Origin of the sequence: Pseudomonas sp. PD9R (assembly GCF_019200975.1) — a bacterium.
Classification (GTDB): Bacteria; Pseudomonadota; Gammaproteobacteria; order Pseudomonadales; family Pseudomonadaceae; genus Aquipseudomonas.
The window spans coordinates 1-56,094 of record NZ_JAHTMR010000025.1 but is presented as its reverse complement, the minus strand read 5'-3'; the positions used below and the strand labels follow the sequence as shown (position 1 = coordinate 56,094).

The following is a 56,094-nucleotide window of genomic DNA, read 5'->3' as shown; positions in this document are numbered from 1 at the left end:
ACAAAGTGGCTTGTTGCAGGTCGAACCCTCACGTCTGGCGGCCACCGAGCGCGGACAGCTGTTTCTCAACGACTTGCTGCAGAATTTTCTGACATAAGGAAATCGAATGGATTTGGTACTCGACCTGCTCGCCACCGTGTCTCGCTGGAGCCGCAGCAATCTCTCGGAAATCGCCCTGGCCCTGGTGGGCTGTCTGCTGGTGCTGTTCGGTGCGGATTTCAAAAGCTGGGTCGAGCAGCGCCTGGGTGCCATCGCCGGTGCATTGCGCGTCCCGCTGATGGCCCTGCTGTGCATGGTCGGCAGCGGCGCTGCGCTGATCTACGCCACACCGTGGATCGTTCGCGGTCTGAGCCAGTTCAACAACTACAGCCTGGCACCGGTGTTGTTGGTGGTGTTGGTGCTCATCGGCGTCGTGGCAGACCGCCGCTAATTTTTTGCTGAATACAAAACAACTGTGGGAGCGAGCCTGCTCGCGATGAGGGCCTGATATTCAACATCTTCGTTGACTGTCAGACCGCTATCGCGAGCAGGCTCGCTCCCACAGTTTTTACAACATTGCGGTTTAGGACTGTTTCTCGAACTTCAAATCCCACACGCCATGCCCAAGCCGTTCGCCACGGCGTTCGAACTTGGTGATCGGGCGTTCGGCCGGGCGTGGCACGCACTTGCCGTCTTCGGCGAGGTTGCGGTAACCCGGCGCGACATTCATCACTTCCAGCATGTACTCGGCGTACGGCTCCCAATCGGTGGCCATGTGCAACACACCGCCGACCTTCAATTTGCTGCGCACCAGTTCAGCGAACGACGCCTGAACGATACGGCGCTTGTGGTGGCGGCTCTTGTGCCAAGGGTCCGGGAAAAACAGCATCAGGCGATCGAGGCTGTTGTCGGCCACGCAGCGGTTGAGCACTTCGATCGCATCGCAATCGTAGACCCGCAGGTTGGTCAGCCCTTGGGTCAGCACGCCATTGAGCAACGCGCCAACACCCGGACGGTGCACTTCAACGCCGATGAAATCCTGCTCCGGCGAAGCCGCCGCCATTTCCAGCAGCGAATGGCCCATGCCGAAACCGATTTCCAGCGAGCGCGGTGCCGAGCGGCCGAACACCTGGTCGAAGTCCACCGGCGCGTCGGCCAGCGGCAGGACGAACAGCGGTGTGCCCTGCTCCAGGCCCTTTTGCTGGCCTTCGGTCATGCGCCCGGCGCGCATCACGAAACTCTTGATGCGTCGGTGTTGGCGCTCGTCGCCTTCTTCCGACTGGATTGGCGTGTCGTTCGATTCAGTCATCAATAGCTCTTACTTGATCAGACCATCCAGCGGCGAAGAGGCGCTGGCATAGAGTTTTTTCGGCATACGGCCAGCGAGATAAGCCAGGCGACCGGCAACGATGGCGTGCTTCATGGCTTCAGCCATCATGATTGGCTGCTGGGCGTGAGCGATGGCCGAGTTCATCAGCACCGCTTCGCAACCCAGTTCCATGGCGATGGTGGCGTCGGAAGCGGTACCGACACCGGCGTCCACCAGCACCGGAATCTTGGCTTCTTCGAGGATGATTTGCAGGTTGTACGGATTGCAGATCCCCAGGCCAGAGCCGATCAGACCGGCCAGCGGCATGACCGCGATGCAGCCGATTTCCGCCAACTGACGGGCGATGATCGGGTCATCACTGGTGTAAACCATCACGTCGAAGCCTTCCTTGACCAGCGTTTCCGCGGCCTTGAGGGTTTCGATCACGTTCGGGAACAAGGTTTTCTGGTCCGCCAACACTTCCAGCTTCACCAGGTTGTGGCCGTCGAGCAGCTCACGGGCCAGGCGACAGGTGCGCACAGCCTCGATCGCGTCGTAGCAACCGGCGGTATTCGGCAGAAAGGTATAGCGATCCGGAGACAGGACTTCGAGCAGGTTCGGTTCGCCCGGAGTCTGGCCGAGGTTGGTGCGACGCACAGCAAAGGTGACGATCTCGGCACCCGATGCCTCGATGGCCAGACGGGTTTCTTCCATGTCACGGTACTTGCCGGTACCTACCAGCAAACGCGACTGGTAAGTACGACCGGCCAGGACGAAGGGCTTGTCGTTACGAACGATGCTCATGGGAAATCCTCTGTAGGGGTGAGGTTCTTGCAGAATTCTGCCGGCCCTTGGGCCAGGCGGCTAGCCGCCGCCGATGGCGTGCACCACTTCGACGTTATCGCCGTCATTCAATGCGGTGTCTGCATGCTGACTGCGCGGGACGATATCCAGATTGAGCTCGACCGCGACCCGGCGTCCGGTCAGTTCCAGACGGGTCAGCAGGGCCGCAACGGTTTCACCGTCAGGCAGTTCAAGGGATTCGCCGTTCAACTGAATGCGCATGCCGGATGCCGCCATCATTTTTAGGGGCTGGCATTCTAGCCCGATCAGTCAGGTCGACCCAAGCCATTCGTCTTGAAATGCGATCCTGTGTAGGAGTTGCCGCAGGCTACGATCTTTTGACGTTGGTTTTAAAGATCAAAAGATCGCAGCCTTCGGCAGCTCCTACATGAGGTCACGTCAGGCGATACGCGGCCAGCCCAAGACAAAACCAGCCGACCAGGAATGCCAACCCGCCGAATGGAGTGATGATGCCAAGCTTGCTGACACCGGTCAGGGTCAGCACGTACAGGCTGCCGGAGAACAGCAGGATGCCGATGGCAAATGATGCACCGGCCCAGGTGATCAAACGGCCGGGAATCTGCGTAGCCAGCAGCGCTACACCCAGCAACGCCAAGGTATGTACCAACTGATAGGTGACGCCGGTATGGAAAATCGCCAGGTACTCGGGTGTCAGACGATTTTTCAGGCCGTGGGCGGCAAACGCCCCGAGACCGACGCCAGTTAAACCGAAAAAAGCGGCCAGCATCAAAAAGCCACGCAGCATGAAGAACTCCAGTCAGACGCGATCAACAGGGTCTGTATAATGGCCCGCTCAACGGGTTCGGCCAAGCCATCTCTATGCTGCGTTTATTTTTCCGTCGTTTCACAAAGGCCGTGCTCTGGTTCATGGGCGGCAGCGTATTGCTGGTGCTGATCTTTCGCGTGGTGCCGCCACCGGGTACTGCGCTGATGGTCGAACGCAAGGTCGAATCCTGGTTCGATGGCGAGCCCATCGACCTGCAGCGCACCTGGAAACCCTGGGACGAAATCTCCGACGACCTGAAGGTTGCGGTGATTGCCGGTGAAGATCAGAAATTTCCTGAGCACTGGGGTTTTGACTTTGGAGCGATTCAGGCTGCACTGGCACACAACGAACTCGGCGGCACCATTCGCGGCGCCAGCACCCTCAGTCAACAAGTGTCGAAAAACCTGTTTTTGTGGTCCGGACGTAGTTGGCTGCGCAAAGGCCTGGAAGCCTGGTTTACCGGCCTGATCGAAGTGTTCTGGCCCAAGCAGCGGATTCTTGAGGTGTACCTCAACAGTGTTGAGTGGGACGACGGCGTATTTGGTGCAGAGGCAGCGGCCAGGCATCACTTTGGCATCGGCGCCAAGTCGCTGTCTCGTCAGCAGGCGAGTCTGCTGGCCGCCGTATTGCCAAACCCTCGAGTGTGGAGCGCCAGCCATCCGACTCCATACGTGTTGCGACGTGCAGGCTGGATTCGGCGGCAGATGAGTCAGCTCGGTGGCGAGAGTTATCTGGTGGGGCTCAACGATTCGCGCCGCGCGCCTTGGGCTCAGTAACCGACACAACTCTGTAGGAGCGAGGCTTGCCCGCGAAGGCGGAGTATCAGTCGACATCATTGTTGAATGACCCACCGCATTCGCGGGCAAGCCTCGCTCCTACAGGAATTGGATTTGAATCAAACAAAAACGCCCCGATCAATGATCGGGGCGTTTTTTATTGCCGGTACGCAGGTTATGCAGCGATCGACAACTTGAGCTTGTTCATCGCGCTCTTCTCAAGCTGACGAATACGCTCGGCCGACACGTTGTACTTCTGCGCCAGGTCGTGCAGCGTGGCTTTTTCTTCTGCCAGCCAGCGCTGGTAGAGGATGTCACGGCTACGGTCGTCCAGCACTTCCAGGGCTTCGTGCAGGTTGTGGTTGGAGTTGTCGCTCCAGTCGGCATCTTCCAGTTGACGGGCCGGATCGTACCGGTGGTCTTCCAGATAGTTGGCCGGCGACTGGAAAGCACTGTCGTCGTCGGCTTCAGCAGCCGGGTCGAAGGCCATGTCATGGCCGGTCAGGCGACTTTCCATCTCGCGCACTTCCCGCGGCTCTACGCCAAGGCTTTCCGCCACACGGTGGACTTCCTCGTTATTCAACCAGGCCAGGCGCTTCTTCTGGCTGCGCAGGTTGAAGAACAGCTTGCGCTGGGCCTTGGTGGTCGCGACTTTCACGATGCGCCAGTTGCGCAGAATGAATTCGTGGATTTCAGCCTTGATCCAGTGCACGGCAAAAGAGACCAGGCGCACGCCCATTTCCGGGTTGAAGCGCTTAACGGCCTTCATCAGACCAACGTTGCCTTCCTGGATCAGGTCAGCCTGAGCCAGACCGTAGCCGGAATAGCTACGGGCGATATGTACGACAAAACGCAGGTGGGCGAGCACCATCTGCCGAGCCGCCTCAAGATCCTGCTCATAATAGAGACTCTCGGCCAGTTCACGCTCCTGCTCCGGCGTCAGCAATGGAATGCTGTTGACGGTGTGCACATAGGCCTCCAGGTTCGCACCCGGGACCAGAGCATATGCAGGTTGCAAAGAATTGGTCATACGAAAAAACCTCCGACTTACATAACTCGTGCAGTTCAGCACTGCGAAAATTGACCGGAAACCGAAAGACAAGTTCCCATAAACGCTGAAAGGTCAATACGAGCAAAATGATACTACTTAGGCGCAAGCTCCCTCAGGTGGCGTGCGACTGCAATCCATGCACCGATATACCCCAACAGCACCGCGCCAAGCAAGAGAGACAGACCGTCGGCAACTGGCACCCCGGCCAGCGCAAAATCACTGCCATACAAACCCGCCAGCCCAACCACCGCGTCGTTCAGCCAATTCAGGCCAAACGCCAATACGCCCCAAGAGAGAATCCCCGCACCGAAGCCATACAGCGCACCCATATATAGAAAGGGCCTGCGCACATAGCTGTCAGTGCCGCCCACGAGTTTAATCACTTCTATCTCTGTGCGGCGGTTTTCAATATGAAGACGAATGGTATTGCCTATCACCAAAAGTAATGCAGAAACCAGAAGCACGGTCAGACCGAAGACAAAACGGTCACCCAGCTTGAGGATGGCTGCCAGACGCTCGACCCAGACTAGATCAAGCTGCGCCTGTTGTACCTTCGGCAACTCGGAAAGTTTTTGTCTTAATGCTTCCAGCGTCGCTTTGTCGACTTCCTTCGGCGTCACCAGAACCACGCCAGGCAGCGGGTTTTCCGGCAGTTCCTTGAGCGCTTCACCCAGGCCGGACTGCTGCTGAAATTCTTCTAGCGCTTGATCACGCCCGACATATTCAGCATCAGCTACACCCGGCATACCTTTGATCTGTTCGCGCAAAGCCTCGCCTTCGGTCGGGCTGGCTTCAAGTTGCAGGTACAGGGAAATCTGCGCCGCTCGCTGCCAGGAGCCGCCCAGACGCTCGACGTTACTTAGCAAAAGTGACAGCCCCATGGGCAAACTCAGGGCTACTGCCATCACCATGCAGGTGAAAAAACTGCCGATAGGCTGCTTGCCCAAGCGGCGCAAGCTGTCCACCAGGCTGGCGCGATGACTTTCGATCCAGGCGCGAAACAGCGTGGCGAAATCCGGACCGTCATCGTCGTCGTGTTTTTTCTTGCTCGGTTGCGGATCGGCGGCCTTCGGGGCCACGCGCTCGGAAACCTTGGGGCTACGTGTTGCGCTCATTCCCCAGCCTCCCCGTCGCCGATCAATCGACCGCGTTGCAGCGTCAGCATGCGGTGGCGCATACGCGCAATCAGCGCCAGGTCGTGACTGGCGATCAGTACGCTGGTACCCAGACGGTTGATGTCTTCAAACACGCCCATGATTTCTGCCGCCAGACGCGGGTCGAGGTTACCGGTCGGTTCGTCCGCCAGCAGCAATGCCGGGCGGTGCACGATGGCACGGGCGATGCCGACGCGCTGTTGCTGACCGGTGGACAGGTCGCCGGGGTACAAATCGGTCTTGTCCGACAGCGCCACACGCTCCAGTGCCGAATCCACGCGCTTGGCGATTTCAGCCTTGGACAGGCCAAGAATCTGCAAGGGCAGCGCGACGTTGTTAAAGACGGTGCGATCGAACAGCAACTGGTGGTTCTGGAACACCACGCCGATCTGGCGGCGCAGGAATGGAATTTGCGCGTTGCTGATGGTGCTCAGGTCTTGACCGGCCAGCAGCAACTTGCCGCTGGTTGGACGCTCCATCGCCAGCAGCAAACGCAACAAGGTGCTTTTACCGGCGCCGGAATGGCCGGTGACAAACAAAAACTCGCCCCGACGGACTCGAAAGCTCAGCTCATGCAAGCCGACGTGACCGTTCGGATAGCGTTTACCGACCTGTTCGAAACGAATCATGAACGCTCCCGCTCGGCAAACAGTGCCTGGACAAAGGGTTCTGCTTCAAAAGTACGCAAATCGTCGATGCCTTCACCCACACCGATGTAGCGGATCGGCAGGCCGAACTGCTTGGCCAGGGCGAAAATCACCCCGCCCTTGGCGGTGCCGTCGAGTTTGGTCAGCGCCAGGCCGGTCAGTTCGACGGTCTGGTTGAATTGCTTGGCCTGGTTGATGGCGTTCTGACCGGTGCCGGCATCGAGCACCAGCAACACTTCGTGCGGTGCGTCGGCGTCGAGCTTGCCGATCACCCGGCGAACTTTTTTCAGTTCTTCCATCAGATTGTCTTTGGTGTGCAGACGCCCGGCGGTGTCAGCGATCAGCACGTCGATTCCACGAGCCTTGGCGGCCTGCACGGCGTCGAAAATCACCGACGCCGAGTCGGCGCCCGTGTGCTGGGCGATCACCGGAATCTTGTTGCGCTCACCCCAAACCTGCAATTGCTCGACAGCAGCGGCGCGGAAGGTATCACCGGCGGCAAGCATGACTTTCTTGCCTTCCAGCTGCAGCTTTTTCGCCAGCTTGCCGATGGTGGTGGTTTTGCCGGCGCCATTGACGCCAACCACCAGAATCACAAATGGCTTGTTCTGCGAGGTTATTTTCAGCGGCTGCTCGACCGGTTTGAGCATCGCCGCCAATTCGCCTTGCAGCGACTTGTAGAGTGCGTCGGAATCGGCGAGCTCTTTGCGTGCGACCTTTTGGGTCAGGCGTTGAATGATCTGTGTCGTGGCTTCGACACCGACGTCGGCCGTCAGCAGGCGGGTTTCGAGGTCATCGAGCAACTCGTCGTCGATGGCCTTCTTGCCCAGAAACAGGCTGGCCATGCCTTCGCCGATACTGGCGCTGGTCTTGGACAGGCCTTGCTTGAGACGGGCGAAGAAACCGGCCTTGGACTCTTCGGTGCGTACGGGCTCAGCCGGGGCTTCGACAGGTGCCTCAACAACCGGAGCGATAACGGGTGCGGGCGCAGGCGTTTCAACAATCGGCGCTACCGGCGCAACGAATGCCGGCACCATGGGCTCAGGCTCAGGCACATCCTCAACGACAGGCACGACAACCGGCTCAACCACGGGCACCTGAACAGGCTCAGGACTCCATGCAGCCGGTGCAGGAATCGGCGGCGTCACGTGCGGCGCCTGCTCATTCTCGACCAGGCCTACCGGCTCTTCTGCCACCGGCAATGTCAGCCAGGGTTCAGCGGCTGGGGTCAGCGGCAGTTCGACCGCGACTTCATCGACAGGCTCGGCCACCGGCTGCAGCACTGGCTCGGCGATCGGCAAGACAACCGGCGCAGGCTCTGCTTCTATTACCGGCTCGGGCGTTGGCTCAGGAAGTGGCTGTGGCTGTTCGACGGCGGGTTCCTGCGGCTTTTTGCGCAGCCATCCGAACAGGCTTTTCTTTTCGCCAGCCGCAGCTGGGGTCTTCTTGTCGTCGTTGGAACCAAACATGGGGGACGGCTATCTCACGGTAGCGACGCGCCAACGGGCGCCCCGGCAAATAAATATTCGATGCAGAACAGACTGCGATTGACCCAGCTTGTTCACGCGCAACATTTTGTCGAGGTACGAACAGCACCTCAAAGGTCGACTAATACGAAGGACTGGAACGGCATCGTCGGCGAAAACACAGAGTTTAGCTGACAAACTCAAAGCTTCTGCCGGTAACCCATACAACCTTCCGGCCGATCAAAGGTCTGATAGGCGTGGCCGCCAGTAAAACGGATCAGTATCCTAGCACCCTCTCGCCCGCTGACGCTAAGAACAAGCGGGCAACCCCAAAGGTTTAAAAACGAATGAATGCTCTAGCCCGCCGCGCTGCCGGCCTGCTGCTCAGCACAGTTTGCCTGCCCCTTTCGGCCCTCGCCGCCGACCCGCAACCCACCCACGAATTCACCCTCGATAACGGTTTGAAGGTTGTCGTGCGCGAAGATCATCGTGCGCCCGTGGTGGTTTCCCAGGTCTGGTACAAGGTTGGCTCCAGCTACGAGACGCCGGGTCAGACCGGGCTATCCCACGCGCTGGAACACATGATGTTCAAAGGCAGCGAGAAAGTCGGCCCCGGCGAAGCGTCGCTGATCCTGCGCGACCTCGGAGCCGAAGAAAACGCCTTCACCAGCGACGACTTCACCGCCTATTACCAGGTGCTGGCCCGTGATCGCCTGGGCGTGGCCTTTGAACTGGAAGCCGACCGCATGGCCAACCTGCGTCTGCCCGCTGACGAGTTCGCCCGGGAAATCGAAGTTATCAAGGAAGAACGTCGCCTGCGCACTGACGACAAGCCGATGTCCAAAGCCTACGAGCGTTTCAAGGCCATGGCTTACCCGGCCAGCGGCTATCACACGCCGACCATTGGCTGGATGGCCGACCTTGATCGGATGAAGGTCGAAGAACTGCGCCACTGGTATCAATCCTGGTACGTGCCGAACAACGCCACGCTGGTGGTGGTCGGTGACGTGACCCCGGACGAAGTCAAAGCCCTGGCCCAGCGCTATTTCGGCCCGATTGCCAAACGCGACGTACCGCCAGCGAAAATTCCGCTGGAACTGGCAGAACCCGGCGAGCGCCAGATCACCCTGCACGTGAAAACCCAGTTGCCTAGCCTGATGCTGGCGTTCAACGTGCCGAGCATCGCCACCGCCGAAGACAAACGTTCGGTGAATGCCTTGCGCCTGATTTCGGCCCTGCTTGACGGCGGCTACAGCGCGCGCATCCCGACGCAACTGGAACGCGGCGAGGAGCTGGTGTCGGGCGGCTCGTCGAGTTACGACGCCTACACTCGCGGCGATAGCCTGTTCACCCTGTCGGCAACGCCCAACAGCCAGAAAGACAAAACCATCGCACAGGCCGAAGCCGGTTTGTGGAAACTGCTCGAACAGCTGAAAACCACCGCACCGTCCACTGAAGAACTGGAACGCGTGCGCGCACAAGTCATTGCCGGCCTGGTTTACGAGCGCGATTCGATCACCAGCCAGGCCACCGCGATTGGCCAACTGGAAACCGTTGGCCTGTCCTGGAAGTTGATGGACACCGAACTCGCTGAACTGGAAAGCGTGACACCGCAAGATATCCAGAACGCCGCCAAGCTGTATTTCACTCGCGAACGTCTCAGCGTCGCCCATGTACTGCCGGAGGAGACGACTCATGAGTGAGCGTAAAAAACCACGCCTGGTCCTGCTGGGCCTGATTGCCGTCGCGCTGATCGGGTCCGCCGCGTTCTATTTCATCCCGATCGATGAATCCCATGCCAGCGAAGCACTGGACAAGGCCAAAGCCAGCCAGAAGCTGCAATCGCTGACCGAGCTCAACGGCAAGGCGCCAAGCCACCGCAAACTTGATGTACAGACCTGGAACACCGCTGAAGGCGCCAAGGTGCTGTTCGTCGAAGCCCGCGAGCTGCCGATGTTCGACATGCGCCTGATCTTTGCCGCCGGCAGCAGTCAGGACGGTGACACACCCGGCCTGGCACTGCTGACCAACGCCATGCTCAATGAAGGTGTGGCGGGCAAAGATGTCAGCGCCATCGCCCAGGGCTTCGAAGGCCTGGGTGCCGATTTCGGTAACGGTGCTTATAAAGACATGGCGGTGGCGTCCCTGCGTAGCCTCAGCGCTGCGGACAAACGCGAACCGGCCTTGAAGTTGTTCGCCGAAGTCGTCGGCAAACCGACCTTTCCCGCCGACTCGTTCGCGCGCATCAAGAACCAGATGCTCGCCGGTTTCGAATACCAGAAACAGAACCCCGGCAAACTGGCCAGCCTGGAACTGATGAACCGCCTGTATGGCGATCACCCGTACGCACACTCCAGCGATGGCACCGCGAACACCGTTCCGGCCATCACTCTGGAGCAGTTGCGTGCGTTCCACGAGAAAGCCTACGCGGCCGGCAACGTGGTGATCGCACTGGTTGGCGACTTGTCCCGCACGGAAGCCGAAGCGATTGCAGCGCAGGTTTCCGCTGCCCTGCCCAAAGGCCCTGCCCTGCCGAAAATCGCGCAACCGGCCGAGCCCAAGGCCAGCACCAGCCATATCGAGTTCCCGTCCAAGCAGACCAACCTGATGATCGCGCAACTGGGCATCGACCGTGATGATCCGGACTACGCGGCACTGTCCATGGGCAACCAGATCCTCGGCGGTGGCGGTTTTGGCACGCGGCTGATGAGCGAAGTTCGCGAGAAGCGTGGTTTGTCCTATGGCGTGTATTCGGGGTTCACCCCGATGCAGGCGCGCGGCCCGTTCATGATCAACCTGCAGACCCGTGCCGAAATGAGCGAAGGCACTCTGAAACTGGTACAGGACGTCCTCGCCGACTACCTTAAAACCGGCCCGACCGAAAAAGAACTCGACGACGCCAAGCGTGAACTGGCCGGTAGCTTCCCGCTGTCCACCGCCAGCAATGCCGATATCGTTGGTCAACTCGGCGCCATCGGTTTCTACGACCTGCCGTTGAGTCATCTGGAAGACTTCATGCAAGCGTCCCAGAACCTGACCGTCGAGCAAGTCAAAGCTGCACTGAATAAACACTTGAGCACGGACAAAATGGTCATCGTCAGCGCTGGCCCGACCGTGCCGCAAAAGCCGTTACCGGCCCCCACTGATAAACCTGCCGAGCAACCGCTCGGGGTTCCGGAGCATTAATGGCTACTCGCCCGAAAAAACCTGTTCACAACGTCCACAACGGCGTGAACCAACTGCGCATCATCGGCGGCGAATGGCGCAGCCGTAAGCTGAGTTTCCCCGACGCACCGGGCCTGCGCCCGACGCCGGACCGCGTGCGTGAAACCCTGTTCAACTGGATCGCACCGTACGTTCCGGGTGCCAAGGTATTCGACCCGTTTGCCGGCAGCGGCGCGCTGTTTCTCGAAGCGTTGTCTCGTGGCGCAGCCATGGGGCAAGCGCTGGATGCCAGCAGCCTGGCAGTGTCCAGTCTCAAGGAGCACTTGGGTACGTTGCGTTGCACCACTGGCCAGGTGCAGACCGCCGATGCCCTGCGCTATCTGGAAACCCAGACTGCAACGGCCTATGACCTGGTGTTCCTCGACCCGCCGTTCAATCAGAACTTGCTGCCCGCCGTTTGCAAACTGCTCGAAGAGCGTCAATGGCTGGCCGAAGATGCGTGGGTGTATACCGAAAGCGAAACCGCACCATCGACCCTTGGATTGCCAGGCAACTGGCGTCTGCACCGGGAGCAAAAATCCGGGCGGGTCTATTATTCGTTGTGGCAACGTATGGCAGAGATCGCCGGTTAATCGACCGGCCTGAACAAGGCGCGCACCCCCGTGAAGGTTCGCGCCACTGCTTCGAGAACAATCGTGTCCCAACCGTCAGAACGCTTCACCCCCGCCTTCGGCCTTAGCAACCCGCACTTGCAGACCTTGTGGGGACCACTGTGGCGCAAAACCACGCACCTCGAACGTGAGCGCGAACGCCTGTGGCTAGAGGATGGCGACTTCCTCGACCTTGACTGGCACGGCCCGCACAGCGCCGACGCGCCGTTGGTGCTGGTGTTGCACGGCCTGACCGGTTCGTCGAATTCACCCTACGTGGCCGGCATTCAAAAAACGCTGGGGGACCGGGGCTGGGCCAGCGTCGCGCTGAATTGGCGCGGTTGTTCCGGCGAACCCAATCTGTTGCCGCGCAGCTACCATTCCGGTGCCAGCGAAGATCTGGCCGAAACCATCAAGCACCTGAAAGCCAAGCGCCCGCTCGCGCCGCTTTATGCCGTGGGCTATTCATTGGGCGGCAATGTGTTGCTCAAGCATCTGGGCGAAACCGGCAGTGCCAGCGGCGTTCTCGGCGCGGTGGCCGTGTCGGTGCCGTTTCGACTGGACCAGTGCGCCGATCGGATCGGCCAGGGTTTTTCCAAGGTCTATCAGGCGCATTTCATGCGTGAAATGCTGGCCTACATCAAAAACAAGCAACGGCAGTTCCAGCACGACGGGCGCGAAGATGGCCTGGCAGCACTGGCGGCCCTCGGCTCGCTGGAGAACATGCGCACATTTTGGGATTTCGATGGCCGGGTGACCGCGCCGTTGAACGGTTTCGCCGATGCCGAGGATTACTATCGCCGCGCCTCAAGTCGCTATTTCCTTGGGGAAATACGCACACCGACTTTGATCATCCAGGCCGCCGACGATCCCTTCGTATTTCCCCACAGCTTGCCGCAGGCTGATGAGCTGTCGACCTGCACGCAATTCGAGTTGCAGGCCAAGGGCGGGCATGTCGGATTCGTCGACGGTTCGTTCCGCCAACCGGGGTACTACCTGGAACGGCGCATTCCTCAGTGGTTGGCCGCTGCGGGTCGCGAGTAAGGTGATGGACAGCGATCAGGGCGAGTCCATCCACTTCTGGCAAACGGCGCCATTGGCTGGGGTCGAACTGTTGTCCGCGCGCTACATCGAACATCGTTTTGCGCCCCACGTGCATGACGGCTATGTGATCGGCATGATCATGGCCGGTGCCCAGCGTTACCGCTATCGCGGCGCCGAACACCTGGCGGGCAGTGGCACGCTGGTGTTGATCAACCCCGACGAACTGCACACCGGCCACAAAGGCACGGAGTACGGGTGGTTGTATCGGGCGTTTTATCCGGACAGCGGGCAGATTGTGTCGCTGCTGGCCGAACTCGAACTGCCGACCCACCACCTGCCGGCGTTCGGTGCCACGCTGTATCGCGATCCGGACTTGGTGAACGGTTTCTGCCAACTGCATCGATTACTGGAAAGCCCGGCGACAGCCCTGCAACAACAAACGGTGTGGCGGGAGCTGATGTTGCTGCTGTTGCAGCGTCACGCAGCAACTGCGCTAGCTGGTAGACCCGGCAAGGAACACCGGGCGGTATCGCTGGCCAAAGAACTGCTGCACGCGCAATTGGCGGCGCCGCCTTCTCTGGAGGAACTGGCGGCGGCAGTGAACCTGTCGCCTTTCCATTTCGCCCGGGTATTCCGCCACGCCACCGGCATGCCTCCGCACACCTGGCTGATGCAGCAGCGCATCGCTCGGGCCCGGGGGTTATTGCAGGGTGGCTGCTTGCCGCTGGAAGTCGCGATGCAGCTGGGATTTTCCGACCAGAGTCATCTGAGTCGACAATTCAAGCAGGTATATGGGGTTGGGCCGGGGGCGTATCGGAGTGCGCGGCTTTAGACGCGAAAAGATCGCAGCCTGCGGCAGCTCCTAAATGGGAATGCATATCCCGTAGGAACTGCCGCAGGCTGCGATCTTTTGATCTTTATTCGCCCTTGGCGACGCCCCGCGCAGGATCGTTGATCCACTCGCTCCACGACCCGGCATACAACGAGCCCAACGGATAACCCGCCAGGCACAACGCAAACAGGTTGTGGCAGGCCGTCACGCCAGAACCGCAATACGCCACCAGATCATTCGGCGAGCGATTGCCCAATTTCGCGGCAAACCGCTGCTTGAGCTGCTCAGGCGACAGAAAACGCCCATCGCTGCCCAGGTTGTCGGTGAATGCCGCGCATTGTGCGCCCGGGATGTGTCCGGCAACCGGATCAATCGGCTCCACCTCACCTTTGAAACGCGGCAAGGCGCGGGCGTCGAGCAAAGTCAACGCGGGCTGGTCGAGACGCTTCTGCAACTGTTCGGCGCTGAGCAACATCGAAGCGTCGGCAGCGCCGGTAAAGTCGCCCGGTGTGCTCGACGGTGCGTCCAGACTCAACGGCAACCCGGCCGCGTGCCAGGCCTTGAGCCCGCCATCGAGGATGAACACGCCGTCACGTTTGCCCAGCCAGGCCAGCAACCACCAGGCTCGCGCTGCAAATGCACCAGGGCCGTCGTCGTACAAAACCACTTCACTGTCGGTGCTGATGCCGAGCGCTTGCAGACGCTGAATCAGATCAGCCGGCTCAGGCAACGGATGCCGCCCGGTCACGCCTTTGATCACTATCCCGCTGAGATCACGCTCAAGATCGACAAAACTCGACCCGGCGATGTGGCCTTCGGAATAGCTGCGCTGACCATAATCCGGGTCTTCGAGGGCAAAACGACAATCCAGAATCACCAACCCCGGCTGATCCTTTTTCAGGTCCAGTGCTTGCGGGCTGATCAATTGCGCAATGGGCATAACAGGCTCCTATGACTAAGACGGTTTCCGATCCTACTGCACTTTTTAACTCACAGCTCTTCCAACGCCTGGGCCAGCGGCACGTAAAACTCTTCGAACAACGCGTTGACCGCATCGCGTGCCTGATCCGTGACGAACCCGGCCTCAAGTACCAGCACCTGATACACCCCGCGCTTGATCGCCTGCTCACTGAGATGGCTGGAGTTTTCCCGCGTGGTGCACAGAAAACGCACCCAAGAGGTCAGGATGATCCAGGCATTGAGCGTCAGGGATTCGATCTGCACCCGATCCATCTTCAGGATGCCGGCGGCGACAAAACCTTCATAGATTGCCGTGCCCTGAATCAGGCAACGCTGGGAAAACCGCCGATAGCGCCCGGCAAGGTCCGGATCGCTGTCGAGCAAGTGCTCAAGGTCGCGATGCAAAAACCGGTAGTTCCACATCGCCGCGAGCAATTCCTTGAGATAGAAGCGCTTGTCTTCCACCGTCGCGGCGCGACCCTGGGGCGGGCGCAGGAAGCTGTCCACCAGGATTTCGTACTCACTGAACAGCACGGCGATGATCGCCTGCTTGTTAGGGAAGTGGTAGTACAGGTTGCCCGGGGAAATTTCCATGTGGGCAGCAATGTGGTTAGTACTGATGCTGCGCTCGCCCTGTTGATTGAACAGCTCCAGGCTGTTCTGCACGATGCGCTCGCTGGTTTTGATCCGAGGGGCCATGGCTTGAGCTTTAATTCAGAGTGCGTTGACGGGCATCTTACGACCTATCCGGACAGGGATAAAACAAAGCTGCACCGGGATGTCATTTGACTTTCTAGAGCATAGACTCTAAAAAGTGCCTCATTACAATAAATCCGGAGCCGACCATGACTGCTGACATTTCCTACATGCAAAACCTGCAGCAGCCTTTGGAAGAACTTCAAAACCTGTTCGACACGCAGCGCGCTGCATACGCCGCCAACCCGATGCCACCTGCGGCCCAGCGCCAGCAATGGCTCAAGGCATTGCGCGATCTGCTGAGCAATGAACGTCAGGCGCTGATCGAAGCCATCAGTCAGGACTTCAGCCACCGAAGCGCCGATGAAACCCTGCTCGCCGAACTGATGCCCAGCCTGCACAGCATCCATTACGCCAGTCGGCACCTCACAGGCTGGATGCGCGCGTCACGGCGCAAGGTCGGCGTCGCTTTCCAGCCAGCTTCGGCCAAAGTGGTTTACCAGCCGTTGGGCGTGGTCGGGGTGATCGTGCCGTGGAACTACCCGTTGTACCTGGCCATCGGGCCTTTGGTCGGCGCGTTGTCGGCGGGTAATCGGGTGATGCTCAAACTCAGTGAGTCGACGCCGGCTACCGGTTTACTGCTCAAGGAACTGTTGTCGCGAGTCTTTCCAGAAGACCTGGTCTGCGTAGTACTGGGTGAGGCCGACATCGGGGTGGCGTTCTCACGCTTGCGTTTCGATCACTTGTTGTTCACCGGTGCCACCAGCATTGGCAAACACGTGATGCGCGCTGCGGCGGAGAACCTGACACCGGTGACCCTGGAGTTGGGCGGCAAGTCCCCGGCCATCGTTTCCAACGATGTGCCCCTCAAGGACGCCGCCGAACGCATTGCCTTCGGCAAAACCCTCAACGCCGGGCAAACCTGCGTGGCCCCGGACTACGTTTTGGTCCCGGAAGACCGCGTCGGCTCTTTCGTCGAGGCCTATCGTCAGGCGGTTCGCGGGTTTTATCCGACCCTGGCTGACAACCCGGACTACACCGCAATCATCAACGACCGACAGCTGGCCCGGCTCAACGGCTACATCAGCGATGCCACCAGCAAAGGCGCGTTACTGATTCCGCTGTTCGAACAGGGTCAGGGACGTCGCATGGGTCAAAGCGTGCTGCTCAACGTCAGCGACGACATGACGGTGATGCAGGATGAAATCTTCGGCCCGTTGCTGCCGATCGTGCCGTACAAGGATCTCGATCAGGCGTTTGCCTACATCAACCAGCGCCCTCGCCCACTGGCGCTGTACTACTTCGGCTACGACAAGCGCGAGCAAAACCGCGTACTTCACGAAACCCATTCCGGCGGCGTGTGCCTGAACGACACCCTGCTGCACGTCGCCCAGGACGACATGCCGTTCGGCGGCATCGGCGCCTCGGGCATGGGCCATTACCACGGCCACGAAGGTTTCCTGACCTTCAGCAAAGCCAAGGGCGTGCTGATCAAACAGCGGTTCAACGCGGCAAAACTGATCTACCCGCCGTACGGCAAATCTATTCAGAAACTGATCCAGAAGCTGTTCATCCGCTAACGATCACCACCGTCGGGTAATAACAATAATGAGCCCAAGCCTGTCCGATACACCCGCGCTGTCACGGCGCGGCCTGCTTAAATTCAGCCTCGGCGCCAGCGCCTTTCTTGCCACCGCGGGGTTGGGGGCCAGCCTCAGTGGTTGCTCGTCGAGTATTGCGGCCAACGGTTTCGCCACATTACGCAGCGGCGACCTGCTGTTTCTGAAGGCACTGATCCCGGTGATGCTGGACGGTGCCGTGACCGTTGAACGCATGCCCGATGCTGTCGATGGCACGTTGAAAAGCCTGGACTACAACCTCAATCATCTGTCGGCGGAAATGCTCACGCTGACCCGGCAACTGTTTGATGTGTTGGGCATGGCCGTGACTCGAGGGCCGTTGACCGGGATCTGGGGCAGCTGGGAAAACGCCACCGGCGATGAGATCCGCCACTTCCTCGACCGCTGGGAAAACAGCTCGCTGAGCCTGTTGCGCATGGGCCACAGCTCGTTGCTGCAATTGGTGATGATGGCGTGGTACGGGCGCAAGGAATCGTGGGTGCATTGCGGGTATCCCGGGCCGCCCACCGTTTGAGACCGTGTCGCCCCATCTGCGGGCAAGCCTCGCTCCTACAGGGACCGTTTATATCTGTAGGAGCGTGGCCCGCGAAGGCGTCAACTGCCTCACAACAATCGCTAAAACATAACAACAAGAGAACTCAACGATGCCCGTACCCGATCCGTTTCGCGAAGGCATGGCCCGTGGCTGGAAAACCTACAACGGCTCGCAACTGACCCAGGACCTGACCCTCGAAGCGGACGTGGCGATCATCGGCAGTGGTGCCGGCGGCGGGACCACGGCCGAAATCCTCAGTGCGGCCGGCTACAAGGTGCTGCTGATCGAGGAAGGCCCGCTCAAGACCAGCAGTGACTTCAAGCTGCTCGAAGATCAGGCCTATGCCAGCCTTTATCAGGAAGGCATCGGCCGCATGAGCAAGGACGGTGCGATCACCATCCTCCAGGGCCGGGCGGTCGGTGGCACCACGCTAATCAACTGGACCTCCAGCTTCCGCACCCCGCAGCAGACCTTGGAACATTGGGCCAAGGAACACGATGTCAAAGGCCACTCCCCAACCGAAATGGCACCGTGGTTCGAAAAAATGGAACAGCGCCTGGGTGTCGCGCCGTGGATGGTTCCGCCCAATGCCAACAACGATGTGATTCGCAAGGGCTGCGAAAAACTCGGTTATAGCTGGCATGTCATTCCGCGCAACGTTCGTGGCTGCTGGAACCTCGGCTACTGCGGCATGGGCTGCCCGACCAACGCCAAGCAGTCAATGATGGTCACGACCATTCCGGCTACCCTGGAAAAAGGGGGGGAACTGCTTTACCTGGCCCGCGCTGAAAAACTCATCATCAACGCAGACAAGGTCACCGGCCTGCAGTGCGTGGCGATGGACCAACGGTGCGTCGAACCCACCGGGCGCAGCATTACGGTCAAGGCGCGGCACTATGTACTGGCCGGAGGTGGGATCAACAGCCCGGCGCTACTGTTGCGTTCAGATGCGCCAGACCCGCACAAACGACTGGGCAAACGAACTTTTCTGCATGTGGTGAACATGTCTGCCGGGTTGTTCGACGAGGTGATCAACCCGTTCTACGGGGCACCGCAGTCAATCTATTCCGACCATTTCCAATGGCTGGACGGAACGACCGGCAAGATGGCCTACAAACTGGAGGTGCCGCCGCTGCACCCGGCACTCGCCGCCACGCTACTCGGCGGTTTCGGCCAGGAGAATGCGCAGCACATGGCCAACCTGCCACACACCCACGCCATGCTCGCGTTGCTGCGCGACGGTTTTCACCCGGACAGCGTGGGGGGCAGCGTCGAATTGCGCGGTGATGGCACGCCGGTCCTCGATTACCAGGTTTCCCCTTATGTCTGGGAAGGCTTGCGCCGAGCCTTTCACAGCATGGCCGAGATCCAGTTCGCCGGTGGCGCCAACGCCGTGATGCCGATGCATGCCGACGCGCGCTACGTAAAAACCCTGGGCGAAGCGCGCACGCTGATCGACGGGCTTAGCCTGGAGCTGTACCGCACGCGCTTGGGCAGCGCCCATGTGATGGGCGGTTGTGCCATGGGCGAAGACCCGAAAAACGCCGTGACCGACAGCCTCGGTCGGCATCATCAGTTGGGCAATTTGTCGATTCACGATGGCTCGTTGTTCCCCACCAGCATTGGTGCAAACCCGCAGTTATCGGTCTACGGACTGACGGCACAACTGGCGACTTCACTGGCCGAGCGTTTAAAAAACCCATGAAAACAGCGAACATTCCCATCGTCTATAGTGCTTTCTTACCCAACAGGGGAGTTGGCCGACCGGTTAGGCTGCGATACCATCCGACTCCCAAACGCACTCCCGCCAGGACGACGCGATGAACCGAGTGTTGTACCCAGGTACCTTCGACCCTATTACCAAGGGCCATGGCGATCTGGTCGAACGCGCCTCGCGCCTGTTTGACCACGTGATCATTGCCGTCGCCGCCAGCCCGAAGAAAAACCCGTTGTTTCCTCTGGAACAGCGTGTGGAGCTGGCCCGCGAGGTCACCAAACATCTGCCGAACGTAGAAGTCGTCGGCTTCTCGACACTGCTGGCGCACTTCGCCAAAGAGCAGAACGCCAACGTGTTCCTGCGTGGTCTGCGAGCGGTCTCGGACTTCGAATACGAGTTCCAGCTGGCGAACATGAACCGTCAATTGGCCCCGGATGTGGAAAGTCTGTTTCTTACCCCATCCGAGCGCTACTCGTTCATTTCCTCGACGCTGGTCCGTGAAATTGCAGCTCTGGGCGGCGATATCACCAAGTTCGTGCACCCAGTGGTGGCGGATGCTCTGACCCTGCGCTTCAAGAAGTAACCCCACAAACTGTAGGAGCGAGCCTGCTCGCGATGGACGTCAACGATAACGCGGGAAACCTGACACCCCGCGGCATTCTCGGGTTCATCGCCAGCAGGCTGGCTCCTACAGTACGTCGCGCCCGCGTGCACTGCGGGCGCCAATGCGGCACAATTACGCGCATTGATTTATTGCGCCCGGGCCTGCCGCCCCGGCTGGAGTTAGCATGTCCCTGATCATCACCGACGATTGCATCAACTGCGACGTCTGCGAACCCGAGTGCCCGAACGCCGCCATCTCCCAGGGCGAAGAAATCTACGTGATCGACCCGAACCTGTGCACGCAGTGCGTCGGCCACTACGACGAGCCACAATGCCAGCAGGTCTGCCCGGTAGATTGCATTCCGCTGGACGAAGCCCATCAGGAGACTGAAGAGCAGTTGATGGAGAAGTACCGGAAGATTACTGGTAAGGCCTGAAACCCTAAAAGATCGCAGCCTTCGGCAGCTCCGACACGGATCCCATGTAGGAGCTGCCGAAGGCTGCGATATTTTGATCTTGCCTCACTCCTGCCGCTCAAACCCCTCCCCGATACACCCCAGACACCGCACAAACGCCGCCTTCGCCGGATCCACCACCAACGCCTGCCCCGCATCACCCACTCCGCCACCCAATGCGGTAAAGGGCAACGACACCACAAACACCCCGGCACCGATCACCGTCGCCACCACCAATAAAGGTCGGGCAATCAGCAGGTCGCCGATCATGGCGTAAGCGGGTGGATTCTGGATGGTGTACAGCGGATCGCCGCTGCCACTGCTGGCGGTGGCTGTTGCAGCGATGCTCAGCAGCAACGCAGCGACAAGGGTTCGACAACGGTTCATGGCCCAATCCTTCGGCTAGACAGTCAGAACACTGACTATAGACCGTAGGCTTTTCAGCTCTGGCAACGCGGGCAAAAGACGCTGGCGCGCTGCCCAAGCTTCACTTCACGCAACTCCGTCCCACAGACCTTGCAGGGTTGAGCGCCACGGCCGTACACGAACAGTTCTTGCTGGAAGTAGCCCGGCTGACCATCACCGCCGATAAAGTCCCGCAGCGTGGTGCCGCCGCGTTCGATGGCAGCGGCCAGGATGCGTTTGATCTCGATCGCCAACTTCAAATAGCGCGCCCGGGAAATGCTCTTGGCCTCGCGGCGCGGGTCGATCCCCGCAGCGAACAGCGCTTCGGTCGCATAGATATTGCCAACGCCAACCACCACCGCGTTGTCCATGATGAACGGTTTGACCGCCATCGAACGCCCGCGGGACTGCTGAAACAAGCGTTCGCCGTCGAACAGGTCAGTCAGCGGCTCCGGCCCCAGGCGAATCAACAACTCGTGATTGAGCGGGTCGAGGCTCCAGAGCATCGCCCCGAACCGGCGCGGGTCCGTGTAGCGCAGGGCCAGGCCCGATTCCAACTCAATATCCACATGTTCGTGTTTAGCCGCCGGCAGGCCCGCTTCCACCAGACGCAAATTACCCGACATGCCCAAGTGGCTGATCAACGTGCCGACTTCGGCGTTGATCAGCAGGTACTTGGCACGCCGCTCCACCAGCACGATGCGCTGGCCAGACAGGCGCACATCGAGATCTTCTGGGATCGGCCAGCGCAGCCGGCGATCGCGCACGATTACCCGGCTGACGCGCTGGCCTTCCAGATACGGCGCAATGCCGCGACGGGTGGTTTCGACTTCGGGCAGTTCAGGCATGGTGCTCTCGAATCAGTCGCTCGAATAAGGAGAAAACTCAGCGATGAGTGCCGAGGTCGCGAATAGTCTGCTTGAGGGTTTCGAAGTCGTAGTCTGACAGGCCAACGTAATCGAGCACCAAATGGCTGATGCTGTTCCATTCGTGGTCGTCGGTCTGGTTGCCCAGCACCCGATAGGACGCACAAATATGCTCGGCCATTTTCAGGATCGCCAGCAGATTTTTCAGCTGGCTATTGCGCGATGACTCATCACTGAAAATCGCCAGGGCATTATGGTGATTGGCGATCGCGGCAGTTACGTGCTCCGGCAAGCGCCAGGACTTCGCTGTGTAATAACCGACCACTGCGTGGTTGGTGTTGAACGCCTGGTTTTCGGTGTCCACTACCCGGCAATCGGGGCCGGCATTGGCGTAAGCCTGTTCCAGCACGGTCATATAGTCGGGAAAACGCTGGAGCATCAGCGGCACGCCACAGTCGTGGAACAAGCCCAGGGCATACGCTTCATCGCCGGCCTGGGTGCCGATGCGCTTGGCCAGCGTCAGGCAAGTCATCGCCACATCCTGCGCGGTGTCCCAGAAGCGGTTCAACGTGACGATGGTTTCATCGTTCATCTCACCCTTGATCGACTGCGCGTTAATCAGGTTGATGATCGAACGACTGCCCAACAGATTCACCGCGCGCTGGATCGAGGCGATCTTGTTGGTCAGGCCGTAATACGGCGAGTTGACGATTTTCAGCAAGGAGCCAGAAAGGCCCGGGTCTTGGGAAATCAGCTTCGCGATCACCTCCAGATCCGGGTCCGGCATGTACTGCTCCATCTGCAAATCCACCATGATCTGCGGTTGAGCGGGCACGCTAATGCCTTGCAGGGACTGCTGGATTTGTTCGGAGGTCAGCTCTTGGGACATAAGTACACACTCTGGGCCAGGCGGCGATTCTAACCCTTATAAAGTTGGATCCGACATACCAATGGGCGAATCGCAGGAACTTTCATTTAAGCCCCGGCTTCGGATTTTGTAATGCCCACAGGCTAATTACTGACTTAATCCAGGAGCTCATCCATGTCCAACTCCCTGAACGGCAAACGTATTGCGATGCTGGTGACCGATGGTTTCGAGCAAGTCGAACTGACCGGCCCGAAAGACGCCTTGGAACAGGCCGGAGCCAAGGTCGACATACTTTCCGCAAAAGAAGGCAAGGTCAAAGGCTGGAACCACGACAAGCCAGCTGATGACTTCAAGGTCGACCGTACATTCCGCGCAGCCAGCATCGAGCAATACGACGCCGTGGTCCTGCCAGGTGGCGTGCAGAACGCCGACACCATCCGCATTGACCAGGATGCCCAGCATCTGGTCAAGACCGGCACTTCTGCCGGGAAACCGATCGCCGTGATCTGCCATGGCGGCTGGCTTCTGGTTTCGGCCGGTCTGGTCAATGGCAAAACCATGACCAGCTACAAAACCCTCAAGGATGACCTGATAAATGCCGGTGCCAACTGGGTAGACAAGGAAGTGGTCACGGACGGAAAACTCATCAGCAGTCGCCAGCCGAATGATATTCCGGCGTTCAATCGCGAGTTGATTCAGGCGTTGTCGGCTTAGCATTCGAAACAGCCTTCACGGGTACGCCTCGCCCCTGCAAAGCACACCACTCTGTAGGAGCGAGGCTTGCCCGCGAAGGGGCCATCAGCGTTTCATCGCTCCCCAGACCCGCCGCGACCTTCAACACGCTATACTCCCGCTCTTTTTTCCGGAGCGACGTCATGTCCCTGCCTAGCCTGCGCCTCAAAGCCAACGCCGACCGTCGTCTGCGCAACGGCCATTTGTGGGTCTATAGCAACGAAATCGATGTAGCGGCGACCCCTTTGCACGGTTTCAAGGCCGGCGATCAGGCGATCCTCGAAGCGGCCGGCGGCAAACCGCTGGGCATCGTAGCAATGAGCCCGAACAACCTGATCTGCGCCCGCCTGCTGTCGCGCGACATCAAGCTGCCGCTGGACAAATCCCTGCTGGTGCATCGCCTGAACGTGGCCCTGTCGCTGCGCGATCGCCTGTTCGACAAGCCGTTCTATCGCCTGGTCTACGGCGATTCCGACCTGCTGCCAGGCTTGGTAGTCGACCGTTTCGGCGACATCCTGGTGGTGCAGATCGCCTCGGCGACCATGGAAGCCCATAAAGACGACGTGATCGCGGCGCTGACCCAAGTGCTCAAGCCAAGCGGCATTCTGTTCAAGAACGATTCCGCTGCCCGTGACGCCGAAGGCCTCAATCGTTATGTCGAAACCGTGTTCGGCCTGGTGCCGGAGTGGGTAGCGCTGGAAGAGAACGGCGTGAAATTCGAAGCACCGGTCATCCAGGGCCAGAAAACCGGTTGGTTCTATGACCACCGCATGAACCGCGCACGCCTGGCGCCGTACGCCAAAGGCAAGCGCGTACTGGACCTGTACAGCTACATCGGCGGCTGGGGCGTGCAAGCGGCCGCCTTCGGCGCCAGTGAAGTGTTCTGCGTCGACGCGTCGGCCTTCGCCCTCGACGGCGTCGAGCGCAACGCCGCGCTGAACGGTTTTGCCGAAAAAATGACCTGCATTGAAGGCGACGTCTTTGAGGCCCTGAAAGAGCTGAAAGCCAGCGAAGAACGTTTCGACGTGATCGTGGCCGACCCGCCGGCGTTCATCAAACGCAAAAAAGACATGAAAAACGGCGAAGGTGCCTACCGCCGCCTGAACGAACAAGCCATGCGCCTGCTCAGCAAGGACGGCATCCTGGTCAGCGCATCGTGCTCGATGCACCTGCCGGAAGACGACCTGCAGAACATCCTGCTGACCAGCGCCCGTCACCTGGACCGCAATATCCAGATGCTCGAGCGCGGCGGCCAGGGCCCGGATCATCCGGTGCACCCGGCGATTGCCGAGACTCGGTACATCAAGAGCATTACGTGCCGGTTGCTGCCGAATAGCTGATAACACCGATTAATCGGGGGGCCAATCGGCTCCCCTTCTATTTTTTACTTCTCCTCAACTCTTCTACCCGACCGTCCTGCTGAGACACATTTCCACGTCGCGGCGTACTTTATCGAACTAAAGTTACAAAACGCATCTAAATGTAGGACTACTCCGACACGACTACCAGAAAATCCTTACTTAATATTTCATTGAGAAATTCAAATAAGTATCTATGATTGAGTTGTCACCACGAGGTGACAATCATTTCAAATACTAAAAGGAGTTAAAAATGAAAACAATTACTCTGGAAGTTTCAACCATCGCCAACCTGGCTTTTTTGGTTTCCCCAAAAGCCCGCTAAGTAAATGAGACGCTGGGGAGTGCCGGCTACCCAGCGTTTTAAGGCCTTCCTAAGAGAGCCATCCATATGCAGATAAATCCTTATTTGTTCATCATTCCGCGCACGCCCGACCAAATAGTTTGGGATTATAAAAACCACAAACAATTTGAACTCAATCTTGAGTATTCAACTCGACTTGCCAAACTAATCGAAAACCCAGAAACATTTAATACTTCAAATATTATTGACAATCAACTTTTTAGCGCTGGAATCCTTACAACCTCCACGCCAGACAACATTGAATGGGGCTGGGACGCCCTATCAAAAATATTTCATATTGGCACTAAAAATATCCCTTGTGATTATGCCCCTCTAAATATCAATGAATGGTCAAAAGAATACCTTGACCATTGTACAAATATACTCAGTACACCCGCCCCTAGAGCCAGATTGTCGGAGTATCTAGCCTGCGAACTGATTGCGCTACCAAATCCTTCCTGCCTGCCAGAAGGCTGCCTTGTAAACGCCCTGATCGACCGAAAAACCTGCCGCACCTTCACGGGTGAAGCAGTTCCCATAGAGGCCGTCAGTGCGCTGCTTTATCTTTCACTTGGCTATTTGCAGGAGCGTGCAAACGACATTGACGAATGTGTTGCCGAAGGCCTCGACGATCGGCGAAGCAGTCCATCCGGGGGCGGACTAAATGCCTGTGAAGGCTTTCTACTGGTTCAACACGTTATCGGCTTGAAGCCCGGTCTATACGCCTATCATCCCAGAGAGCACGCGCTAAGTTTTGTTAAACCCCTACCTTCTCCATCTTTAGGGCACATCCTATGCGGACAACATTTCATCAGTAACTTGCCAGTCGGACTGTTCATCACCAGCCGATTCGACAAACTATGGTGGAAATATGGGCATTCGCGAGCCTACCGAATGGCTTACGTCGAAGCAGGTCATATTTCCCAGACTTTCCAATTGGTGGCCACTTCGCTCGGATTGAAAACCTGGTTGACTGGTGCCTTGACGGACGATCAGGTCGAAGCGCTTTTGGGGCTTGAGGATAGTCCAGAGCAACCGTTGTTCTTTGTTGGTTGCGGCAAGAGCAATGGGCAAGCGATGTGCGAGGAAATAAAATCGCTGTTAAGTAGCCGGAGGCAGGAACAATGACCAAGCCTCTCATCAAACCACTTTCTCAGTGCTTCACTCTTGGCGACTGGAACTCCCGATCCTCAGTACGAACTAGTAAGCACTGCTATCATTTGCCCTTGGACATAGACGAACAACTAGAAACCCGATGCTGGTTCCCGCCAGCTTTTCTCCCTTACCTGAATCACACGGCTATCAAAACAGAAAATAGAGCACTCACTCATCGTCTTTGCGCAAACCATTTGGTGTATTTCCTCGACTACACCACCTTGCTTGAACACCGTATCGTCAACCGATCAGTCGAAACCATTGCCCACGACGAACTTGGAATTCCCATTCCTTCACGGATGAAAACAGCTGCACTGCAGCTCTACACAGATGAGGGATACCACGCGCTGTTTTCCTATAGTCTCGCCGAGCAAGTTGCCAACTTTTATGGCATGACTGGTAGGCCGGCCATACCCCAGCGAATCACACGACTGAATGCCCTGATTGAACGCACACCGGATGGTCAAAAAGCACTGGCTTGGTTTCTCGTTGGCTTCGTCTCGGAGACGATCATTGCAAAGGAACTTCTCGAGATTTGCCGCACCACATTGATATGCAGCGTTGAGGAGATGCTCAGAGATCATCTAACGGACGAGGCGCGACACAGCCGTTATTTTTGCGAAGTGTTCCATTTTCTATGGGTACACCTGAGTTACGATCAACGAACTATCGCCGCCACGTTACTATTGGAAACTCTGCTGACCTTCTTTGAAGTTGATGAACGTTGGCTCGGCGAAAGCTTACGCAGTGTTGGCTTGTCTGAAGCAGTCATAGGACAAATACTCTTCGATATGACGAGTGATAACGCACACCGCCTCCGCATTCGGTCAGGTGCAGGCCCGACTCTGCAAGCATTGAAAAAAGCAGGACTCTTCGATTTATCTGCTAATCGACAATTATTTTCCAAGGCAGGACTTCTCGATGACTGATGAAAACAATGCAGTCAGTGCTAAAAAACGCCGAGCAGCGGTCCTTCTTTTGATGACAATGGTGCTGCTGGGTGTCTTTCCACTAGATGTGCTACTTCCATCTTTCCCGGCTTTGGCCGAGCACTTCCAAAGCACACCAGCCAATATCGCTTTTTCCATCAGTCTCTTCGCTATCGGCATCTCCCTGTCTCAACTTCTGATCGGACCGCTCTCAGATGCCATTGGGCGCAAGGGCTTGCTACTTGCAGGGGTGACTGTATCAATTGTTGGTGCATTAGGCTGTGTCCTATCGACCGAATTCGCCTGGTTCCTATTTTTCCGGGTTGTCCAAGCCATCGGCTGTGGCTGTTTCGTACTCTCGCAGGCACTGATCCAGGATCTGTTCGACGGCAAGGACCGGGATCGAATACGGATTCTGATGGTTAGTGCCAGCGGGGTCTTTATCTGCATATCACCGTTAGCAGGCACGGTGCTACAGCAAGCACTGGACTGGCCCGGGAGCTTCATCATTTTTACTGTTTTGGCTACCGCCGTGTTTCTGAAGGCTTGTTTCTTTCTTGAAAACCAACATCCCAGCATTCCCACGAACCAGAGCATCTTTCATTCGTACCGACGGGCCTGTCGCGACGCTGGCTTCCTCGGTTATTGGCTCATCGCCGCGATTGCTTTCTCATGCCATTTTTCTTTCATTGTCGTCTCGCCCCTGATCTTCATGGAGCAATTGCAGCTTTCGACCTATGAATTCTCCCTTGCATTACTGCTATATGGCGCGGCCTACATTATCGGTGGCATAGTCGCTCGGGTTCTTACCGGTCAAATCGCGGCCAGCTTTCAAATTATCGTAGGCTTCAGCCTGATTTTCATTTCAGGATTGACGATGCTTCTGCTCGCCAGCCTGTTTGGGCTATCCGCCCTAACAGTGTTGGTTCCGATGATCATCTGTACTGCAGGCACAACAATTGCCCGCCCCATTGCAACATCCAAAGCCATGGACGTATTTCCCGACAATGCCGGCGCCTCCGCATCGGCGGGAAACACACTAATATTCATTAGCGGTGGGTTGATCAGCGCCTTGATCACCCTGCGTGCACACGATTTACAAACGACCTTGGCATTGACTTTTCTGATCCTAAGCGCCGTCGGCATCGTGCTTAATGCGTCAATCACACGCCGCAATCAGATACCAAATCCCGGCTGATCTGTAGGAGCGAGATTGCTAGCGATGGTCGTTAACGATGACGCTGCAAGCCTGACACTCCGCGGTGCTCTCAAGTGCATCGCGAGCGAGCTCACTCCTACAGGGATTGCGTCCGCACGTCTTGTGAATGCCGCCTGCACGTTTGCAGGCATTCCCTCCGGCTGCCAGCCGTGTAGAATCGCGACATTCATCGCCAGTCATCCCCCGGCGGGTTTATGAGCTCAAGCTGAAGCGCGCGGCGATCCCGCAAAGTTATCGGCAACTTCCGGACACACGGCCATTTCTGAGTGTTCCAGACGTCAATAGAAGCTCACTTCCCTTTTGATACCTGATTAGCCGCCCGGAGTGCTTCATGCCTGATTACCGCTCGAAAACATCCACCCACGGCCGCAACATGGCCGGTGCCCGCGCACTGTGGCGCGCAACGGGGATGAAAGATGACGACTTCAAAAAGCCGATCATCGCCATTGCCAACTCTTTCACCCAGTTCGTACCGGGCCACGTCCACCTCAAGGACCTGGGCCAACTGGTCGCCCGCGAGATCGAACGCGCCGGCGGTGTGGCAAAGGAATTCAACACCATCGCTGTCGATGACGGCATCGCCATGGGCCACGACGGCATGCTGTATTCGCTGCCGAGCCGCGAGATCATCGCCGACTCCGTCGAGTACATGGTGAACGCCCACTGCGCCGACGCCATTGTCTGCATCTCCAACTGCGACAAGATCACCCCAGGCATGCTGATGGCGTCCCTGCGCCTGAACATCCCGGTGATCTTCGTTTCCGGCGGCCCGATGGAAGCCGGCAAGACCAAACTCGCTTCCCACGGCCTCGACCTGGTCGACGCCATGGTGATCGCCGCCGACTCCAGCGCTTCTGACGAGAAAGTCGCTGAGTACGAACGCAGCGCCTGCCCGACTTGCGGCTCGTGCTCCGGCATGTTCACCGCCAACTCGATGAACTGCCTGGTTGAAGCACTGGGCCTGGCATTGCCGGGCAACGGTTCGACCCTGGCCACCCACAGCGACCGCGAACAGCTGTTCCTGCAGGCCGGCCGCACCATCGTCGAGCTGTGCAAGCGTTACTACGGCGACAACGATGAGTCGGTGTTGCCGCGCAACATCGCCAACTTCCAGGCCTTTGAAAACGCCATGACCCTGGACATCGCCATGGGCGGTTCCACCAACACCATCCTGCACTTGCTGGCCGCCGCGCAAGAAGCCGAGATCGACTTCGACCTGAAGGACATCGACCGCCTTTCGCGCCACGTGCCGCAACTGTGCAAGGTCGCGCCGAACATCCAGAAGTACCACATGGAAGACGTGCACCGCGCCGGCGGGATCTTCAGCATCCTCGGCTCCCTGGCCCGTGGCGGCCTGTTGCACACGCAACTGCCGACCGTGCACAGCCGCAGCATGGAAGAAGCCATCGCCAAGTGGGACATCACCCAGACCAACGATGAAGCCGTGCATCACTTCTTCAAGGCCGGCCCGGCAGGCATCCCGACGCAAACCGCATTCAGCCAGTCGACCCGTTGGGAAACCCTGGACGACGACCGTGAAAACGGCTGCATCCGCAGTGTCGAACACGCTTACTCGCAAGAAGGCGGCCTGGCCGTGCTGTACGGCAACATCGCACTGGACGGCTGTGTGGTGAAAACCGCGGGCGTCGACGAGTCGATCCACGTCTTCGAAGGCAATGCCAAGATTTTCGAAAGCCAGGACAGCGCCGTACGCGGCATCCTCGCCGACGAAGTGCAGGCCGGCGACATCGTGATCATTCGTTACGAAGGCCCGAAAGGCGGCCCGGGCATGCAGGAAATGCTGTACCCGACGTCCTACCTGAAATCCAAAGGCCTGGGCAAAGCCTGCGCCCTGCTCACCGATGGCCGCTTCTCCGGCGGCACCTCGGGCCTGTCCATCGGCCACGCTTCGCCAGAAGCGGCTGCTGGTGGCGCGATTGGTCTGGTGCAGGACGGCGACAAAGTGCTGATCGATATTCCGAACCGCTCGATCAACCTGTTGGTCAGCGACGAAGAACTGGCTGCACGCCGCGTCGAGCAAGACAAAAAAGGCTGGAAACCGGTGGAAGTGCGTCCACGAAAAGTGACCACCGCCCTGAAGGCCTACGCCCTGCTGGCGACCAGCGCCGACAAGGGTGCGGTACGTAACAAGGCAATGCTCGACGGGCTGTAAGGTTTAACCGTCGGACATAAAAATGCCCCGCCAAGTGCGGGGCATTTTTGTTTACGCAGATCTCCTGTAGGAGCTGCCGCAGGCTGCGATCTTTTGATCTTGAAAAACAAAATCAAAAGATCGCAGCCTGCGGCAGCTCCTACATTTGAAGCCGTGTATTACTGAATCTCTTCCGGCTTGACGATCACCCAGTTCTTGTCCGCCGTCACCGTTAACCCTTCCTTGGCCTGGGCTGCGGCGTTCTTGGTCATCATGCCGTTTAGCTGGGTCATGTATTTGTCTTTGCGGTTGACCCACAAGTGGATGCCGCCCTTGGCCACGTCGACGCTGTGGAACAGCATGTAACCGTCGCTGCTCGGGGTATCGCCGCCGACCAGCACCGGTTTTTTCCATTCGTCGATGTAGGTCAGGATCGCCGCCTGCTTGCCGGCCATCCAGGTTGCCGGGGTCCACAGGTACGGGGTCAGTTCAAGGCCGAGGTTGGCTTTCTCGTCATACTTGCCGGCGGTGATCTGCTTGCGCGCAGTGGTCAGCTCGCCGGTCTTGCGGTCCTTGAGCAACGTGGTCACGCCGATCACGTTCTGCGGCTTGACGTTGTAGCCGTACTTCGGATCAGCCGCGACCATGCGCACCAATTCTTCAGAAGCGGCGGTCATCACGTAGACCTCGATGCCGTTCTCCATCAGCTTGTTGTACAGCTCGGCCTGGCCGGTAAAGACTTTCGGCGGGTTAACGTCGAGGTTCTTGACCACGTCGCCGTCGTAATAGGTCGTGGGCACTGGCTTACCGGACGCCATCAGCTCATCAACGTAGCCCTTGAGCTCTTGCAGCGTGAAGCCGGAAAACACCTGCGCGACCCATGGATAACAAACCATGTCGTCAATTTCGCAGAGGCGGTAGTAGTAGCTGAACAGGCTTTCCTTGTGGTCAGCAGTGTCCTTGAACGGAATCAGCTTCAGGGAGGGATCGAGCTTGTCGCGGGTGATCAGGCCCTTGTTCTCCATGAACGGCAGCAACGACTCTTCGAGGTCGTAGCGGTAACTGGTGTTGTCCATGTCGAACACCGCGAAGTTACCTTTGTTGGCGTTGGCCGCGATCATCGCGTCCAGCGCCTTGGCCTGATCGGCCGGCCAGTGCTTCAAATCCGTTGCGAGTACCTGGCCGGCAAGGCCCAGGCAAAGTGCGGCGACCAGTAATTTCGGTGCGAACTTCATTGGCATGCTTCCCTCATTGAAAGACCTGATTCAAAGAAATCGACGCTAACAAATAAGTGTGACAGTCCTCGTCTGACTGCGACTGCTCACATCCCTTTCGCGCCAGCTGCATCTGCGAGAGCGACATGCGCTTATTCCAAAAACGACAGTTGCCAGACGTTTTTGATATTAATTCATTAGATATCAAGCTGTTAGGCTTCCCGGTTCGCAGCTGCCCCGGAAGGCAGTTGGCACATGTCTAATGGGAGTTCCAATGAATCTGCCGCTGATTCTCAATCTGCTGGTGTTCCTCGCCCTGCTCTTCGGCTTGGCGCAAACCCGTCACACGACGTGGAGCTTAGCTAAAAAAGTCCTGCTCGCATTGGTGCTGGGCGTGGTGTTCGGCGTGTCGCTGCACACTGTTTACGGTGCCGGCAACCCGGTACTGAAAGCCTCGATTGGCTGGTTCGATCTGGTGGGCAACGGTTATGTGCAGCTGCTGCAAATGATCGTGATCCCGCTGGTGTTTGCCTCGATCCTCAGCGCCGTGGCGCGTCTGCACAACGCCTCGTCGCTGGGCAAGATCAGCTTCCTGACCATCGGCACGCTGCTGTTCACCACCGCCATCGCGGCGCTGATCGGCATTGGCCTGACCAACCTGTTCGGCCTGACCGCCGAAGGTTTGGTGGCCGGTACCCAGGAACTGGCTCGCCTGCAAACCATCCAGACCGACTACGCCGGCAAGGTCGCCGACCTGAATGTGCCGCAGTTGCTGCTGTCGTTCATTCCGCAAAACCCGTTCGCCGATCTGGCGCGGGCCAAGCCGACGTCGATCATCAGCGTGGTCATTTTCGCCGCGTTCCTCGGGGTCGCTGCGCTGCAACTGCTCAAGGATGACGTGGAAAAAGGTCAGAAAGTGATCAACGCCATCGACACCCTGCAAGCCTGGGTGATGCGTCTGGTGCGCCTGGTGATGAAGCTGACCCCATACGGCGTGTTGGCGCTGATGACCAAAGTCGTTGCCGGTTCCAACCTGCAAGACATCATCAAACTCGGCAGTTTTGTGGTGGTGTCCTACATCGGCCTGGGTCTGATGTTTGTAGTGCATGGCTTGCTGGTATCGGTCGCCGGGATCAATCCGCTGCGATTCTTCCGCAAGATCTGGCCGGTGCTGACCTTTGCCTTCACCAGCCGTTCGAGTGCGGCGACGATTCCGTTGAGCATCGAAGCGCAGACCAGCCGCCTGGGTATTCCGCAGGCCATCGCCAGTTTTGCCGCCTCGTTCGGTGCGACCATTGGCCAGAACGGTTGTGCCGGCCTGTACCCGGCGATGCTGGCGGTGATGGTTGCGCCAACCGTGGGCATCAACCCACTGGACCCGCTGTGGATCGCGACCCTGGTGGCGATTGTCACGCTGAGCTCGGCCGGTGTGGCGGGGGTGGGTGGAGGCGCGACGTTTGCTGCGTTGATCGTGCTGCCGGCGATGGGGTTGCCGGTGTCATTGGTGGCGTTGCTGATTTCGGTTGAGCCGTTGATTGATATGGGGCGGACGGCGTTGAACGTGAGTGGTTCGATCACGGCCGGGGTGATTACCAGCCAAGTGATGCAGCAGACTGATAAAGAACTGCTGGATGCGGATGAGCATTCGGAGTTGGCTCACGCTTAAGCCTCGCGGCCAGGATCAAAAGATCGCAGCCTGCGGCAGCTCCTACAGGGTGAACGCAATTCCCATGTAGGCGCTGCCGCAGGCTGCGATCTTTCAGGCTTTCTCCCAGACTTCGAAGCTGTACGCCGGCTTATCGCCTTCCGCCGGATTCGGCACATTCGACACCAGTTTCCACTGCCCCAGATCAAACTCCGGAAACCACGCATCCCCTTCCGGGCTCAGCGCCACGCGCGTCAGGTACAGGCGATCAGCCTGCGCCAAGCCTTGCGCATACAACTGCGCGCCACCAATCAGCATCAGCTCATCGACACCTTGGACCTTCGCCCATTCTTCAGCGCGAACTACTGCCGCCTCCAGCGACGGATAAACCTCCGCGCCTTCCAGCACCAGATCGGCCTGACGGCTGACCACGATGTTCAAACGGCCCGGCAGCGGTCGACCGAGCGAATCCCAGGTTTTGCGACCCATGATGATCGGCTTGCCCAACGTGGTGGCCTTGAAATATTTGAAGTCCCCCGGCAAGTGCCAGGGCATGCTGTTGTCGACGCCGATCACACGGTTTTCACCGAGGGCTGCGATCAGGCTGAGGGGGAGTGATTTAGTCATGCCGGCGAGGATACCAGAGCCTCGCTTTCCCCGATAAGCGCCACAGCGGTTATGCTCACAGCTCAATCTAAGCGACGGGATGCCGCGTGACTGAACTGAATAACCTCTGGCTGACAGAAACCATCCGCCTGCGTGAAGAACACGCCGGGCCTTTGGAAGACCTGGAAGCCAATCGTCTCGCCCGCAGCGCGGGCGGCGATTTGCCGACACGCATTCAGCGCCGCGCCCTGTGGCTGGCCGAACGTGATGGCCTGAGCGACGCGCTCAAACACTGGCTGCAAGGTGCGCGACTGGCGTTGATGGTATTGGCAGTGTTGGCCGTGGTCAGCGGCGCCGGTCTGGCATTTGCCGCGCTGGGTGACGGTCAGACGCCGGTAAATGTGTTCTGGGCCTTGGGCAGCTTGCTGGGATTGAACCTGATTCTGCTGCTGAGCTGGGCCTTGGGTCTGGTGTTCGCCGGCGAGCACGGTGCCAGCCTCGGGCGCCTATGGCTGTGGCTCAGCGAAAAACTGGCCCGCGATGCCAAAGCCGCACAATTGGCCCCCGCCCTGCTCCTTTTATTGCAACGACAGAAACTCAATCGCTGGGCAATCGGTGTTCTGGTCAACAGCTTGTGGTTGCTGGCGATGCTCAGCGCACTGGTGATTCTGCTCACGCTCATGGCCACACGGCGCTACGGTTTCGTCTGGGAAACCACCATCCTCAGCGCCGACACCTTTATCACCGTCACCCAAGCCCTCGGTGCCTTGCCGGCTCTGCTCGGCTTCAGCGTGCCGACCGTGGAAATGATCCGCGCCAGTGGCGATACCGCGCTGAATATCGAAAGCGCCCGGCAAGCCTGGGCCGCGTGGCTGGTGGGCGTGTTGCTGGTGTACGGCGTGATGCCGCGCCTGTTGTTGGCGTTGTTTTGCCTGTGGCGCTGGAGAACCGGCCAAGCCTTGTTGCATCTGGATTTGAACTTGCCCGGCTATGCGCAACTGCGCGAACGGCTGATGCCTACCAGTGAACGACTGGGCATCAGCGACGCGGCGCCCGAGCAACTTCATCGGGTCGAAAGCGGTGTCAGCGACCAGCACAGCGAAGGCGCACTGTTAGTGGCCATCGAACTGGACGACCAGCGCCCGTGGCCGCCGCAATTGCCGAAAAACGTCAGCAACGCTGGCGTTCTCGACAGCCGCGAATCCCGGAACAAACTGCTCGAACAGCTGAGCCGCTTTCCGCCGGCCCGCCTGGCGATTGCGTGCGATCCAAGGCGTTCACCGGATCGCGGCAGCCTGGCGTTGATTGCCGAACTGGCCCGTAGCGCCAGCGCCACCCGCGTCTGGCTGCTGCAAGCGCCAGCGGGTGAAGCGCTGGATGCCGACCGTCTCGGTGACTGGCACGTGGCGTTGCAGCAATTGGATCTTCCGTTCGCCGATTGCGCGCCGTTGAACTGGCTGGAGACGGGTCATGACTAATCCACTGAAACTGGCGGTGGTCGGTCACACCAACGTCGGTAAAACCTCGTTGCTGCGCACCCTGACCCGCGATGTCGGCTTCGGCGAAGTGTCCCATCGTCCCAGCACCACGCGTCACGTTGAAGGCGCGCGACTGTCGGTGGACGGCGAACCTTTGCTCGATCTCTACGACACGCCGGGCCTGGAAGACGCCATCGCCCTGCTCGATTTCCTTGAACGTATCGAGCGTCCCGGCGAACGTCTTGATGGTCCGGCGCGGCTGGCGCGATTTCTTGAAGGCAGCGAGGCGCGGCAGCGTTTCGAACAGGAAGCCAAAGTGCTGCGGCAACTGCTGACCTGTGACGCTGGCCTGTACGTGATCGACGCCCGTGAGCCGGTATTGGCCAAATACCGCGATGAACTGGAAGTGCTGGCCGGCTGTGGCAAACCGCTGCTGCCAGTGCTGAATTTCGTCAGCAGCGCCAACCACCGGGAACCCGCCTGGCGTGAAGCCCTCGCACGTCTCGGCCTGCATGCGCTGGTGCGTTTCGACAGCGTTGCGCCGCCCGAAGATGGCGAGCGCCGGCTCTATGAAAGTCTTGCGCTATTGCTCGAACATGCCCGCCCGCAGCTTGAGCGCTTGATCGCCGATCAACAGGCTCAACGTCTGGCCCGCCAGCAAAGTGCGGCGCGGCTGATTGCCGAATTACTGATCGACTGCGCCGCTTGCCGCCGCAGCGTAGTCAGTGATGCCGAACAGGAACAGCACGCCATCAGCGAACTGCGAAAAGCCGTTCGACAACGGGAACAACGCTGCGTCGAATCTCTGCTCAAGCTCTACGCCTTCCGCCCGCAGGACGCGGCGGCCAGTGACCTGCCGTTGCTCGACGGTCGCTGGGGTGATGACCTGTTTAACCCGGAAACCCTCAAGCAACTGGGCGTGCGAGTCGGCGGCGGGATCGCGGCCGGCGCGGCAGCCGGGGCCGGGGTCGATTTGCTGGTGGGCGGGCTAACCCTCGGTGCTGCCGCACTGGCCGGTGCCATTGCTGGCGGCGCCCTGCAAACCGCCCGCAGCTACGGCAGTCGATTGCTGGGCAAACTCAAAGGCCAGCGCGAACTGACCGTCGATGACAACGTGCTGCGGCTGTTGGCCCTGCGCCAACGGCAGCTGCTGCAAGCGTTGGACGCCCGAGGGCATGCGGCGATCGACAGCATTCAAGTGGCCACGCCTCAGGACAAGACCTGGCGCGAGGGCAAACTGCCAGAGGCACTGAACAAGGCTCGGGCGTACCCGCAGTGGTCGTCGCTCAATCCGCATCCGAAATTGAATCAGGCGGAACGGCAGGAGCAGATTGAGGTGTTGGCGCAGCAGCTTTAGTGGCCTGATAGGCCTATCGCGAGCAGGCTCGCTCCTACAGGTTCTGTGATCGACGCGAATCCCCTGTGGGAGCGAGCCTGCTCGCGATGGTCCCACCTCGGTCCTGGACTTCTATGCAGCCAGCAATCGCAACGCCTTTTCCTTCAGGAGCCCCAGATCAATCACCGGCACCTGCATTTCCTTGGCCTGCTCATCCCACTGACGCATGCGCAAACTGACGGCGCACAACGGGTCCTGTTCAAAAGCTTCAGCTTCGGCCGGCGTCATCACCCCGCCCTGATATTCCAGGGTCCGGCGACTGGCTTCGCTCAAACGCTCGTAGTACCCCGGCTCCTTGAGTGTCAGATAACGCTTGGCCTGGACGTGGTATTCCACCAGCCGCGCCATGCGTTCGCTGAAGCCCGCGTTGCGCAGGTAATCGGCACCCAGACGCTCATGGCTGACCACCCCAAAGCCGCCCATGTTCTCGGCGTTTTCAGCGCAGATATGTCCGATGTCGTGGAAGAATGCGGCGAGCACGACTTCGTCATCGAAGCCCTCGGCCATCGCGCATTGCGCGGCCTGGGACATGTGCTCGATCTGCGACACCGGTTCGCCGATGTAATCGCTGTCGCCGAAGCGTTCGTACAGGGCGAATACCTGGGCGATCGTTTGTTCGTTGTGATCCATCAGAAGTCTCCCGATGAAGTGACATTTGTTCTGAATGTTAGACCGCCTTCGCGGGCAAGCCTCGCTCCTACAGGGTTAAACACTAACCTGTAGGAGCGAGGCTTGCCCGCGAAGAGGCCCTATCAGCCAAAGAGATTCTTACTTGGCTACAACCTTCTCGGACTTGCCGTCATAACGCTTGCGCCATTCAGTCAGGATTTCATCGCGATTCTTCGAAGCCCAGGCGAAGTCGTTCTTGATCAAACGCTGCTCATAATCCGCCGGCAGTTCGGTCTGCGGCTTGGCAATACCGGGTTGCGCGAGGACGGCGAAGTTCTCTTTGTAGAGTTCCATTGCCTCTGGGCTGGCCGAGAAGTCTGCCAGTTTTTTCGCCGCTTCTTCATGGGCTGTGCCCTTGATCACCGCAGTCGCTTCGATCTCCCAGCCCAGGCCTTCTTTCGGCAGGATGATGTCCAGCGGCGCGCCCTGGCGTTTGAGTTGTACGGCCGGGTATTCGAAGGAAATACCGATCGGGAATTCACCGGCCGCCGCCAGTTTGCAAGGCTTGGAACCGGAGTGAACGTACTGGCCGATGTTCTGGTGCAGGCCGTCCATGTACGCCCAGCCCTGCTTCTCGCCGAAGGTTTGCAGCCAGGCGCTGACATCGAGGAAACCAGTGCCGGACGAGGCCGGGTTCGGCATGACGATCTTGCCTTTGTATTCTGGTTTGGTCAGGTCTTGCCAGCTCACTGGCTTGGTCAGGCCTTGTTTCTCGGCTTCGACGGTGTTGAAGCAAATGGTCGCGGCCCACACGTCCATACCGACCCAGGCTGGCGGGTTGGCGGCATCGCGGTAGTTGCCGCCGATCTTGCCCAGGTCCTTCGGCGCGTAGCTTTGCAGCATGCCTTGCTGGTCGAGGATCGCCAGGCTCGATGCGGCCAGGCCCCAGACGGCGTCAGCCTGCGGGCGGGCTTTTTCGGCCAGCAGTTTGGCGGTGATGATGCCGGTGGAGTCACGTACCCACTTGATCTCGACGTCCGGGTTGGCCTTTTCAAACGCGGCCTTGTAGGCGGTCAGCTGTTCGGTTTCGAGGGCGGTGTACACCGTCAACTCGGTTGTCGCCGCGAAGGCGTTCAGGCTGAAAGCGGTGAGGACAGCAGCGGCCAGGGCCATAGGCTTGAACATGATCTTTTCCTGTTTTGAGTTGAGGTTTGCGGGAGTTGAAATCAGTGACCGGGCGCGGTCTGCCGCCAGGCTTGGGAGCGGCGCAGCAAACCGCGCGAGGCCCAGGCCAACAGCAGGGATACGCTCGCCGAGGTGAACAGAATCAGGGTCGACATCGCTGCCGCACCGCCGACGTTGCCGGCGTCATCCATGTTCAGCACCGCCACCGCCGCCAGGATGGTGTCGGGGCTGTAGAGGAAGATCGCCGCCGAGACGGTGGTCATGGCCGAGACGAACAGGTAGCGCACGATGTCCAGCAACGCCGGCAGGCAAATCGGCACGGTGACCCGCAGGTAATGCCGGTAGAGCGGTGCCTTGAGCGACAACGCAGCGGCTTCGAACTCGGCGTCGAGTTGGCGCAGCGCGGTGGTGGCGGTCATTTGTGCGGTGGTCAAATAGTGTGCAATGGTGCAGACCACCAGCAGGGTCATGGTCCCGTAGAGCACGTGCAGCGGGTTGCCGGTCAGGTTGAAGAAGAAGACGTAACCCAGACCCAGCACCAGACCCGGCACCGCCATCGGGATGAAACTGAGCATGCGTAGGGTCAGATTCAGTCCGCGCTGGCCTTTGGTTTTTTCCATCAGGTACGCGCCGGTGAAGATCAACACACTGCCGATCAATGCCGTGCAAAGAGCCATCTTCACGCTGTTGCCGTAGGCCAGCCAGCCACCGCCGGCGGTGTCGTTGAACTGGTAATGGTTGAGCGACAGCGACAGGTTGTAGGGCCAGAACTTCACCAGCGACGAGAACACCGCCATACCGAACACCAGCAACAACGCGGCGCAGATCAGCAGCACGATGGCCAGGTAGCAACCGTCGCGCAGTTTTGACGGTGCCGGTTTGAAGACCTGCGCGCGACCGCTCATGGAGTCACCGTGACGCCGACGCAACCACGCATCGACACCGAAGCTGAACAGCGCCGGCAGCAGCAATACCATGCCGATCAACGCGCCACGACCGAACTGTTGCTGGCCGACGACAGCTTTGTAGGCCTCCAGCGCCAGCACCTGATAATCGCCACCGACCACCACGGGCACGCCGAAGTCGGTGATGGTCAGGGTGAACACCAGACAAAACGCCGCGAACACGGCCTGACGGGTCGCCGGCCAAGTGATGCTGCGGAACGCTTTTGCCGGACTCGCGCCCATGCTGGAGGCTGCGTCGAACAATCGAGCATCCGCCAGGGACAATGCCGACAGCAAAATCATCAAGGCATGCGGGAAGGTGTAGATGACCTCACCCAGCACAATGCCCCAGAAGCCGTAGATGTTGTCCGAGAGCAAACTACGCAACATGCCCTGGTTGCCGAACAAATAAACCAGCGCAATCCCCGGCAGCATCGACGGCGCCATCAATGGCAGCAGCGAGATGCCACGCCAGATGCCTTTGCCCGGCATCAAAGTACGCTGCAGGCCGTAGGCAAACAGGTAGGCCAACGGTACGACAATGGCCGCGACGCTGAGGGAAACCTTCAGACTGTTGCCCAGCAACCAATGAAAATTCGCGCTGGTGACCAGTTCACGGGCGGCAACCAGACCACCACCCTGCCCGGCTTCAGCACTGAAACCACGCCAGAAGATCGCCAGCAACGGCATCAACACCGCGACGCCCAGCAACACCAGCAAAAGGACTTTGCCCCCGACCACAAACACCCGGTCGCCGATCTCGGCACGGGAGGTCTGCCGAACCTGCTTGTGCGGTATCGGCAGCGCGATGTTCGCGCTCATCAGGCAAACACCTGCAGGCTGCGCGGCGGCAAGGCGACCATGATCTGCTGCGCGCCGAGTCGCGGCATGGCTTCCGGTGCCAGCTCGGCCAGCAAGGCGTGACCCGGCAAATGATCAAGCTCGAAGCTCATGCGGCAGCGGTTGCCGAGGAAAGTGATCTCGCGAATCTTGGCCGGGAACAGGTTTTCTTCATGCACCAGCGGGTTGACGTTGATCGCTTCGGGGCGGCAGAACAAACGGCCCGACGCGGTCTTGGCGCTGCCGTCGGCCAGGCGCAGGTTCATCCCGCCGACCTGGGCGTGGCTGTCGCTATTACGGCTGAACGGCAACCAGTTGCCCTGGCCGACGAACTCCGCCACGAAAGGCGTGGCCGGTCGGTTGTAGATTTCCTGAGGCGTGGCGTATTGCTCGACCTTGCCGTTATTCATTACGGCAATGCAGTCGGCCATCAGCATGGCTTCGTCCTGATTGTGAGTGACCATCAGGGTGGTGATGCCGAGGTTGCGTTGCAGCTGACGCAGTTCGGTGCACAGATGCTCGCGGACACGGGCATCGAGGGCCGACATCGGTTCGTCGAGCAGCAAAAGGGAAGGTGCCGGCGCAAGGGCCCGAGCCAGTGCCACACGTTGTTGTTGGCCGCCAGACAATTGGCCGGGGTACTTTTTCTCACTGCCGCTAAGGCCTACGAGTTCCAGCATCTGACCGACACGACGGCGCACTTCATCGCGACCGCTGCCGGTGAGGCCGTAGGCAATGTTCGCTTCGACGGTGAGATTGGGAAACAGCGCGTAGGACTGAAAGAGAATGCCGTAGTCCCGAGCCTGGGGGGCCAGGTGAGAAACGTCGCGATCGCCGAGGTACAACTCGCCGCTGTCCTGTTTTTCCAGACCGGCGATGCAACGTAGCAAGGTGGTCTTGCCGCAGCCCGACGGGCCCAGCAGACACACCAGCTCACCAGCCGCCACGTCGAGGGAAACGTTATCCAGCGCAGTGAACGCGCCGAAGCGTTTTTGCACGCCGCGCACTTTCATCGGTGCGCCGGGGTTGGTCAGGGCAGTTGCGATCGAGTTGTTCATGGACGGACCTCATCTAGCAGATGAGCGCCATCCTAGAGTTGTAATGAGTCCGTCATGTGGCAGTAAGGCAAAAATGGCTGATAGTGGTATTCGAGGATTTTGGTTGAGATCAAAAGATCGCAGTACGATCCCATGTAGGAGCTTCCGAAGGCTGCGATCTTTTGATCTTCTAAACCGGGGCCATTTCCTGCGCCACCCCCAGAAACGCCGCTGGCAACCGTGCACCTTTGCGCTCCTTGAGGCAGTACAAATACTCCGGCAGCAACGGCGCATTCTCGATGGTCAGCACCCGCAACTGCGGATCGTGGGGGACTTCCTGGCGGGCGATCAGACTGATACCGATGTTGCGCAACACCGCCTCGCGGATCGATTCGCGGCTGCCAATTTCCAGCAGCGGCCCGATGCTGACCCCGGCGCCAGCCAGCAACTCTTCGGTCATGCGGCGGGTGGTCGAACCCGGCTCGCGCATCAACAGCGTATGCCCGGCCAACGCACTGAGCGGTACATGATCATGGACTGCCAATGGATGATTGCGATGCACGGCCAGTACCAGCGGGTCGCTGCCAAGCACCCGGCGAATCAACCGCGCATCCTCCAGCAACTGCGAAGAAGCCGCGACATCCACCCGGTACTCCTCAAGCGCTTCGAGCACCTGTTGGGAGTTGCCGATTTCCACTGACACTTCCACCTGCGGTAGGCGCTCGCGGAAAGTTTTCACCAGGTCGAGGATGTAATACGGCGCGGTGGCGGCGATGCGCAGCGTGCCTTGGACCTGACCGCTGTTGCGCAGGAAGAACTCGATGTCGGCTTCCTGCTGCATCAGCGCCTTGACCATCGGCAACAGCCGCGCGCCTTCGTCGCTGACGCTGAGACGGCGGCCGCCACGGTAGAACAGCTCCACCGAGTACTGGCTTTCGAGATGGCGAATCTGCGTCGTCACTGTGGGTTGGCTGAGGCCGAGCTTTTTCGCCGCCAGGGTAATGCTGCCCAGACGGGCAACCATGTAAAACGCCTTCAGCTCGGCACTCAGCACAACCGTCCCTCATCATTTATTTGCGCAGCAGGCGCAAACCATTGAACACCACCAACAGGCTCACGCCCATGTCGGCAAACACCGCCATCCACATGGTAGCGAGCCCGGCGAAGGTTACCCCAAGAAAGATCGCTTTGATGACCAAAGCCAGGGCAATGTTCTGTTTGAGGATGCTTGATGTTTGTCGGGACAGGCGAATGAACGCCGGAATCTTGCGCAGATCATCGTCCATCAGGGCGACATCAGCGGTCTCGATGGCGGTATCGGTGCCAGCAGCGGCCATGGCGAAACCGATCTCGGCCCGAGCCAGTGCCGGCGCATCGTTGATGCCGTCGCCAACCATGCCGACATTGTGGCCCTGTGCATAAAGCGCTTCGATGGCTTGCAGCTTGTCGGTCGGCAGCAGATCGCCCTGGGCCTGATCGATGCCGACCTGGGCGGCAATCGCTTGGGCGGTGTGCACATTATCGCCGGTCAGCATCAGGGTTTTGATGCCCAGGTCGTGCAGCTGCCGGATCGCTTCGCGGCTGGATTCTTTTACTGTATCGGCCACGGCAAACAGCGCCAGCGGGCCGGATTTGTCGAGTAACAGCACCACGGACTTGCCCTGTTTCTCCAGTGCAAACAACTTCTCTTCCAGCGCAGGCGAGCACAGGCCCAGTTCTTCTACCAAGCGGTGGTTACCCAGGTGGTAAACCTGACCCTCCACTTCACCGCGCACTCCACGGCCGGCAAGGGCCTCGAAGTTATCCACAACGAGCGCCGCAAATTGTTTATCCACAGCCGCATTGGCGATGGCCAGCGAGACCGGGTGATCCGAGCGTCCGGCCAGCGCTGCCGCAATCGCCGGGGCCGAAGCATCGGCGGTGGGATCGAGTGACAGGTAATCGGTCTGCACCGGTTTGCCGTGGGTGATGGTGCCGGTCTTGTCCAACGCCAAATAATCGAGCTTGTAACCGCCCTCCAGGTAAACACCCCCCTTGACCAGAATGCCTTTGCGCGCCGCCGCCGCGAGGCCGCTGACGATGGTCACCGGCGTCGATATCACCAGCGCACAAGGGCACGCCACCACCAGCAACACCAGCGCACGGTAGATCCAGTCAAACCACGACGCGCCCATGAACAGCGGCGCAATCACTGCCACCGCGATGGCCAGGATGAACACTGCCGGGGTGTAGATTTTCGAGAATTGATCGACGAAACGCTGGGTCGGCGCCCGCGCGCCTTGAGCCTGTTCAACGGCGTGGATGATCCGCGCCAGCGTCGAGTTGTTGGCTGCGGCAGTCACCGCATACTCAAGCGAGCCGGCCTGATTGATGGTGCCGGCGAACACTTTGTCGCCAACGGTTTTTTCCACCGGCAGGCTTTCACCGGTGATCGGTGCCTGATCGATGGTTGAAGTGCCGGACAGCACTTCGCCGTCCAGACCGATACGCTCACCTGGACGCACTCGCACCCGTGCGCCAAGTTCGATGGTTTTGACGTCCTGCTCGACCCACGTGCCGTCGGCCTGTTGCACCGTGGCCCGTTCCGGGGTCATCTGCATCAAACCGCCGATGGCATTGCGCGCGCGGTCCAGGGATTTGGCCTCGATCAACTCGGCCACGGTGAACAGGAACATCACCATCGCCGCTTCCGGCCATTGCCCGATCAGGATCGCACCCGTCACGGCGATGCTCATCAGCGCATTGATGTTCAAATTGAGGTTCTTCAGGGCGATCCAGCCCTTTTTATAAGTACCCAGGCCACCGCTGAGGATCGAGACCAATGCGATGACCGCCACCACCCAGTTCGGCGCGGCATTGGTGAAGTGGATGACTTCGGCCAGCAATGCGCCAACGCCGGACAGCGCCAATGGCCACCAGGGTTTTTTCTCCTGCGCCGGGGCCAGTGCTTCAACACCTTTCTCCAGCGGCTCGGCCTGCATGCCTAGGGATTTGATGGCGTCGATGATCGGCGCGGTATTCGGCAGGTCATGGGTCACGCCCAACACCCGGTTGATCAGGTTGAATTCCAGCTGCTGCACGCCCGCCAGTTTGCCGAGTTTGTTCTGGATCAGCGTTTGCTCGGTGGGACAGTCCATGGCCTCGATGCGGAAACTGCTCAGTCGCGCACCGGCCGTCGGCGTCTCGCTGAGCTTGATCAGCGACGGCGCCGCTACTTTGGCGGAACAGCAGGAGTCGCCGTGGCCGCCATGGTCGTGTTTCTGTACCGGCTGCAGCTTGTGGCTGTGATCGTGATCGTGATCGTGATCGTGATCGTGATCGTGATCAGCCTCGGGTTTTTGGGTGTGAAGGGAATCGCTCATCGGGTTGCGTCCATGAAGGTGCCTGTTGCCAAGTAAAGACCCTGTAGCCACTATAGGGTCAAGCATCCATTTGGAGATTGCCGTCATGAAGATCGGAGAACTGGCGAAACTCACCGACTGCGCCGTGGAAACCATCCGCTACTACGAGCGCGAAAACCTGCTGCCGGAACCGGCCCGCAGCGACGGCAATTACCGCGTCTACACCCAGGCCCACGCCGAGCGCCTGACTTTCATCCGCAACTGCCGCACCCTCGACATGACTCTCGAAGAAATCCGCAGCCTGCTCGCGTTGCGCGACAGCCCGCAAGATCAGTGCGAGAGCGTGAATGCGCTGATTGACGAACACATCCACCACGTCAAGGCACGGATCGACGGTTTGCTGGCCTTGCAGGCACAACTGCTCGACCTGCGCCAACGTTGTGGCGAAGGGCCGGATATCGATCAGTGCGGGATTTTGCAGCGGCTGGAGGTCAGCGGCGGGGTTGTGGCGACGGAGGTGGAGCATTCTCATGTGGGCCGCAGCCACGGCCACTAGCCAACACCCCCTGTAGGAGCTGCCGAAGGCTGCGATCTTTTGATCTTGATCTTGATCTTCGGCATTTCCAGAACCGCCAAAAATCAAAAGATTAAAGATCAAAAGATCGCAGCCTTCGGCAGCTCCTACAGGGGTTTGCTTTTAGACTGCCATCGGTGCGGTCATTGGTGCGTGGTGCTCGTAGCCTTCCAGCGAGAAGTCGCTCGGTTCCACCAACTCCAGCCACTCCGGCTGATAAACACCCGTCTTGGCGAACTCCGGCACACGGTCGCTAATCACCAGTTTCGGCATCGGGAACGGCTCGCGGGTGAGCTGTTCGTTGAGCATGTCCAGGTGGTTTTCGTAGACGTGGGCATCACCGATGAAATAGGTGAACCAGCGCGGCGTGTAGCCGGTCAGGCGACCAATCAGACTCAGCAGGGCGGCGCCTTCGGTGAGGTTGAACGGCGTGCCCAGCCCCAGGTCATTGGAGCGGATATAGAGGGTCAGGGAAATTTCCCTGGTCTCGACATTCGGATGGAACTGGTACAGCAAATGGCACGGCGGCAAGGCCATTTCATCCAGCTGCGCAACGTTCCAGCCGTGGAACAGAATGCGGCGGCTGCCCGGGTCTTTGATGATGGTGTCAACGCACTGGCGAACCTGGTCGATGGCTTTGTACAGCACTACGTAGGCCAGGCCGTCTTCTTCGCCTTCGGCGATCTGGCGGTAGCCTTGCCTCAGGGTCTGCTCGATGGCGGCCGGGTTGCTGAGCGGGATCTGCTTGTAAGCCGGCCACTTGCGCCATTGCACGCCGTAAATCTCGCCAAGGTCGTCTTCGCCCTGACGGAACGGGTTGGCCAGCCACTGCGCGTTTTCGTTAGCGTTCTGGTCCCAGACCTTGCAACCCAGGGCGCGGAATTCGGCGGCGTTGTTCACGCCACGAAGAAAACCACACATCTCGCCGATGGCCGATTTGAAGGCCATCTTGCGGGTCGTGATCGCCGGGAAGCCTTCCTTCAGGTCATAACGCAGCATCGCGCCGGGAAAGCTGATGGTGTTCACGCCGGTGCGGTTGGCCTGTTTGGTGCCGTTCTTGATGACGTGGGCGACCAGTTCGAGATATTGCTTCATGAGTTACCTGTGTCCTTGAACCCGGAGCCGCGGCTCCGGGGTTCGAATTTATACAGCTGCCGCTGGAGTCGCCGGGGCGCGGTGGTACGCCAGCCAGATCAGGAACAGCCCGCCGACGATCATCGGTATGCACAGCACCTGACCCATGGTCAGCCAGTTCCAGGCCAGATAGCCCAGCTGCGCGTCCGGTACGCGGACGAATTCGACGATGAAACGGAAGATGCCGTAGAACAGCGCGAACATCCCCGATACCGCCATGGTCGGCCGCGGCTTGCGCGAGAACAGCCACAAGATCAGGAACAGCGCCACGCCTTCGAGCGCGAACTGGTACAGCTGCGACGGGTGACGCGGCAACTGCGACGGATCGCTGAACGGCGGGAAGATCATCGCCCACGGCACGTCCGTCGGTTTGCCCCACAACTCGGCATTGATGAAGTTGCCGATGCGCCCGGCACCCAGGCCAATCGGCACCATCGGCGCAACGAAATCCATCAGCTGGAAGAACGACTTGTTGTTCTTTTTACCGAACCACAACGCCGCGAGCATCACGCCGATGAAGCCGCCATGGAACGACATGCCGCCCTTCCACACTTCAAAAATCAGCGTCGGGTTGGCCAGGTAAGCACTTAGATCGTAAAACAGCACATAACCCAGACGGCCACCGACGATCACCCCCATCGACATCCAGAACACCATGTCGGAGAGTTTTTCCTTGGTCCAGGTCGGGTCGAAACGGTTCAAGCGGCGGGACGCCAGCAGCCAGGCGCCGCCGATGCCGATCAGGTACATCAGACCGTACCAGTGGATTTTCAGCGGACCGATGGCCAGGGCCACCGGGTCGATCTGCGGGTAAGGCAGCATTGCGACTCCTCGTTAGAGTTTAAATCTTCAAAATTCCCGGGCGACGCTGCCACCTCAGGATTAAGCCAGGATTGCGCTGCGCGTCAGAGCAGGAAGTTCAGGCCGACGCAGAACAGCAAAGCGGCAAACAGTCTTTTCAGCAACTTCGGCGACAACTTGTGGGCCAATCGCGCACCGAAGCGGGCGAAGACCATGCTGGTCAGGGCAATGCCCAGCAGCGCCGGCAAATAAATAAAACCGAGACTATGGGCCGGCAGCAATGGATCGTGCCAGCCCAGAATCATGAAACTTAATGCACTTGCCAAGGCGATCGGCAAGCCGCAAGCCGAGGATGTGGCCACCGCTTGCTGCATTGGCACGCTGCGCCAGGTCAGGAATGGCACGGTCAGCGAACCGCCGCCAATCCCGAAAATCGCTGAAGCCCAGCCAATCACTGTACCTGCCACGGTCAGACCGACTTTGCCCGGCACCGTTCGGCTGGCCTTGGGTTTGACGTCCAGCATCAGCTGAGCCGCGATGACCAGCGCGAACACGCCGATGATCTTCTGCAGGTTGGGCCCGGAGATCGCTTCGGCGGTCAGCGCGCCGAAACCGGCGCCGATCAGGATGCCGACGGTCATCCAGACGAAAATCGGCCAACGCACGGCGCCACGGCGATGGTGTTCGCGTACCGCATTGACCGAAGTGAAAATGATCGTCGCCAGGGACGTGCCAACCGCCAGGTGGGTCAGGATCGATGCGTCGAAACCTTGCAGGGTAAAACTGAACACCAGCACCGGGACAATGATGATCCCGCCGCCTACTCCAAACAGCCCGGCCAGCACGCCGGCACAGGCGCCGAGCGCCAGATAGAGCAGAAATTCCATGATGCTTCCCCACCCAACCCCAAAACCGGAGCGGCATGGTAACGGATGCATGGCCTTGGGCTCCACTGGATGGCGATGGATACCCGCACGATGACTGCGTAGAGTGGGCAAAAAACACACAAGGACCACCTTATGTGCCTGATTGTTTTCGCTTGGCGACCGGGTCATGCCCAGCCGCTGATCGTGGCGGCCAACCGCGACGAATTCTACGCCCGCCCCACCCTGCCGTTGGCGCAATGGCCCGAAGCAGTGCACGTGCACGCCGGTCGCGACCTGGAGGCTGGCGGTACCTGGCTGGGTCTAGGCGCCAACGGGCGCTTTGCCGCGCTGACCAATATCCGTGATCCGCATCGGCCGCCAGGGCGTAAATCCCGCGGCGAGCTGGTAGCGCGTTTTCTCGCCGGCGAATTGCCGATTGACGACTATTTAGCCGACGTTGTCGCACGTTCGCCAGAATATGGTGGGTTTAACCTGCTGCTCGGCAATTCCCACGAGCTCTGGCACTTCAATGCCCGAGAGTCGGAAGCGGTGATGCTGCAACCGGGGGTTTACGGCTTGTCGAATGCCGGGCTGGATACGCCGTGGCCAAAACTGCTCAAGGCGAAAGCTGCGTTGAGCGAGGTGCTCGATGATCCGCAGCCTCAGGCGTTGCTGGCCCTGCTGGGCGATCCGCAGACCGCGCCATTTGCCGAGCTACCGGATACCGGGGTGGGATTGGCCACCGAGACGCTGCTGTCGAGTGTGTTCATTGCCAGCCAGAGTTACGGGACGCGGGCGAGCACGGCGCTGATTGTGCAGGCGGACGGGACGCGGCATGTGGTCGAAAGGAGCTTCGGACCGTATGGCGGGCATCTTGGGGAAGTGGAGTTCAGGGTTTAGTTTTTGCGCTGTCTGGAATGACGCCTTCGCGGGCAAGCCTCGCTCCTACAGGATCAGGTTGTACGCAATATCGCGAACGACACAAATACTGTAGGAGCGAGGCTTGCCCGCGAAGGGGCCAGCGCAGTTTTAGAGCGGCTTGATCGCCGCCGGATTGATCATCCGCGCCAACCCCAGGTTTTTCAGCGCCAGTTGCAACGAGCTGTGGATAACTTGCGGGTTGTCGATGGTCATCAGCTCGGCCAGCAATTCCTTGGCCTTGCTCAGGTTGATCTGACGCAGCATCCATTTCACTTTCGGCAAGTTGGTGGCGTTCATCGACAAGCTGTCGAAGCCCATCGCCATCAACAGCACCGCCGCCGCCGGGTCACCCGCCATCTCGCCGCAGATGCTCACCGGTTTGCCTTCGGCATGGGCATCGCGCACCACGTTCTGCAATGCCTGAAGTACGGCCGGGTGCAGGTAATCGTAGAGATCGGCCACCCGTGGGTTGTTGCGGTCCACGGCCAGCAGATACTGGGTCAGGTCGTTCGAGCCGACGGACAGGAAGTCCACCTGCCGCGCCAGTTCCTTGGTCTGATACACCGCTGCCGGAATTTCGATCATCACGCCAATCGGCGGCATCGGCACATCGGTGCCTTCATCGCGCACTTCGCCCCAGGCCCGGTGGATCAGGTGCAGGGCTTCTTCGAGCTCGTGGGTGCCGGAGATCATCGGCAACAGTATGCGCAGGTTGTTCAGGCCTTCACTGGCCTTGAGCATCGCGCGGGTCTGCACCAGGAAGATTTCCGGGTGGTCGAGGGTGACGCGAATGCCGCGCCAACCGAGGAACGGGTTGTCTTCCTTGATCGGGAAGTACGACAGTGCCTTGTCCCCACCGATGTCCAGGCTGCGCATGGTTACCGGTTGCGGATGGAACGCGGCGAGTTGCTCGCGGTAGATCGCCAGTTGTTCCTTTTCACTCGGGAACCGCTGGTTGATCATGAACGGCACTTCGGTGCGATACAGCCCGACGCCTTCAGCACCCCGCTTTTGCGCGCGCGCCACGTCAGCCAGCAGGCCGGTGTTGACCCACAACGGCATGCGGTGGCCATCGACCGTGATACACGGCAGATCGCGCAAGGCATCCAGGCCGAGGGCCAACTGCTTCTCTTCCTCGACCACTTCGGCGAACTGCTTGCGCAGCACGTCGCTCGGGTTGGTGTAGACCTCGCCGTGGTAGCCGTCGACGATCATCTGAATGCCATCGACCTTGGAATACGGCAGGTCGACCAGGCCCATCACCGTCGGGATGCCCATCGCACGGGCCAGGATCGCCACATGGGAGTTGCCGGAACCGAGAACCGAGACCAGACCGGCCAGCTTGCCTTCCGGCACCTCGCCGAGCATCGCCGGCGTCAGCTCTTCGCTGATCAGAATGGTGTTGTCGGGGTAAACCAGGGTTTGCTGCCGCTCTTCTTGCAAGTAAGCAAGCAGACGGCGACCGAGGTCCTTCACGTCCGATGCACGCTCACGCAGGTAGGCGTCGTCCATCAATTCGAAGCGGTTGACGTGATCGGTAACCACCTGACGCAACGCGCCTTGGGCCCACTGACCGGTCTTGATGACAGTCGTCACTTCGCTGCCCAGCGCCGCGTCGTCGAGCATCATCAGGTAGACGTCGAACAAGGCGCGCTCTTCGGGGCGCAACTGCGTCGCGAGTTTGGCGGACAAGGTGCGCATGTCGGCGCGCACGCCTTCGATGGCGGTCTTGAACAGCCCGAGTTCGGCGTCGATGTCGGTGATGGTCTTGTCGGGCACCACGTCCAGATCGGCCGGTGGCAGCATGACCACCGCCGTACCGACTGCCGCACCCGGCGAACCCGGCACGCCGATGAACTTGGCTTCCTGGATACCTTTACCCTGACGACCCAGACCACGGATGGACCCGGTGGCCTCGGCGTGGGCGATAACGCCGGCGAGCTGCGCACTCATGGTCACGAGGAAGGCTTCTTCACCTTCATCGAACTGGCGGCGTTCTTTTTGCTGGATGACCAACACGCCGACGACGCGACGGTGGTGAATGATCGGCGCCCCGAGGAACGAGGCGTAGCGTTCTTCGCCGGTTTCGGCGAAGTAGCGATAGCGCGGGTGATCCGCGGCGTTTTCGAGGTTCAGGGGTTCTTCACGCGTGCCGACCAGGCCGACCAGACCTTCATTGGGCGCCATGCTGACCTTGCCGATCGAGCGCTTGTTCAAGCCCTCGGTGGCCATCAGCACGAAACGGTTGGTCTCGGGGTCAAGCAGGTAGACCGAGCAGACCTGGCTGCCCATGGCCTCTTTGACGCGCAACACAATAATCCCCAACGCCGCCTTGAGATCCTTGGCGGAGTTAACTTCCTGGACGATCTTGCGCAGCGTATTGAGCATGGCTCGGGGTCGAACTCCGTCGTCAGTCGCGCGCTAAAAGGCGCGGGGCAAGCTCTTTGAGAGCGCGTCGATACACCTCGCGCTTGAATGTCACCACCTGGCCCAACGGATACCAATAGCTGACCCAGCGCCAGCCATCGAACTCCGGTTTACCGGTCAAATCCATCCGCACCCGCTGCTCGTTGGAGATCAGGCGCAGGAGAAACCATTTCTGCTTCTGGCCGATGCACAGCGGTTGGCTGTGCGTGCGAACCAGTCTTTGCGGCAAACGATAGCGCAACCAGCCTCGGGTGCAGGCGAGAATTTCAACATCTTCGCGCTCCAGGCCTACTTCTTCGTTCAACTCGCGGTACAAGGCGTCTTCCGGTGTCTCCTGGGGGTTGATCCCGCCTTGAGGAAACTGCCAGGCATCTTGATTGATACGGCGAGCCCATAGCACCTGTCCGGCATCATTCGTGAGAATGATCCCGACATTAGGACGGAAACCATCGGGGTCGATCACGGCAACAACCTCGCAAACGCATGTCGCCGCATTGTTCCACAAAGGTTGTGAAGGCAGCAACGCGCCGACCTACGTTATGTGCACTCTTGTGAAAAGTCCGTATTCTGGACACCTTTCTACAGACTTTTCAGCGAGTAACTGCAATGCGGCTGGCTTTATTCGACTTGGACAACACGCTTCTGGGCGGTGACAGCGACCACGCTTGGGGCGACTACCTGTGTGAACGCGGCTTCCTCGACGCCGTCGCCTACAAGACACGCAACGACGAGTTCTATCAGGACTACCTGGCCGGCAAGCTGGATAACGCTGCCTACCTGAACTTCTGCCTGGAAGTCCTCGGCCGCACCGAAATGGCCACGCTGGATCTGTGGCACAGCGATTACATGCGCGACTGCATCGAACCGATCATGCTGCCCAAGGCCATCGAACTGCTGGCCAAGCACCGCGCCGCCGGCGACAAACTGGTGATCATCACTGCCACCAACCGTTTCGTGACCGGGCCGATTGCCGTGCGCCTGGGCGTCGAAACCCTGATCGCCACCGAATGCGAGATGCTGGACGGGCGCTACACCGGGCGCAGCACCGACGTGCCGTGCTTCCGTGAAGGCAAGGTGACAAGACTGAATCGTTGGCTGGAAGAGACCGGGCATTCGCTGGAAGACAGCTACTTCTACAGCGATTCGATGAATGACTTGCCCTTGCTGGAGCAGGTGGCTAATCCGGTGGCGGTCGATCCTGATCCGAATCTGCGGGCCGAGGCCGAGAAGCGTGGCTGGCCGGTGATGTCGTTGCGCGACTGAAGATCAAAAGATCGCAGCCTTCGGCAGCTCCTACACTGATCTATGTAGGAGCGGCCGAAGGCTGCGATCTTTTCAATTCATACGGGCTTCGCGCCCATCAACCCGGCAATGGCAATAAAACAGACAAAACTGAACAACGCCAAGGCAAAGGTAAATTTCCCCACGCCACCCGGTGCCTTGCGCAACTTATTCAGCCGCACCAACAGCCAGAACCAGGCCAGCGCCGCCACGGTGTACAACACGCTCGACGCCAGCAACCAGGCTTGCCCCAGCGGCCACCCCACCAGATGCACCATCCACCACCCGGTAAATGGCATGCTCAGCAGCGCCAACCCCATCAACAGCCAGATGAACACTCGCGGCCGCTGCAAGGTGCGGCTTCCCGCCGTTGCGTCGCCGTTACGACGAGCCCGCCAGACCCAGATCCCCAGACTCAACGCGCACACCAGCAACACTAGCGTCGCCACCATGTGCGCCGCTTTCAGGGCAGTTAACGTTTCCATTGTCCAATTTCCTTATAGCCTGCCCAACAGCGTAGCCGTTCAGCCCAGAAACAGCTGATAGGCCGGGTTGTCGGTTTCGTCCCAATACGGGTAGCCGATTTCTTCCAGCGCCGCCGGCACCAGATGACGCTCATCGCGAGGCACTTGCAGGCCCGCGACCACACGACCATCCGCCGCACCATGGTTGCGATAGTGGAACATCGAGATGTTCCAGCGCCCGCCGAGTTTGTTCAGGAAGTTGAACAACGCCCCCGGACGCTCCGGGAATTCGAAGCGCAGTATCACTTCATCGACCACATGCGCCGCACGACCGCCGACCATGTGGCGGATGTGCAACTTGGCCAGTTCGTTGTCAGTCAGGTCGATCACCGGGAAGCCCTGCTCGCTGAGGCTGGCGATCAGCGCGCTGCGAGGGTCAGTGTCCGGGTGCGTCTGCACGCCGACGAAGATGTGCGCTTCGCTGCCGGTGTTGTAGCGATAGTTGAATTCGGTGATCTGGCGCTTGCCGATTGCTTCGCAGAACGCCTTGAAACTGCCCGGTTTCTCGGGAATGGTCACGGCGATGATGGCTTCACGGCCCTCACCCAGTTCAGCGCGTTCGGCAACGTGGCGCAAGCGATCGAAGTTGACGTTGGCACCGGAATCGATGGCCACGAAGGTGTGCCCGGTAACGCCGCGCTGCTCAACGTACTTTTTGATCCCCGCCACGCCCAAGGCGCCGGCAGGCTCGGTGATCGAGCGGGTATCGTCGTAGATGTCCTTGATCGCCGCGCAGATTTCATCGGTGCTGACGGTGATCACTTCATCGACATAATCTTTGCAGATATCAAACGTGTGCTGGCCGATCTGCGCCACTGCGACGCCGTCGGCAAAGAGGCCCACGGTCGGCAGTACCACGCGCTCACCCGCCGCCATGGCCATTTGCAGGCAATTGGAATCGTCCGGCTCGACGCCGATGATCTTGATTTCAGGGCGAAGGTATTTGACGTAGGCCGCAATACCGGCGATCAGCCCGCCGCCGCCCACCGGGACGAAAATCGCGTCCAGACGCCCCGGATGCTGACGCAGAATCTCCATGGCCACCGTGCCCTGCCCGGCAATGGTGTGGGGATCGTCATAAGGGTGAATGTAGACGTAGCCTTTTTCGTCGACCAGTTTCAGCGAGTAGGCCAGGGCTTCCGGGAACGAATCGCCGTGCAGCACCACTTTGCCACCGCGCGAACGTACGCCTTCGACCTTGATCTCGGGGGTGGTCTTGGGCATGACGATGGTCGCTTTCACGCCCAACACCTTGGCCGCCAGGGCCAGGCCTTGCGCATGGTTGCCCGCCGACGCGGTGACCACGCCGCGAGCGCGCTCTTCGTCGCTCAACTGGGTCAGCTTGTTATAAGCACCACGAATCTTGAACGAGAACACTGGCTGCAAGTCTTCGCGCTTGAGCCAAATACTGTTGCCCAGCCGCTCGGAGAGCTGACGGGCTGTCTGCAATGGGGTTTCTACGGCAACGTCATAAACGCGCGAGGTGAGGATCTTTTTGACGTACTGTTCAAGCATCGGAAAGCATCACTGAGCGGGTTGGGCAGGACCATGGAGTCTAACCCGGCTTTCGGCCGGGCGACCACACCTGTAGGAGCGAGCTCGCTCGCGAAAAACCCGAAGGCGCCGCTGGGCATCGGTTTTTACGGTTTATCGTTCACGACCTTCGCGAGCAAGCTCGCTCCTACAAATCGGGCAATGACCTTCCCTGCCCCCGAAGCCTATAATGTCGGCCTTTCGTTCTCCCCTCTTCGGCACCTCGGAGCCCGCATGACCCAGGATCAACTCAAACAGGCAGTGGCTCAGGCCGCCGTCGACTTCATCCTTCCGAAACTCGACGACAAGAGCGTCGTCGGCGTCGGCACCGGCTCCACCGCCAACTGCTTCATCGACGCCCTGGCCCAACACAAGGGTGCATTCGATGGCGCGGTCGCCAGCTCCGAAGCCACCGCCGCCCGCCTCAAGGGCCACGGCATTCCGGTGTACGAACTCAACACGGTCAGCGACCTGGAGTTCTACGTCGACGGCGCCGATGAAAGCGACGAGCACCTGAACCTGATCAAGGGCGGCGGCGCGGCCCTGACCCGCGAGAAGATTGTCGCGGCAGTCGCCAAGACCTTCATCTGCATCGCCGACGCCAGCAAACTGGTGCCGGTGCTCGGTGCGTTCCCGCTGCCGGTGGAAGTGATCCCGATGGCCCGCAGCCACGTGGCCCGCGAACTGGTAAAGCTGGGCGGTGACCCGGTCTACCGCGAAGGCGTGTTGACCGACAACGGCAACATCATCCTCGACGTGTTCAACATGCAGATCACCAATCCGGTGGAGCTGGAAGCGCAGATCAATGCGATCGTCGGCGTGGTCACCAACGGCTTGTTCGCGGCACGTCCGGCGGATCTGCTGTTGCTGGGTACGAGCGAAGGCGTGAAAACCCTCAAGGCCTGACACCCCGCTTTTTCGTAGGAGCGAAGCTGAACTGGTCAAGTAATTCTGGACACCAGTTAAGGTTTCACGCCGCCAGTTTCTCCATAGCTACCGGCGACCGGTAGTCGTTGTAGCTATGGAGTCTGACGTTGTTGTAACGCATCACATAACGCTGCACATCCACGCGGGCTTCATGCTCCGAGCTGTAGCCGCCTTCTGGAACCCACTCTGATTTCAGGCTGCCAAAGAAACGCTCCATTGGGGCGTTGTCCCAGCACTCACCTTTACGACTCATGCTTTGCAGGAGTCCATGCTTGCGCATCTCATTCCTGAATTTGTGGCTGGTGTATTGGCAACCTTGATCAGAATGAAACAGCACCTCTTTTGGACGGCCTCGCAATTGCACCGCCATTCGCAACGCTTCGCAGTTCAGCGTGCCGATGCCGACGATGAATTTTGGCTGCATCCATGGCGGCGATAACCCCAACCGAATTTGCGGGCAGTGCTCGCTGGAGTT

55 protein-coding genes and 1 pseudogene (1 of these 56 only partly in view) are annotated in these 56,094 nt (G+C 59.4%); 27 read left to right on the top strand and 29 right to left on the bottom strand.

Annotation, left to right across the window (positions count from 1 at the left end; genetic code table 11):
* Positions 1-97 carry the final stretch of a radical SAM family heme chaperone HemW gene (gene hemW / locus KUF73_RS29275; protein ID WP_256345712.1) on the top strand. 1,109 nt of this gene lie to the left of the window's left edge, so the window shows 97 of its 1,206 coding nt (coding positions 1,110-1,206); its start codon lies off the left edge, out of view; its stop codon occupies positions 95-97.
* Positions 98-106: 9 nt separating this feature from the next.
* The gene (locus KUF73_RS29270) at positions 107-430 is read left to right on the top strand and encodes a DUF3392 domain-containing protein (RefSeq protein WP_218441430.1); all 324 of its coding nucleotides are present in this window, start codon (positions 107-109) and stop codon (positions 428-430) included.
* A 132-nt stretch (positions 431-562) separates the two neighbouring features.
* Here the strand turns inward: KUF73_RS29270 and trmB are convergent, their stop codons facing one another.
* The 4 genes from trmB to KUF73_RS29250 all read right to left on the bottom strand — a co-directional run bounded on the left by trmB (position 563) and on the right by KUF73_RS29250 (position 2,897).
* Positions 563-1,288, bottom strand: a complete 726-nt coding sequence (gene trmB / locus KUF73_RS29265; RefSeq protein WP_218441429.1) for a tRNA (guanosine(46)-N7)-methyltransferase TrmB — start codon at positions 1,286-1,288, stop codon at positions 563-565.
* Between the two features lie 9 nt (positions 1,289-1,297).
* Complete coding sequence (locus tag KUF73_RS29260) at positions 1,298-2,092, bottom strand: thiazole synthase (RefSeq protein ID WP_218441428.1); 795 nt, start codon at positions 2,090-2,092, stop codon at positions 1,298-1,300.
* A 60-nt stretch (positions 2,093-2,152) separates the two neighbouring features.
* Complete coding sequence (gene thiS, locus KUF73_RS29255) at positions 2,153-2,353, bottom strand: sulfur carrier protein ThiS (RefSeq protein WP_218441427.1); 201 nt, start codon at positions 2,351-2,353, stop codon at positions 2,153-2,155.
* A 172-nt stretch (positions 2,354-2,525) separates the two neighbouring features.
* On the bottom strand, positions 2,526-2,897 hold the full coding sequence (locus KUF73_RS29250; RefSeq protein ID WP_218441426.1) for a DUF423 domain-containing protein: 372 nt from the start codon (positions 2,895-2,897) through the stop codon (positions 2,526-2,528).
* A 74-nt stretch (positions 2,898-2,971) separates the two neighbouring features.
* On the opposite strand from KUF73_RS29250, the gene mtgA reads away from it, so the two are divergent.
* Positions 2,972-3,694 carry a monofunctional biosynthetic peptidoglycan transglycosylase gene (mtgA, locus tag KUF73_RS29245; protein ID WP_218441425.1) on the top strand — a complete coding sequence of 241 codons (723 nt, stop codon included), beginning with the start codon at positions 2,972-2,974 and terminating at the stop codon, positions 3,692-3,694.
* A gap of 175 nt (positions 3,695-3,869) precedes the next feature.
* Here the strand turns inward: mtgA and rpoH are convergent, their stop codons facing one another.
* From rpoH to ftsY, 4 genes are all read right to left on the bottom strand, one after another.
* A complete protein-coding gene (gene rpoH / locus KUF73_RS29240) occupies positions 3,870-4,724 on the bottom strand; it encodes an RNA polymerase sigma factor RpoH (RefSeq protein WP_047534555.1) in 855 nt (284 codons plus the stop codon).
* A gap of 113 nt (positions 4,725-4,837) precedes the next feature.
* Entirely contained in the window at positions 4,838-5,860 is a 1,023-nt protein-coding gene (ftsX, locus tag KUF73_RS29235; protein ID WP_218441424.1) for a permease-like cell division protein FtsX, read from the bottom strand.
* Positions 5,857-6,528 carry a cell division ATP-binding protein FtsE gene (ftsE, locus tag KUF73_RS29230; protein ID WP_008065082.1) on the bottom strand — a complete coding sequence of 224 codons (672 nt, stop codon included), beginning with the start codon at positions 6,526-6,528 and terminating at the stop codon, positions 5,857-5,859. Before ftsE ends, ftsX begins: the two co-directional genes overlap by 4 nt.
* Positions 6,525-8,015 carry a signal recognition particle-docking protein FtsY gene (gene ftsY, locus KUF73_RS29225; RefSeq protein WP_218441423.1) on the bottom strand — a complete coding sequence of 497 codons (1,491 nt, stop codon included), beginning with the start codon at positions 8,013-8,015 and terminating at the stop codon, positions 6,525-6,527. Before ftsY ends, ftsE begins: the two co-directional genes overlap by 4 nt.
* Positions 8,016-8,359: 344 nt before the next feature.
* On the opposite strand from ftsY, the gene KUF73_RS29220 reads away from it, so the two are divergent.
* The 5 genes from KUF73_RS29220 to KUF73_RS29200 all read left to right on the top strand — a co-directional run bounded on the left by KUF73_RS29220 (position 8,360) and on the right by KUF73_RS29200 (position 13,703).
* On the top strand, positions 8,360-9,715 hold the full coding sequence (locus KUF73_RS29220) for a pitrilysin family protein (RefSeq protein WP_218441422.1): 1,356 nt from the start codon (positions 8,360-8,362) through the stop codon (positions 9,713-9,715).
* Entirely contained in the window at positions 9,708-11,198 is a 1,491-nt protein-coding gene (locus KUF73_RS29215; protein WP_218441421.1) for a pitrilysin family protein, read from the top strand. The genes KUF73_RS29220 and KUF73_RS29215 overlap by 8 nt, the downstream gene beginning before the upstream one ends.
* A complete protein-coding gene (rsmD, locus tag KUF73_RS29210) occupies positions 11,198-11,809 on the top strand; it encodes a 16S rRNA (guanine(966)-N(2))-methyltransferase RsmD (protein WP_218441420.1) in 612 nt (203 codons plus the stop codon). Before KUF73_RS29215 ends, rsmD begins: the two co-directional genes overlap by 1 nt.
* A gap of 63 nt (positions 11,810-11,872) precedes the next feature.
* The gene (locus KUF73_RS29205) at positions 11,873-12,871 is read left to right on the top strand and encodes a hydrolase (protein ID WP_218441419.1); all 999 of its coding nucleotides are present in this window, start codon (positions 11,873-11,875) and stop codon (positions 12,869-12,871) included.
* Between the two features lie 4 nt (positions 12,872-12,875).
* Complete coding sequence (locus KUF73_RS29200; RefSeq protein WP_218441418.1) at positions 12,876-13,703, top strand: AraC family transcriptional regulator; 828 nt, start codon at positions 12,876-12,878, stop codon at positions 13,701-13,703.
* A gap of 85 nt (positions 13,704-13,788) precedes the next feature.
* Here KUF73_RS29200 and KUF73_RS29195 read toward each other — a convergent pair whose 3' ends face one another.
* A complete protein-coding gene (locus tag KUF73_RS29195; RefSeq protein WP_218441417.1) occupies positions 13,789-14,643 on the bottom strand; it encodes a sulfurtransferase in 855 nt (284 codons plus the stop codon).
* A gap of 50 nt (positions 14,644-14,693) precedes the next feature.
* A complete protein-coding gene (locus KUF73_RS29190; protein ID WP_218441416.1) occupies positions 14,694-15,362 on the bottom strand; it encodes a TetR/AcrR family transcriptional regulator in 669 nt (222 codons plus the stop codon).
* A 146-nt stretch (positions 15,363-15,508) separates the two neighbouring features.
* Here KUF73_RS29190 and KUF73_RS29185 point away from each other — a divergent pair, with 146 nt between their 5' ends.
* The 5 genes from KUF73_RS29185 (at position 15,509) to KUF73_RS29165 (ending at position 20,291) form a co-directional block, all read left to right on the top strand.
* A complete protein-coding gene (locus KUF73_RS29185; protein ID WP_218441415.1) occupies positions 15,509-16,939 on the top strand; it encodes a coniferyl aldehyde dehydrogenase in 1,431 nt (476 codons plus the stop codon).
* Positions 16,940-16,967: 28 nt separating this feature from the next.
* Entirely contained in the window at positions 16,968-17,513 is a 546-nt protein-coding gene (locus tag KUF73_RS29180) for a twin-arginine translocation pathway signal protein (protein ID WP_218441414.1), read from the top strand.
* 130 nt (positions 17,514-17,643) lie between these two features.
* Entirely contained in the window at positions 17,644-19,239 is a 1,596-nt protein-coding gene (locus tag KUF73_RS29175; protein ID WP_218441413.1) for a GMC family oxidoreductase, read from the top strand.
* A 115-nt stretch (positions 19,240-19,354) separates the two neighbouring features.
* Complete coding sequence (gene coaD, locus KUF73_RS29170) at positions 19,355-19,834, top strand: pantetheine-phosphate adenylyltransferase (protein ID WP_008019993.1); 480 nt, start codon at positions 19,355-19,357, stop codon at positions 19,832-19,834.
* A 205-nt stretch (positions 19,835-20,039) separates the two neighbouring features.
* A complete protein-coding gene (locus tag KUF73_RS29165; protein WP_218441412.1) occupies positions 20,040-20,291 on the top strand; it encodes a YfhL family 4Fe-4S dicluster ferredoxin in 252 nt (83 codons plus the stop codon).
* Positions 20,292-20,375: 84 nt separating this feature from the next.
* On the opposite strand, the gene KUF73_RS29160 is transcribed toward KUF73_RS29165, so the two are convergent.
* Genes KUF73_RS29160 through KUF73_RS29150 form a run of 3 tightly spaced genes read right to left on the bottom strand, consistent with a single transcriptional unit; the run spans position 20,376 to position 22,415 of the window.
* Entirely contained in the window at positions 20,376-20,696 is a 321-nt protein-coding gene (locus KUF73_RS29160; RefSeq protein WP_218441411.1) for a multidrug transporter, read from the bottom strand.
* Between the two features lie 53 nt (positions 20,697-20,749).
* Positions 20,750-21,562 (bottom strand): bifunctional DNA-formamidopyrimidine glycosylase/DNA-(apurinic or apyrimidinic site) lyase, encoded by an 813-nt coding sequence (mutM, locus tag KUF73_RS29155; protein WP_218441410.1) that lies wholly within the window; start codon positions 21,560-21,562, stop codon positions 20,750-20,752.
* A 37-nt stretch (positions 21,563-21,599) separates the two neighbouring features.
* The gene (locus KUF73_RS29150; RefSeq protein WP_218441440.1) at positions 21,600-22,415 is read right to left on the bottom strand and encodes an HDOD domain-containing protein; all 816 of its coding nucleotides are present in this window, start codon (positions 22,413-22,415) and stop codon (positions 21,600-21,602) included.
* A gap of 207 nt (positions 22,416-22,622) precedes the next feature.
* Between KUF73_RS29150 and KUF73_RS29145 the strand changes: the two genes are divergently transcribed.
* The 6 genes from KUF73_RS29145 (at position 22,623) to ilvD (ending at position 30,357) form a co-directional block, all read left to right on the top strand.
* Positions 22,623-23,162 (top strand): type 1 glutamine amidotransferase domain-containing protein, encoded by a 540-nt coding sequence (locus KUF73_RS29145; RefSeq protein ID WP_218441409.1) that lies wholly within the window; start codon positions 22,623-22,625, stop codon positions 23,160-23,162.
* A 161-nt stretch (positions 23,163-23,323) separates the two neighbouring features.
* Positions 23,324-24,520 (top strand): class I SAM-dependent rRNA methyltransferase, encoded by a 1,197-nt coding sequence (locus tag KUF73_RS29140; RefSeq protein ID WP_017341306.1) that lies wholly within the window; start codon positions 23,324-23,326, stop codon positions 24,518-24,520.
* A gap of 409 nt (positions 24,521-24,929) precedes the next feature.
* Positions 24,930-26,009 (top strand): SagB family peptide dehydrogenase, encoded by a 1,080-nt coding sequence (locus tag KUF73_RS29135; protein WP_218441408.1) that lies wholly within the window; start codon positions 24,930-24,932, stop codon positions 26,007-26,009.
* The gene (locus tag KUF73_RS29130) at positions 26,006-26,965 is read left to right on the top strand and encodes a diiron oxygenase (RefSeq protein ID WP_218441407.1); all 960 of its coding nucleotides are present in this window, start codon (positions 26,006-26,008) and stop codon (positions 26,963-26,965) included. The genes KUF73_RS29135 and KUF73_RS29130 overlap by 4 nt, the downstream gene beginning before the upstream one ends.
* The gene (locus tag KUF73_RS29125; protein ID WP_218441406.1) at positions 26,958-28,163 is read left to right on the top strand and encodes a multidrug effflux MFS transporter; all 1,206 of its coding nucleotides are present in this window, start codon (positions 26,958-26,960) and stop codon (positions 28,161-28,163) included. The genes KUF73_RS29130 and KUF73_RS29125 overlap by 8 nt, the downstream gene beginning before the upstream one ends.
* A 352-nt stretch (positions 28,164-28,515) precedes the next feature.
* A complete protein-coding gene (gene ilvD / locus KUF73_RS29120) occupies positions 28,516-30,357 on the top strand; it encodes a dihydroxy-acid dehydratase (protein WP_218441405.1) in 1,842 nt (613 codons plus the stop codon).
* A gap of 158 nt (positions 30,358-30,515) precedes the next feature.
* Here ilvD and KUF73_RS29115 read toward each other — a convergent pair whose 3' ends face one another.
* A complete protein-coding gene (locus KUF73_RS29115) occupies positions 30,516-31,571 on the bottom strand; it encodes a haloacid dehalogenase-like hydrolase (RefSeq protein ID WP_218441439.1) in 1,056 nt (351 codons plus the stop codon).
* A 253-nt stretch (positions 31,572-31,824) separates the two neighbouring features.
* On the opposite strand from KUF73_RS29115, the gene KUF73_RS29110 reads away from it, so the two are divergent.
* On the top strand, positions 31,825-33,216 hold the full coding sequence (locus KUF73_RS29110; protein ID WP_218441404.1) for an L-cystine transporter: 1,392 nt from the start codon (positions 31,825-31,827) through the stop codon (positions 33,214-33,216).
* Positions 33,217-33,309: 93 nt separating this feature from the next.
* Here KUF73_RS29110 and KUF73_RS29105 read toward each other — a convergent pair whose 3' ends face one another.
* Positions 33,310-33,822, bottom strand: coding sequence for a dihydrofolate reductase (locus KUF73_RS29105; protein WP_218441403.1), 513 nt, complete (start codon positions 33,820-33,822; stop codon positions 33,310-33,312).
* Positions 33,823-33,908: 86 nt separating this feature from the next.
* Here KUF73_RS29105 and KUF73_RS29100 point away from each other — a divergent pair, with 86 nt between their 5' ends.
* Together KUF73_RS29100 and KUF73_RS29095 are read left to right on the top strand one after the other, a co-directional pair.
* Positions 33,909-35,279 carry a DUF2868 domain-containing protein gene (locus KUF73_RS29100; RefSeq protein WP_218441402.1) on the top strand — a complete coding sequence of 457 codons (1,371 nt, stop codon included), beginning with the start codon at positions 33,909-33,911 and terminating at the stop codon, positions 35,277-35,279.
* A complete protein-coding gene (locus tag KUF73_RS29095; RefSeq protein WP_218441401.1) occupies positions 35,272-36,636 on the top strand; it encodes a GTPase/DUF3482 domain-containing protein in 1,365 nt (454 codons plus the stop codon). The genes KUF73_RS29100 and KUF73_RS29095 overlap by 8 nt, the downstream gene beginning before the upstream one ends.
* Positions 36,637-36,747: 111 nt before the next feature.
* Here the strand turns inward: KUF73_RS29095 and KUF73_RS29090 are convergent, their stop codons facing one another.
* The 6 genes from KUF73_RS29090 to KUF73_RS29065 form a co-directional block, all read right to left on the bottom strand.
* Complete coding sequence (locus KUF73_RS29090) at positions 36,748-37,305, bottom strand: phosphonate degradation HD-domain oxygenase (RefSeq protein WP_218441400.1); 558 nt, start codon at positions 37,303-37,305, stop codon at positions 36,748-36,750.
* A 138-nt stretch (positions 37,306-37,443) separates the two neighbouring features.
* Positions 37,444-38,469, bottom strand: a complete 1,026-nt coding sequence (locus KUF73_RS29085) for a putative 2-aminoethylphosphonate ABC transporter substrate-binding protein (RefSeq protein WP_218441399.1) — start codon at positions 38,467-38,469, stop codon at positions 37,444-37,446.
* A gap of 41 nt (positions 38,470-38,510) precedes the next feature.
* Positions 38,511-40,235: a putative 2-aminoethylphosphonate ABC transporter permease subunit gene (locus tag KUF73_RS29080; protein WP_218441398.1), complete on the bottom strand. Its 1,725-nt coding sequence runs from the start codon at positions 40,233-40,235 to the stop codon at positions 38,511-38,513.
* Positions 40,235-41,311, bottom strand: coding sequence for a putative 2-aminoethylphosphonate ABC transporter ATP-binding protein (locus KUF73_RS29075; RefSeq protein WP_218441397.1), 1,077 nt, complete (start codon positions 41,309-41,311; stop codon positions 40,235-40,237). The genes KUF73_RS29080 and KUF73_RS29075 overlap by 1 nt, the downstream gene beginning before the upstream one ends.
* Before the next feature lie 169 nt (positions 41,312-41,480).
* Complete coding sequence (locus KUF73_RS29070; RefSeq protein ID WP_218441396.1) at positions 41,481-42,344, bottom strand: LysR family transcriptional regulator; 864 nt, start codon at positions 42,342-42,344, stop codon at positions 41,481-41,483.
* Positions 42,345-42,360: 16 nt separating this feature from the next.
* A complete protein-coding gene (locus KUF73_RS29065) occupies positions 42,361-44,652 on the bottom strand; it encodes a heavy metal translocating P-type ATPase (protein ID WP_218441395.1) in 2,292 nt (763 codons plus the stop codon).
* An 85-nt stretch (positions 44,653-44,737) separates the two neighbouring features.
* Here KUF73_RS29065 and cadR point away from each other — a divergent pair, with 85 nt between their 5' ends.
* On the top strand, positions 44,738-45,187 hold the full coding sequence (gene cadR / locus KUF73_RS29060) for a Cd(II)/Pb(II)-responsive transcriptional regulator (protein WP_090466519.1): 450 nt from the start codon (positions 44,738-44,740) through the stop codon (positions 45,185-45,187).
* Between the two features lie 141 nt (positions 45,188-45,328).
* Here the strand turns inward: cadR and KUF73_RS29055 are convergent, their stop codons facing one another.
* From KUF73_RS29055 to KUF73_RS29045, 3 genes are all read right to left on the bottom strand, one after another.
* Positions 45,329-46,300 (bottom strand): thymidylate synthase, encoded by a 972-nt coding sequence (locus KUF73_RS29055; RefSeq protein WP_218441394.1) that lies wholly within the window; start codon positions 46,298-46,300, stop codon positions 45,329-45,331.
* A gap of 48 nt (positions 46,301-46,348) precedes the next feature.
* Positions 46,349-47,161: a prolipoprotein diacylglyceryl transferase gene (gene lgt, locus KUF73_RS29050; RefSeq protein ID WP_218441393.1), complete on the bottom strand. Its 813-nt coding sequence runs from the start codon at positions 47,159-47,161 to the stop codon at positions 46,349-46,351.
* A gap of 83 nt (positions 47,162-47,244) precedes the next feature.
* Positions 47,245-48,027 (bottom strand): sulfite exporter TauE/SafE family protein, encoded by a 783-nt coding sequence (locus KUF73_RS29045; protein WP_218441392.1) that lies wholly within the window; start codon positions 48,025-48,027, stop codon positions 47,245-47,247.
* A 132-nt stretch (positions 48,028-48,159) separates the two neighbouring features.
* On the opposite strand from KUF73_RS29045, the gene KUF73_RS29040 reads away from it, so the two are divergent.
* Entirely contained in the window at positions 48,160-48,906 is a 747-nt protein-coding gene (locus KUF73_RS29040) for an NRDE family protein (RefSeq protein WP_218441391.1), read from the top strand.
* 129 nt (positions 48,907-49,035) lie between these two features.
* Here KUF73_RS29040 and ptsP read toward each other — a convergent pair whose 3' ends face one another.
* Positions 49,036-51,315, bottom strand: coding sequence for a phosphoenolpyruvate--protein phosphotransferase (gene ptsP, locus KUF73_RS29035; RefSeq protein ID WP_218441390.1), 2,280 nt, complete (start codon positions 51,313-51,315; stop codon positions 49,036-49,038).
* Positions 51,316-51,337: 22 nt separating this feature from the next.
* Positions 51,338-51,817, bottom strand: a complete 480-nt coding sequence (locus KUF73_RS29030) for an RNA pyrophosphohydrolase (protein WP_007897732.1) — start codon at positions 51,815-51,817, stop codon at positions 51,338-51,340.
* A 143-nt stretch (positions 51,818-51,960) separates the two neighbouring features.
* Here KUF73_RS29030 and KUF73_RS29025 point away from each other — a divergent pair, with 143 nt between their 5' ends.
* Positions 51,961-52,617, top strand: coding sequence for an HAD family phosphatase (locus KUF73_RS29025; protein ID WP_218441389.1), 657 nt, complete (start codon positions 51,961-51,963; stop codon positions 52,615-52,617).
* A gap of 77 nt (positions 52,618-52,694) precedes the next feature.
* Here KUF73_RS29025 and KUF73_RS29020 read toward each other — a convergent pair whose 3' ends face one another.
* Positions 52,695-53,120, bottom strand: coding sequence for a DUF2269 domain-containing protein (locus tag KUF73_RS29020; protein WP_218441388.1), 426 nt, complete (start codon positions 53,118-53,120; stop codon positions 52,695-52,697).
* A 39-nt stretch (positions 53,121-53,159) separates the two neighbouring features.
* Entirely contained in the window at positions 53,160-54,674 is a 1,515-nt protein-coding gene (gene ilvA / locus KUF73_RS29015) for a threonine ammonia-lyase, biosynthetic (protein ID WP_218441387.1), read from the bottom strand.
* 252 nt (positions 54,675-54,926) lie between these two features.
* Here ilvA and rpiA point away from each other — a divergent pair, with 252 nt between their 5' ends.
* Complete coding sequence (gene rpiA, locus KUF73_RS29010; RefSeq protein WP_218441386.1) at positions 54,927-55,598, top strand: ribose-5-phosphate isomerase RpiA; 672 nt, start codon at positions 54,927-54,929, stop codon at positions 55,596-55,598.
* Between the two features lie 64 nt (positions 55,599-55,662).
* Here the strand turns inward: rpiA and KUF73_RS29005 are convergent, their stop codons facing one another.
* Positions 55,663-55,989: an integrase core domain-containing protein gene (locus tag KUF73_RS29005; RefSeq protein WP_371135572.1), complete on the bottom strand. Its 327-nt coding sequence runs from the start codon at positions 55,987-55,989 to the stop codon at positions 55,663-55,665.
* A gap of 4 nt (positions 55,990-55,993) precedes the next feature.
* Between KUF73_RS29005 and KUF73_RS29000 the strand changes: the two are divergent.
* Positions 55,994-56,094, top strand: a pseudogene (locus KUF73_RS29000) (peptidase dimerization domain-containing protein); the annotation flags it as partial.

What these genes read in the sequence shown, in the direction of transcription:
- rpoH (WP_047534555.1), bottom strand. Translation starts at nt 4,724, where the DNA reads ATGACCAATTCTTTGCAACCTGCATATGCTCTGGTCCCGGGTGCGAAC.
- KUF73_RS29165 (WP_218441412.1), top strand. Translation starts at nt 20,040, where the DNA reads ATGTCCCTGATCATCACCGACGATTGCATCAACTGCGACGTCTGCGAA.
- trmB (WP_218441429.1), bottom strand. Translation starts at nt 1,288, where the DNA reads ATGACTGAATCGAACGACACGCCAATCCAGTCGGAAGAAGGCGACGAG.
- lgt (WP_218441393.1), bottom strand. Translation starts at nt 47,161, where the DNA reads ATGCTGCCTTACCCGCAGATCGACCCGGTGGCCCTGGCCATCGGTCCG.
- KUF73_RS29080 (WP_218441398.1), bottom strand. Translation starts at nt 40,235, where the DNA reads ATGAGCGCGAACATCGCGCTGCCGATACCGCACAAGCAGGTTCGGCAG.
- KUF73_RS29125 (WP_218441406.1), top strand. Translation starts at nt 26,958, where the DNA reads ATGACTGATGAAAACAATGCAGTCAGTGCTAAAAAACGCCGAGCAGCG.
- mutM (WP_218441410.1), bottom strand. Translation starts at nt 21,562, where the DNA reads ATGCCTGAACTGCCCGAAGTCGAAACCACCCGTCGCGGCATTGCGCCG.
- KUF73_RS29175 (WP_218441413.1), top strand. Translation starts at nt 17,644, where the DNA reads ATGCCCGTACCCGATCCGTTTCGCGAAGGCATGGCCCGTGGCTGGAAA.
- coaD (WP_008019993.1), top strand. Translation starts at nt 19,355, where the DNA reads ATGAACCGAGTGTTGTACCCAGGTACCTTCGACCCTATTACCAAGGGC.
- ilvD (WP_218441405.1), top strand. Translation starts at nt 28,516, where the DNA reads ATGCCTGATTACCGCTCGAAAACATCCACCCACGGCCGCAACATGGCC.
- KUF73_RS29085 (WP_218441399.1), bottom strand. Translation starts at nt 38,469, where the DNA reads ATGTTCAAGCCTATGGCCCTGGCCGCTGCTGTCCTCACCGCTTTCAGC.
- KUF73_RS29045 (WP_218441392.1), bottom strand. Translation starts at nt 48,027, where the DNA reads ATGGAATTTCTGCTCTATCTGGCGCTCGGCGCCTGTGCCGGCGTGCTG.
- KUF73_RS29115 (WP_218441439.1), bottom strand. Translation starts at nt 31,571, where the DNA reads ATGAAGTTCGCACCGAAATTACTGGTCGCCGCACTTTGCCTGGGCCTT.
- KUF73_RS29215 (WP_218441421.1), top strand. Translation starts at nt 9,708, where the DNA reads ATGAGTGAGCGTAAAAAACCACGCCTGGTCCTGCTGGGCCTGATTGCC.
- KUF73_RS29145 (WP_218441409.1), top strand. Translation starts at nt 22,623, where the DNA reads ATGTCCAACTCCCTGAACGGCAAACGTATTGCGATGCTGGTGACCGAT.
- KUF73_RS29270 (WP_218441430.1), top strand. Translation starts at nt 107, where the DNA reads ATGGATTTGGTACTCGACCTGCTCGCCACCGTGTCTCGCTGGAGCCGC.
- KUF73_RS29130 (WP_218441407.1), top strand. Translation starts at nt 26,006, where the DNA reads ATGACCAAGCCTCTCATCAAACCACTTTCTCAGTGCTTCACTCTTGGC.
- KUF73_RS29195 (WP_218441417.1), bottom strand. Translation starts at nt 14,643, where the DNA reads ATGCCCATTGCGCAATTGATCAGCCCGCAAGCACTGGACCTGAAAAAG.
- ftsX (WP_218441424.1), bottom strand. Translation starts at nt 5,860, where the DNA reads ATGAGCGCAACACGTAGCCCCAAGGTTTCCGAGCGCGTGGCCCCGAAG.
- KUF73_RS29020 (WP_218441388.1), bottom strand. Translation starts at nt 53,120, where the DNA reads ATGGAAACGTTAACTGCCCTGAAAGCGGCGCACATGGTGGCGACGCTA.
- mtgA (WP_218441425.1), top strand. Translation starts at nt 2,972, where the DNA reads ATGCTGCGTTTATTTTTCCGTCGTTTCACAAAGGCCGTGCTCTGGTTC.
- KUF73_RS29260 (WP_218441428.1), bottom strand. Translation starts at nt 2,092, where the DNA reads ATGAGCATCGTTCGTAACGACAAGCCCTTCGTCCTGGCCGGTCGTACT.
- ptsP (WP_218441390.1), bottom strand. Translation starts at nt 51,315, where the DNA reads ATGCTCAATACGCTGCGCAAGATCGTCCAGGAAGTTAACTCCGCCAAG.
- KUF73_RS29160 (WP_218441411.1), bottom strand. Translation starts at nt 20,696, where the DNA reads ATGAACCGTTGTCGAACCCTTGTCGCTGCGTTGCTGCTGAGCATCGCT.
- KUF73_RS29095 (WP_218441401.1), top strand. Translation starts at nt 35,272, where the DNA reads ATGACTAATCCACTGAAACTGGCGGTGGTCGGTCACACCAACGTCGGT.
- KUF73_RS29090 (WP_218441400.1), bottom strand. Translation starts at nt 37,305, where the DNA reads ATGGATCACAACGAACAAACGATCGCCCAGGTATTCGCCCTGTACGAA.
- rpiA (WP_218441386.1), top strand. Translation starts at nt 54,927, where the DNA reads ATGACCCAGGATCAACTCAAACAGGCAGTGGCTCAGGCCGCCGTCGAC.
- KUF73_RS29110 (WP_218441404.1), top strand. Translation starts at nt 31,825, where the DNA reads ATGAATCTGCCGCTGATTCTCAATCTGCTGGTGTTCCTCGCCCTGCTC.
- KUF73_RS29185 (WP_218441415.1), top strand. Translation starts at nt 15,509, where the DNA reads ATGACTGCTGACATTTCCTACATGCAAAACCTGCAGCAGCCTTTGGAA.
- rsmD (WP_218441420.1), top strand. Translation starts at nt 11,198, where the DNA reads ATGGCTACTCGCCCGAAAAAACCTGTTCACAACGTCCACAACGGCGTG.
- KUF73_RS29250 (WP_218441426.1), bottom strand. Translation starts at nt 2,897, where the DNA reads ATGCTGCGTGGCTTTTTGATGCTGGCCGCTTTTTTCGGTTTAACTGGC.
- KUF73_RS29190 (WP_218441416.1), bottom strand. Translation starts at nt 15,362, where the DNA reads ATGGCCCCTCGGATCAAAACCAGCGAGCGCATCGTGCAGAACAGCCTG.
- KUF73_RS29055 (WP_218441394.1), bottom strand. Translation starts at nt 46,300, where the DNA reads ATGAAGCAATATCTCGAACTGGTCGCCCACGTCATCAAGAACGGCACC.
- KUF73_RS29105 (WP_218441403.1), bottom strand. Translation starts at nt 33,822, where the DNA reads ATGACTAAATCACTCCCCCTCAGCCTGATCGCAGCCCTCGGTGAAAAC.
- ftsY (WP_218441423.1), bottom strand. Translation starts at nt 8,015, where the DNA reads ATGTTTGGTTCCAACGACGACAAGAAGACCCCAGCTGCGGCTGGCGAA.
- KUF73_RS29065 (WP_218441395.1), bottom strand. Translation starts at nt 44,652, where the DNA reads ATGAGCGATTCCCTTCACACCCAAAAACCCGAGGCTGATCACGATCAC.
- KUF73_RS29200 (WP_218441418.1), top strand. Translation starts at nt 12,876, where the DNA reads ATGGACAGCGATCAGGGCGAGTCCATCCACTTCTGGCAAACGGCGCCA.
- KUF73_RS29075 (WP_218441397.1), bottom strand. Translation starts at nt 41,311, where the DNA reads ATGAACAACTCGATCGCAACTGCCCTGACCAACCCCGGCGCACCGATG.
- KUF73_RS29180 (WP_218441414.1), top strand. Translation starts at nt 16,968, where the DNA reads ATGAGCCCAAGCCTGTCCGATACACCCGCGCTGTCACGGCGCGGCCTG.
- KUF73_RS29040 (WP_218441391.1), top strand. Translation starts at nt 48,160, where the DNA reads ATGTGCCTGATTGTTTTCGCTTGGCGACCGGGTCATGCCCAGCCGCTG.
- KUF73_RS29025 (WP_218441389.1), top strand. Translation starts at nt 51,961, where the DNA reads ATGCGGCTGGCTTTATTCGACTTGGACAACACGCTTCTGGGCGGTGAC.
- KUF73_RS29140 (WP_017341306.1), top strand. Translation starts at nt 23,324, where the DNA reads ATGTCCCTGCCTAGCCTGCGCCTCAAAGCCAACGCCGACCGTCGTCTG.
- KUF73_RS29135 (WP_218441408.1), top strand. Translation starts at nt 24,930, where the DNA reads ATGCAGATAAATCCTTATTTGTTCATCATTCCGCGCACGCCCGACCAA.
- KUF73_RS29005 (WP_371135572.1), bottom strand. Translation starts at nt 55,989, where the DNA reads ATGGCGGTGCAATTGCGAGGCCGTCCAAAAGAGGTGCTGTTTCATTCT.
- KUF73_RS29220 (WP_218441422.1), top strand. Translation starts at nt 8,360, where the DNA reads ATGAATGCTCTAGCCCGCCGCGCTGCCGGCCTGCTGCTCAGCACAGTT.
- thiS (WP_218441427.1), bottom strand. Translation starts at nt 2,353, where the DNA reads ATGCGCATTCAGTTGAACGGCGAATCCCTTGAACTGCCTGACGGTGAA.
- ftsE (WP_008065082.1), bottom strand. Translation starts at nt 6,528, where the DNA reads ATGATTCGTTTCGAACAGGTCGGTAAACGCTATCCGAACGGTCACGTC.
- ilvA (WP_218441387.1), bottom strand. Translation starts at nt 54,674, where the DNA reads ATGCTTGAACAGTACGTCAAAAAGATCCTCACCTCGCGCGTTTATGAC.
- cadR (WP_090466519.1), top strand. Translation starts at nt 44,738, where the DNA reads ATGAAGATCGGAGAACTGGCGAAACTCACCGACTGCGCCGTGGAAACC.